Consider the following 57,671-nt stretch of genomic DNA (forward strand, 5'->3'; position numbering starts at 1 on the left):
TCTCCTTGCTTCCGTTTTATAACGAGCAAAGCGTCTACAATTCTAGGGGCACCTCATTGGCTCCTTTTGGTATAGACGGATTTGTTGCTCATGAAGACATTCACCCAACTTTAGAATGGCAAGCTGAAATAGAGCGCGCACTGCATACAATGGATGCGTTTGTAGCGATGCACACGCCGGGTTTTTCACAAAGTATTTGGACACAGCAGGAAATCGGGTTTGCCGTTGGAAAAGGAGTAAAAATAATCTCTCTGCGTATGGGAGAAGACCCGACGGGCTTTATTTCTAAGCATCAAGCTCTTCCAAGAGGTAAAAAAACGGCAGACGAGATTGCTACGGAGATAAACCAATTACTCGGTGAAGATCGCCGCACAAATGAACGCCTTTCTAGGGCGCAAGCGGAGCTTAGACTTTTAGAAGAGGAAATTCCGTTCTGACAAACCGCCTATTCGAGTTGGTGCCTAAGCCTCAAACCCCGTCGAGAGTGACAGGTCGCGCCATTGGTCGAGGTCTTTTTGGATCTCGGCCATTTCTTCTTCGGCATAACCAACAGCATCAGCCCCCAGCAGCAGATGCAGGGGCGGGGCTTTCATGCCGGCGATTTTGAGAACGGCGGCCGCGAGCTTTGCCGGATCACCCGGCTCATGGCCACCGTGGGCCGCAAGCGTGCGTTCAGCTTCGCGGGCCTTGCCGTCATAATCATCGATTTTGGAGGTGACGATATTGAGTGAACTTCCGGCAAAATTTGTGCGGAACCCACCCGGCGCGAGGTTGGTGACGCCGATGCCCAGTTCCTCAACCTCTTCGGCCAATGTCCGGCCCAGGCCTTCCATGGCGAATTTCGTCGCCCCATAGATGCCCGACCCGGCCCACGGCGCATAGCCGCTGACCGAGGTGACATTGATGATGTGGCCGGACCGGCGGGCGCGCATATAGGGTAGTGCCGCCTGAAGCACGCTGATCGCGCCAAACACATTGACATCAAAGCAGGTGCGGATTTCCTCCAGGCTGGCTTCTTCAACCGCCCCGATCAGACCAAAACCGGCATTGTTGACCAGAACCTCAATGCCGCCGGAGGCTTTTTCGGCGGCGGCCACGGCCGCATCTATGCTGGCGCGGTCGGTGACATCGGCGATCAGGCCTAATGTGTCACCGGGCAGGGCCTCAAATGCTTTAAGATCAGCCGCACTGCGCACCGTGCCCGCCACGAAATCGCCGCGCGCAAGGGCCGCTTTAGCAATCGCCAGTCCAAAGCCTTTGCTGACGCCGGTGATGAACCATTTCATAGTGTGCCTCATGGGAGTTGAGGACGCGTATTGCGCCTGTGAATTCGGGCGCGATCATCTGTATGCCGCAGGTTCTGGTCTTGATGGCTTGCGTCTGAATTGTTGTTCGGCGGCGCTATCGGCTTATGCCAAGGGGCCCGAAGACAGCGCTTGCCCCGTCAAATCTTGTCCCCACGCGCACGCAAGGGTACTGGTGGTGTATTGGCTATGTGGGAAAAATACATCGTTTAGCGCGCAGGCAGGGTGGCGGCGCAAGTTAGAGGGCGCAGGGGCTCAAGACGATGAACCTTGGAATGTGACAGATTTTTATCAACGATCGGCTGGATCGGACACCTAACCTGAACGCGGCCTTCGCACCTCCCGGCGAATGCAGCATGGTAATAGAAGCTCAATTTTGACCAAGGGGATATGGCAAGATGAACGGCAAGCGTACACAATTAAAATTCTATCTACTGGGGCTGACGGCCCTGAGTGGTATCATGTCGGCTCCGGCAATGGCTCAAGAAGCCGCTGCCACGGACGACACCGTGACCGAAGTGGTCGTCACCGGTGCCCGCGATCTGGCAGGCGTAAAGCAAAAGCGCTCAACCAGCAGCGTCTTCGGCATCGATAAGCCGCTGGTCGACACGCCACGCGCCGTGACCGAAATTTCGGATAAGCTGCTGTCGCGCTATTCGATCAAGAGCGTCTATGACTTTACCGCGGTGGCCGCAGGTACCTACACGGGTTCCTACTTCGGCGTTCCGGGCAGCCTGAACATCCGTGGCACCATGGCCGATAACTATTATAACGGCTTTCAGGGCCTGTCGAACTTTGCCAACTACCCGACGCCGGTTGATGCGACCTCATCGATTGAAATCGTACGCGGCCCGACCTCTCCGGTTTATGGTGCCGGTCAGGTTGGCGGCTTCATGAACTTTATCCCGAAGACGGGATATGGCGAAGGCACCAAGTACGTCAACGAATTGGGCGGCGATGCGTCGATCACCATCGGCTCTTATGGTGAAAAGGTTGTCACGGGCAACCTGTCGGTGCCGGTCGACTGGAAAGGCAACAGTGCCGGTCTGCACGTCTTTGCCAAGGTCGAAGATTCCGACAGCTTCTATAAGGGCATGCATCCGTCGTCCGAAGTGGCCCAGATTGCCTTTGCCAGTGACCTCGGCTCAAAATGGTCGCTGGAAACCAGCTATCAGTTCATCCACTCTGATGGCTATCTGAAAAACATCGGCTGGAACCGCGTCACGCAGGACCTGATCGACAACGGCAACTACATTTCTGGCGCGCCGATTGCCAAGATCAATGATGGCTCGACGCCGTTCATCACGGCGGGTCAGTTCTTTGGCACCGCCTTTGGATCGACACTGTTGTTTACCGCGCCCTCAATCGGCGTGACCCCGACACCGAACGATTTCACCACCCTTGATCCGGCGACTGTTAAGCTGGTCAAGCTGTCGCCGCGCACCACCTTTATCGACGAAGGCGTTGACCTCAATGAGGCCATGACCCACACCCTGTATGCCGGTGTGTCACGTGTGTTCGAAAGCGGTGGCAAGCTGAAGTTTGAGGGCTTCCTCAACACGCTCGATTCAGAAAACTACCAAAGCTACGGCTTCGGCAGCAAGTACATGTCGACCTTGAGTGAGCAGCGCATCACCTATACCCAGGACTTCACGACCGGCCCGCTGGAGTGGAAGACGGTATCCGGTGTCAGCCATCGCTTCACCCACGCCCACGTTCAGGGCAGCCTCAATGACTTTGTTATCTCCGAGGATCGCCGTGACCTGAGTGTCGGCGCCACCCCTGACGACCGCTTCAATAACCCGTTTGCGGCGGGCTATAGCTGGGCCACGGACGTCACCAGCAAGATCCATAACTATGGGGTCTTCATGCTGGGCGATGCGACCTGGGGGCCGGTCAGCCTGACCATCGGCGGTCGCTCGGACAAGTATGAGGTTGAGGCCAAAAACATCGGCACAGAAACCGCAGGTGTTCATCTGACCCGCGCTGACGACGATACGGCTTACAGCTATAACGCGTCGCTGGCCTATAAGTTCGACTGGGCGACCTTCTACACCACCTATGCCCGCGCCAAGTCGCTGCAGGTCGATCAGGGCGGTGGTCTGGCCCCCAGCCTGATCCTCAACGGCGCTTATCTCGGCAATTCGCGTCTGCGTGAAGCCGGGGTCAAGACCTCGCAGTTCGGCGGACGTTTGTTTGCCGCTCTGGCCGTCTATGATCAGGATCGTTCTTACCTGAGCCAGCCACCGTCGGGCGTGCAGACCGTCAGCGCCCTGCGCACGCAAGGCATCGAAGCGGAACTGCGCTACCTGGTCACCGAAAGCTTTGGCATGACGGCGACCTTTACCAAGCAAAAGACCAAGATGCAGCCGACCGCCGGTGCTGGTTTCTTCGTCACCGTGCCGTCCTGTCTGGCCGGCATTGAATGTACCGAAGGCTACGGCGGTTATGCGTTCTCCAATGCCAACTACTTCCCCGGTATGCAGGACGGCTATTACCTGCACGCCACGCCGGAAACCAGCGGATCACTGTTTGCCACCTATGATAAGCGCGGCAAATGGGGTGTCACCGGCGGCGTAACCTATGCGTCGGAAACCGGCGGCTTCCTGCCGGGCTCGATCGTCCTGCCGGAATATATGGTGGCTCGTGCCGGGGCCTATTACATCCACGGCCCGTACCGGTTTGATTTCAACGTCGATAACCTGTTTGATGAGGCATATTTTCTGGCCAATAGCGATACCGACGCCAATGCCAACGTCCTGCCAGGTATCGGTCGGACGATGCGCATAAAGCTCAGCCGGACGTTTTAAGGTACGGTGAGGGCTGTTCCACCCCGAACAGCCAGTGGTGTGTTGCGTAAAGAAACAGGTTCGGTTCCCTTTGGGGCCGGACCTGTTCCTGTGTTTTTAAGGAGCGGAAGATGCGTAAAGCGATGTTGATGTCGGCGGCCCTGATGGCCATTGCAGCACCTGCCGTTTGGGCGGGGCCAAAGGTTCAGGTTGACGCCGGGACGATTGAGGGTGTGAGTGCGGCGGGCATCGACCGCTATCTGGGCATCCCTTACGCCGCACCGCCAGTCGGTGAGTTACGTTGGCGCGCACCGCAAAGTCCGGCACCATGGTCAGGAACGCTTGAGGCCAGACAATATGGCCCTGATTGCGTGCAGATGGACATGGATAGCCCGCCGGGACCTGGGTTCGTCAATCCGGAATCCGAGGACTGTCTCTATCTTAACGTCTGGGCGCCGGAAAATGCGGCCAACAAAAAGTTGCCGGTCATGGTGTGGATCTATGGCGGGGCGTTCATCATGGGGGCGTCGTCCTACCCCAGCTATGACGGCACAGCCTTTGCCAAACAGGATGTCATCGTCGTGTCGATGAACTACCGCGTCGGGCGGTTTGGTTTCTTTGCCCATCCTGAGTTAAGTGTGCCGGGCGAAGCCACAGGCAACTTCGGCCTGATGGACCAGATTGCGGCGCTGAAATGGGTGCAGGCCAATATTGCGGCCTTTGGCGGCGACGCCAGTAATGTCACCATTTTCGGCGAGTCGGCGGGGGCATCCTCGGTCAACTTCCTGATGGCGTCACCGGCGGCGAAGGGCCTGTTCCATAAGGCCATCGCTCAATCGGGCGGCACCAATGCCTATGTCAAACCGCTGGATAAGGCCCATGCCGATGCGGTCGCCTGGGGCGAAAAGGTCGGGGCGAAATCCGCCGAGGATTTGCGCAAACTGCCTGCCGCCACCGTGCTGGGCGCGCCGGTTATTGCCCCTGAAACCGTCATTGCCGACGGCCAGATCGTGGCAAAATCGACGCCGGAGGCATATCTTGCCGGTGAGATTGCCGATATCCCTTATCTGGTCGGGGCCAATGACTATGAGGAAAGCCTGATCAAATGGCTGCCGGGGGCCGAGAAAAAGCTGATCGAAAGCCTTGGGCCAAAAGGCGAGGCGGTCGTGAAGCTTTATATGGCCGACGGCACATCGCGTGAGGTCGCTGAAAAGCGGGTGTGGGGCGAATATGCCATGACCTTGCCCGCCCGCTGGCGCGCAGAGCAGAGCGCGAAATCCGCGGGTAAGGTCTGGCTTTACCGCTTTTCCTATGTGCCGGAAACGCTGCGGGCGACCACGCTGGGGGCAGGCCATGAGAACGAGATCGAAATGGTCTTTGATATCCGTAACAGCCGCACGGCGCGCCATGACTGGACGGCGGCGGATTTGAAAATGGCGTCGTCCATGAACCGCTATTGGGCCAATTTCGCCAAGACCGGTAATCCGAATGGAGACAGCCTGCCGCAATGGCCCGCCTATACAGTTAAATCCCGCACTCTGATGCACTTTGGTAAGGACGGCATCGCGCCGGTCAAGGACTTCGCCAAGGCCCGCCTGGATGCGCTTGAGGCGGCGACAGCGAAGTAAGTCAAGGACTGAAACCGCGTTTTAGGCTGGCTCAGGTGTAAGCTTCATGTATTAATGATGTAGCTATGTCTGAGGGTTACCAGCTTGAACATCTTAATTATGGTGCGTGGAGTTATACTCGCCGTGGCTTTTGTTACGGTTGCAGCTCAATCTCAAGCGACTGAGGCCAGTGAGAAAAGGCACGTCGTATCCTCGGCAACGCAGTTTGTTCGGTTATGGATGATCGAAGACTACCCGCCTGAAAAAATTGATAAGGCGGCGCTCCTTGAAGCCGCTTCTGATTTAAGGTTTAATTTTCCGCCTGAATATGAAGCTGTAGTAACTGAGGTAGGGCTTCTGAGCGCTACGGGAGACCTTCTTGAGGCGGCTATTCAAAAAGATACCGACTTTCCGGTTGTCAGTGACTTTTTTAAGCCAGCAGATATCGTAAGCACCACAAAAAATTGGCAATCTATCGGCTTACCCAATGATTTAATTGCTTTTGCGAGCGATGATTTGGGCAATCTTTTCTGCTTTAAGCGGGATGGTCGATCAGGGGTGTGGTTTTACGATCACGATTTTGATGAAGTCTCAAAGGTATCGGCCAGTTTTGGTGCATGGCTTGACACTCAGAACAAATTAAAAGACCCAAACTAGACTGATCGGGTATTTACAGAGAGGTAAGCTTTCAAACCGTCTCTGACAAAAACGCCTCGACCTCAGCGCGGGTTGGGGCGGAGTTGGCTGACGGGCGCGATACCGAAATAGCGGCGGCGGCGGACGCAAATTCCAGCGCGTCGATCAGCGAGCGTCCCCCCGCCAGTTCGCAGGCCAGCGCGCCGTTAAACACATCACCGGCACCCGTGGCATCCACGGCCTCAACCCGAAACGCCGGCAGGCGGATCAATGTCCCCTCAATCAGGGCCGCGCAGCCATTTGACCCCAGCGTTGCCACCACCTGACCGGCTCCGGCCTTACTTAAGCTATGCAGAGCGGCGTGCAGGGTGGCGTCACCTAAGCCCTCTATGCCGGTCAGGCTTGACAGTTCAGTATCGTTGGGTGTGACCACATCGGCCAGCGGCATCAACGCCAACGCCGCCATATCGACGGGGGCGGGATTAAGTATGGTCTTGACGCCATGTGCGCGGGCGATCTCCAGCGCCTTACGCACGGTCTCAAGCGGGATTTCAAGCTGCACCACCACCACATCGGCCACGGCGATCAGGTGAGCGGCGGCGTCAATCATTTCCGGCGTGACGCAGGCATTGGCACCGGGGGCGACGGCAATCGTGTTCTGACCATCAGTGGCGACGGTGATATGGGCCGTGCCGGTCGGCATTGCGGCCACGGTTTCGACATGCAGATCATTTACGCCATTGGCCTTGAGATAGGCGCGGGCCTGCTGACCGAAGGCATCGTCACCGACCGCGCCAACCATGCGTGTATCACAGCCAAGCCGCGCCATCGCCACCGCCTGATTGAGACCTTTACCGCCGATGACGGTCGTAAAGCTTTTGCCCATCACGGTTTCATTGGCGCGCGGCAAGGCTTTGACCTCAACGATGAAGTCCGCATTGATCGAACCGACGACGACGATTTTTGGCGTGATTTTAGCAGGCGTAGACATGATACTCTCCGGAAACGGATTTCATGATATGACAAGTCCACAAACGATGGTCTTGTCTTGGGGCGCATGACCTCTTGTTACGGGATGAGGCCGCGCGTTCGCCATGTGGCATATTACCGCGAACTACCCAGTGAAAATACCCTTGCGGATAATGGCGTGGGCACCCCAGTTGCCATTGACCATCTGCGTCACACCAAAATCGACCCCGACCGACAACAGCGATATGGCCTCATCTTCGCTCAGGCCCTTGGTGGTCATCAAAAACCGCCGCGCCTTGCGAAAGGCATCGCGCATGGCCCCTTCGATCGAGGCTTTTTTGTAGATTTCGCTCTGGGCCTTATCCCCCAGTTCGCGCAGGTAATTGGGCTGGGAAAAGCCCATGATCACCCATTCGTCCTTGGTTTCGATCAGCGGATAATCCAGATCGCGCAGCGGGTCGCGCTGGGTCGATTTGGGGTGCAGGACAATCTGGATCAGAGCGGTCATCGAACACTCAATCGCGGTGCCGCATAGCTCAGAATCCCCCTGTGACGCATGAGGATCGCCCAGCGACAGCAGGGCCTCCGCCACATTGACGGGCAAAAATATCGATGCGCCGGGGCCTAAGCGCCAGTTGTCGATATTGCCGCCGAAATTGGCCGGGGGCACGGAATCGACCAGCCCTTCCTGAGCGGGGGCTACCGCCACAAACCCGAAATGCGGCCGCACCGGAATTTCGACATTGCGCAAAACGTCATAGTTTTTCTGAATGGTCGTATGATCAATCGGCACGCCCGGATAGTCGTAGCGGTCGTGTTTGGTGCCGTATGGGTCGATCTGCGGCGTGTAACGGAAATTATAGACGGCGTGGGCACAACACCGTTCATGGCTGGTTTCGACCTCATAGATGGTTACGACCTCGCGCGGTTTCGGCTCGGTTAGCAGGTCGTGGTAATGAAACCCCCAATAGGCGGCGACATTGCTGCCAAAGCTGCGGCCAGCAAATTTTGGGTTGGCCGACGGACGGGTCTTGATCTCCAGGAAGCGCACCTCAACCACGTCGCCGGGCTTGGCCCCCATGACCCCGATCGGGCCGGTGCAGATGTGTACGCCAAAGCCTTCGCCTGCCCCGCGGCCGACCGCAGAGCCATCCATCGGCCCGGCGCCACGCCGTTCAATTGCCTTACCTTCGGGTGTCCAGGCATAGACGCTTTCGGCCCCGGCATCGCCTTCGATCATGCGCTCATAATCATCGGCCGCATGGTGGGTCAGGGTTTCAATGGTCACATAGTCGCCGGACTGCACCCGAAGCGTGGGCTTAAGATTGCGACTGATATAGCCCCAGTGCACGGTCTCCGGTGAGGCGGGCAGGTAGTGGTGGCGCACGCCGGATTGCACCGGCAAAGGCGCGTCGTCGGCATCGGCCTCAGCGGTTAGGGTCTCATCGATCTCAAGCGGTTCGTCTTCGGCAAGGGGCGGTTTTTCCTGACGGGCGGTCGGGCGACCCCGGCGCGGGGCCTCACTATCTTCGTTCTCAAGCGGCGGCGATTTGCGGTACTCACGCGGGGAAACGCCGTACTGTTCACGAAAGGCTCGGCTGAAGGAGGCCGAGTCATTGAACCCCCACTGGAACAGAATATCGGAAATGGATTTCTGGGCATGGAGCGGGCTCAACAGGTCCATGCGGCAGCGCTCTAACCGGCGCAGTTTGACATAGTGTCCAAAGCTTTCATCAACCGTTTCAAACAATTTTTGCAGGTACCGCATGGAGATGCCATGCTCGGACGCCACCTGCTGCAGGTTCAGGTTCGGGTCGGACAGGTGCATTTCAATGGTCTGAAACACCCGCTCCAGCAACATGGCGCGCGCCCCCGCTGATCCGCCCAGTGACTTTGACGGCGCGCCTTCCATCAGGGCGGTCAGCAGAAATTCCGGCAGGCTCAGTTCAACCGGTCGCACCCGATCGGTATTCAGGTCGTTGATGGTATCGGCGACTGAGCGCAGCATGCCTGATAATATCCGCCCCGCGCCGGTATCGCTGGCGATCAGGTTGATGCCGTCGGGCAAGGGGTTTCGTACCCGCAGCGCCAGATAAGGCTTGGGCACCTTGATCAGCAAAAAGCGATGATCGCGGTGGAAATCGAGGACAGCTTCGATATTGCCGTCGCCAAAGACGATATCGCCTTCGCGCACGCTCAGGTTATGGGTGCCGTGGCTGACCTTAAGGTCGCCTTCCAGCAGTTGCAGCAGCCAGATATGATCCGGTTGATCCTGCATGTCGATCTTGACGATCTGGGCGGTGGACGACACGCTGATGAAATCGACGCCCTGAGTGCTCTGGTAGCTCGACAGTTCGCCGTAGGCCGTGTCGGTGCTCAAGGCCTCCAGTTTCAGGGATTTACGCTGCAATGCAAAGCGCCACGAGTCCCAGCGTTGTTCTTTGGGGTAGGCATTGGTCGTAAAACGCAACATGGGGCTATCCGGCAGTTTAGGTGAACGCAAGGGACAGGGTTTGCCTAAGATGGTTTCATCTTATGCACTGTAATATAATGATAATTTTTGAATTCACGGGCGGGGCGGCACCGGGGGCTCCCCTGCGTCACCTTGTCGCCTGTAGGGATATTGGCGGGCTAAACCCAAAATCTGTCAACGTCAGGTGTGGGTTTGTGCGCGTACAGACAAGAAAATGGGTAGCCGCAATAAAGCTAATCTCGCATACGCAAAAAAACGGTCACAATGGAACGCTGCCCGGTGCAAAACATCTGAGGGAAAACTACACCGGGTCCATTGTGACCGGCCCAAGTTCGAGGGGAGGCGGGCACCTGAACCCTAAAACAGACAGGGCTTTCACGTCTTGATCGGTCGCGTCCTGAAACTTGGTGGCGGGTTAAGGGGCGGATATCTGTTCAAGATTATGTGCCTTTATCGACAAGTCACGCACCACGGGTCTCGCTATGGTGGCTCATAGAGTTTTTGCTTTGGGGTAGTGAGTATGTCAGAAACCCAGCTTCGGGTGCGCGTCCATGAACTGACTGAGGTTGGCCAGGGTGGCCAGGCCGGTTGTGTGCGCATCCTTGACCTGAGAGCTGAAGAAGGTTCGGATTTGCCGCCGTTTGAAGCGGGCGCTCACATCGATATCGTGGCGCGTGAAGGGCTGGTTCGGCAATATTCGTTGCTCAATGCGCCGTCGGAGTGTCATCGCTACGTGGTGGCCATTGCGCTGGATGCGACCAGCCGGGGCGGGTCAAAGCATTTTCATGACTGGGTTGAGCCTGACGATGTACTGACCATCAGTGCGCCGAGGTGCCATTTCCATCTGAATGAGGACAGCCCCTATACGGTGCTGATCGCCGGTGGGATCGGGGTGACGCCGGTGTGGTCGATGGCGCAGCGCCTGTTGGCATTGGGTAAGCCGTTTGAGTTTCATTACGGTGCCCGCGCCCGGTCTCAGGCGGCGCTGCTGACGGAAATTGAGGCGACGCTGGGTGCGGCAGGCGTACGCTTTGAGGCGCGATTTGAGGACAACGGCGGGGCCCGGCTTAATCTGACGGATATTTTCGAGGCCGCTCCGGAAGGCGCGCATTTCTACGCCTGCGGACCGTCAGGGATGCTGGATGCCTATATTGCGGCAGGTGAAGCCCGCGGGGTGGACTATGTTCACTATGAACGCTTCTCCGGTGTTGAAGAGGCTGCCACCGAAGGCGGTTTTGAGGTCGAACTGGCCCGCACCGGCGGTTGTTATGAAGTGCCTTCGGGGCTGACCATTCTTGAGGCGCTGAAGGCCCATGGCATCAATGTGCCGCATAGTTGCGCCGAAGGTATCTGCGGCGCTTGTGAATGTGGGGTCTTATCGGGTATCCCCGACCATCGCGACAGTGTGCTGACCGACGCGGAAAAAGCCGCCAACACGACTATGATGGTGTGCTGCTCCGGATCGCGCTCGCCCAAGCTCGTGCTTGACCTGTAACCGGATAGACTGATGATCAATAAACTCAAAAACGCCGCCAGGGTGATCGATCCGTTTATCGTGATCATGCTGGGGCTGGTGGTATTGGCCAGCGTCCTGCCGGTGCGTGGCCAGGCGGCGGTGGTGGCTGATATTGTCACCGATGCCGCGATTGTCCTGCTGTTTTTCCTGCACGGGGCCAAGCTGTCACGTGAGGCTATTGTGGCCGGATTTTCCAACTGGCGCGTCCACGGCGTGGTGCTGGCGACGACGTTTATTGTTTTTCCGCTGATAGGGCTTTTCATGCAGGTAAGCCTTTCCGGCATTATCGCGCCCATGATCCTGAGCGGGTTTTTGTTCCTCACCCTGCTGCCATCGACCGTGCAGTCGTCGATCGCCTTTACCGGCATAGCGCGCGGCAATGTCGCCGCCGCCGTATGCGCCGCCTCGCTGTCGAACGTGTTGGGGATATTCCTGACGCCGTTGATGGTCGGGCTGTTTATGGGGGCGACCTCTGGCGTATCGATGGCTGCGATTGAAAAGATCGCCCTGCAACTGCTGCTGCCGTTTGTGCTGGGCCATCTGGCGCGACCGTGGTTGGGCGGCTTTATCGCCAAGCATAAGACGCTGGTGGGACGGGTCGATCGCACGTCTATCCTGCTGGTGGTCTATACGGCGTTTTCGGCTTCGGTCGTTGAGGGCCTGTGGTCGAAAGTCTCAGCCGTTGATCTGATCAGCGTCCTGATATTGTGCGCCGTCGTCCTGACCGTTGTTTTGTGGGGGACGTGGTTTATCTCCGGCCGGTTAGGCTTTGCCCGTGAAGACCGGGTGGTCATCCTGTTTTGTGGCTCAAAGAAAAGTCTGGCGTCCGGCGTGCCCATGGCCTCGACCCTGTTTCCGGCAGCCATGCTGGGGCCAGTGATTTTGCCGCTGATGCTGTTTCACCAGATTCAGTTGATCGTCTGCGCCTTTATTGCCCAAAAAATGAAATCACCAGACACTAAATCAGATACAGGGGACAATTGACCATGAAAATGCTATTCGCAGGCTTAGGCGCCATGGGCGGGCCGATGGCCGGACATCTGATCACGGCAGGTCATACGGTTGTGGGTTATAATCGATCCTTCGGACGGGCGCAGACCTGGAGCGAAAAATATGCGGCCCCTGTCTTTGAAGCCTTTGAAGACGCGGTTTTGGGCGTGGACGTGCTGGCCCTGTGTGTCGGCAATGACGATGATGTGCGCAATCTGGTGCTGCGCGCACTTGAGATCATGCCTGCGGGCAGTCTGATCATCGACCACACCACCACCTCTGCCCATCTGGCGCGTGAGATGGCGAGTGCTGCCGCCGGAAAAGGCATCGATTTTGTCGACGCGCCGGTATCAGGTGGTCAGACCGGGGCGGAAAACGGCCAGTTATCGGTAATGGCCGGCGGCACTGAGGCGGCCTATGCGCGGGCCTCAGAGGTGTTTAAATCCTATGCCCGCGCCATGATCCGCATCGGTGACGCCGGTGCCGGTCAGACCGCCAAGATGGCCAACCAGATCGCGCTGGCCGGAACCGTGGCCGCGGTGGCCGAAGCCCTGCATTTTACCAAATCAGCCGGTCTTGATGACGGGCTGGTGTTTGAGGCCATCTCCAAAGGGGCGGCCGGTTCGTGGCAGATGGAAAACCGCTGGAAAACCATGTCGGCGGGTGAATATGACTTCGGCTTTGCGGTGGAATGGATACGTAAGGATCTGGGCATCGCGCTGGATGAAAGCCGCCGCAATGGCGCCAACCTGCCCATGACCGCCCTGATTGATCAGTTCTACAGCGAAGTGACGGCCATGGGCGGGCGGCGGTGGGATACGTCGTCTCTTCATAGCCGCCTTGAGGATCTTAGGCGCCGTCAGATGGTCCGGACATAGCGGGAGCTGTGATCTCTTTGGCATTGACCGTAAGTTTTGCGCCGCACGGTGGAATGGCGCACATTGTCTTAAGTCAATTACCGCTATGTTATAAAAAAGCGGGGCGGTGTTCAGCCGCCCCACTAAAGTTTGTCCAGTTCTAAAAGAATCCAAGCTTTCCGGGGGCATAGGAGACCAGCATGTTCTTGGTCTGCTGGTAGTGATCAAGCATCATCTTATGGGTTTCGCGCCCGATGCCGGATTGCTTATAGCCGCCAAAGGCTGCATGGGCCGGATAGGCGTGATAGCAGTTGGTCCACACGCGGCCCGCTTCGATGCCGCGACCGGCGCGGTAGGCGGTATTCATGTCGCGCGACCACACACCGGCTCCTAAGCCAAACACCGTGTCGTTGGCGATTTCAAGCGCATCATCGAGGGTCTTAAAGGTCGTGACCGACACCACCGGGCCGAAGATTTCTTCCTGAAACACCCGCATCTTATTGTGGCCTTCAAAGATAGTCGGTTTCACGTAATAGCCGTCCTTAAGGTCACCTTTCAGGATATTGCGGTCGCCGCCGGTCAAAACCTTGGCACCTTCGGATTTACCAATTTCCATATAGCTCAGGATCTTATCGAGTTGTTCCTGTGAGGCCTGAGCGCCGATCATGGTGGTCGGGTTAAGCGGGTCGCCCTGAGAAATGGCTTCGACGCGCTTGATCGCCTTTTCCATGAAGCGGTCGTAGATCGATTCCTGAATGAGGGCGCGCGACGGGCAGGTGCAGACCTCGCCCTGATTGAGCGCAAAAAACGCGAACCCCTCAAGAGCCTTATCCAGAAAGGCATCGTCTTCGGCCATGACATCGGCAAAGAAGACGTTGGGCGATTTGCCGCCCAGCTCCAGTGTGATGTTGGTCACATTATCAGCGGCGGCGCGCATGATGGCCTTACCCACCGGGGTCGATCCCGTAAAGGCGATCTTGGCGATGCGCGGGCTGGCGGCCAGCGGGGCCCCGGCTTCAAGGCCCGTGCCATTGACGATGTTGAGTACGCCCGCAGGCAGCAAGTCGGCGATAAATTCCATGACCACAAGGATCGACGCCGGGGTCTGCTCGGCGGGTTTAAGGATCACGCAGTTACCGGCGGCAAGGGCAGGCGCCAGCTTCCACGCCGCCATCAGGATCGGGAAGTTCCACGGAATGATCTGCCCCACCACGCCCAGAGGTTCATGGAAATGATAGGCGACCATGTCATTGTCGATTTCGCCGATCGAGCCTTCTTGAGCGCGGATGCAGCCCGCGAAATAGCGGAAATGATCGACGGCCAGAGGAATATCCGCCGCCATGGTCTCACGCAGGGGTTTGCCATTGTCCCAGGTCTCAGCGGTGGCGATAGTTTCCAGATTTTGCTCAATCCGGTCAGCGATTTTCAGCAGGATGTTTGAGCGCTCGGTCACCGATGTGCGGCCCCAGGCGGCCTTGGCCCTGTGGGCGGCATCAAGGGCGGCGTCGATATCTGAGGCATCTGAGCGCGGCACTTCACACACCTTACGGCCCGTGACGGGCGACAGATTGTCCATATAGCGGCCCGACCTGGGCTCTACCCAGTCCCCGCCGATGAAATTGCCATAACGGGTCTTAAACGGTGAGGCCGCATGTATGGCACTGTCATGTTTTGTCATGTGATTTATCCTTATGTTTCCGAAAGTTAATCCTGTCCCCACAGGCAAGGCTTTTTATGATTATTAGGCATAGGCTGCGCCCTGATCACGCCGACGGTCAACGGGAACGGGATCAACTTCCGGAGACTTCTGGGAAATGTGATGGACAAAAATGCGCGTTTGGGCGTAGCCTGTCGCAAACGGCAACAGGCGATTTCAACCTGTTGCAGAATGCGACGGTCAGGCGTTATGGGCGGCGCATGGGTTGAAACAGGGAGTTGTCCTCACATGTCTGCGCCCAATCCCGTGATGATCGAGCAGGCGCGCCGTGAGTTTTTTGACGGCAAAGGCCTGCCGGTAAATCAGGTTAGTCACGCCATCCTGCGCTCATGGATGCGCTGCACCGACATGGGGCTGAATGCCCGCCGTGCGCCGCCCCATGAAGCCCCGACCTCACAGGAAGTCCGCGACCTGCATGACCGGCATGAAGCGCTGCGCCGTCTGTGCCGGGCTGAGCTTGATGCGCTTTATAACGAAGCGCGTGAGATGGCGGGGCTGGTTATCCTGACCAATGCGCAGGGCATCGTGCTGGATACGCTGGGCGATGCCGCCTTTGCTGACCGGGCGGCTCAGGTCACTTTGCGACCGGGCGTGCTGTGGTCCGAAGACGGCACTGGTACCAATGCCATCGGCACGGCTCTGGCCGAGCGGCGCGGGGTATCGGTATTTGGCGGCGAGCACTATTTCACCGACCATAAGGTGTTAAGCTGTGCGGCCACACCCATTATCGATCAGCGCGGGGCGATCATCGGGGTGCTGGATATGTCGGCGCCTGCGACCGACGCCAATACCCACATGCTGGGCATGGTGCGGCTGGCGGTCGAGCAGATCGAGCACCGCCTGTTCCGGGAAGGCTTTGACGGTTGCGAAACCGTGCGTTTTCAGACCGATCCGGGTCTTTTGGGCGTGGCGCGCGAAGGTATATTGGTGGTCAAGGACGGGGTGATCGTCGGCGCTAACCGGCGCGGCCTGTCGCTGATTGGCCACGGCTGGGATATTCTGGATGAGTTGCGCTTTGAGGACGTGTTTGCCCACGATGTCGAGCAGGCGGCCCGCGACGGGCACCTGACGGCGCAGGATGGCCGCGCCTTTGCCGCCCGTCTGGATACGGGGGCAGGGGGCATGCCCGCGTCGTTTGAAACGGTATCGGGACAAAGTCTTGACGATATCGAACTGTCGACCATCCGCGCCGCTGTTGAGGCCTACAAAGGCAATATCAGCGCCGCCGCCCGCCATCTGGGCATCCACCGCTCAACCATCTACCGGCGGCTTCAGGATAACGTTTAAATCACAACATTGACAGCATAGGTGTGGCCTGAGTCAATATTGATTATGACGGGCTCGGTCAGGGCCACGCCATCGCAGGTCACGCCCTTTACCTCACCGCGCCGGATGGTGACGTTAAAGGTCGCCCCGCGAAACTGACGGGTGACCTCAACCTCATCCCAGTGGGCGGGCAGTTGCGGATTGAGGCGCAAGCCATCCTTGGTGCCGCTCAGGCCCAGCAAACCGTCAATAAGACTGTGATAGACCCAGGCCACCGTGCCGGTGTTAAACAACTGGCTGGAGCGACCTGCGGTACGCGGATGCTGACGGAACGCGCCGCGGTAATAGTTCGGAATAAACACCGGCATCTGCCCGCGTTGCAGGTAGTCAGCATCGTCCGGGCCAGTGATCATTTTGCGCAACAGTTCAAAGCCCTTATCGGCCTGACCGATCTGAAACAGACTGTAGATATAAAATATCGCGGCGTGGTTATAGACCGCGCCGTTTTCGGCCGAGCCCATCCATTTCTGGGTCACGCGGCCGACATCATCACGCATTTTGGAGTAGGGCGGGCCGAGCATTTCCACGCCGAAGGGCGTTTCCAGTTGCGTCTCGACCGCCTGCATCATCAATGGTTGATTTTCGGGTGATGCGGCGCCGCTCAAGCATGCCCATGTCTGCGGGTTGAGATAGATGCGGCCTTCCGGGTCAGAGGCCACGCCAAACACCACATCATCATCGGTAATACCGCGCGCGTACCATTGCCCGTCCCACAGGTGGGTGTTGGCGGCGGCGTTCAGATCATCGACACCTTTGCGCATGACTGCGGCGGTGGACTCATCGCTCGCATCAGCGCAGATCTGCGCCCACAGTTTCAGAGCATAACCGCTGGCCAGGGTCAGCCAGCCGGACACGCCCTTGCCCTTATAGCCGACCATATTCATCGGGTCGCACCAGTCGCCTTGGGCGATGTAGCTCAGGCCGCGATGATCGCGCGCGGTCAGCAGCCAGTTCATGGCGGCGGTCATGCGGGCGCGAACCGTCAGGCTCAGGCCCGTGGCGGCATTGGTCACGACCTGATCCAGCACAGCATAGTGGCCGGTTTCGCGCACATAGGCATCCAGCAGGATCGGCAACCAGACACAGTGGTCGGTATGCGGCACCTGATTGATATATTTAAGCTCTGCGCCCTCAACCAGCAGCACCCCATCGGGCATAGAGCCGTTATCGTGCTGCTGCGACAGGGCGGTAATCAGCGCAATCCGCGCCGCATCGGGCCGGATATAGACCATGCCGAGCGCGTCCTGAAGGTAGTTGCGCGTCTGCGGGTCGGTGGTCAGGCGGTTGACATCGCCGTGGTAATAGACCTGCCGCGCCAGCCAGTGATTGACGAACTGATCAAAGTGCGCGTCCGGCGTTTTGATTTTGACGACCCCGGCCCCTGCGGCAATATAGGCCTGATAGTCGCGGCGGGCGGTATTGAACCCCTCCGCCGACAGGTAGCGGGCCTTGACCTCGGCGATTTCGGCGTCATCAAAGGCTGGCCCGAACAGAAAACGGTGGGTGGCCGATGCGCCTGCCGCCAGCGCCAGATCGAACTTCATGACCGCCGTCGGCGTCTCATAGATCGCGTCTTCGCTGGCCAATCCGTCGCGCAAACCATCCGGGTTATGCAGTCCGCCTTCGCCCTCAAAGGCTTCGCGGCGACATTCCCATCCGGCAGGGGCGCGCTCGCTCAGGAAAAAGGTCTTGTCCTTGAAGTCCTTGTTTTTGAAATAGTCCGCGACCTTTTGGTAGGGCGTGACGCAAGTGGCAACAATGCCGTTTAGCCCGGCATCAAAGGTCGCAGATTGATTCATCCAGCTCATGTAACCGATAGTGAAAAAAGGATAAAATCCGATTGTCCTCATCCGGTTTGTGAGGTTGGTGACCGTCACTTCCCACAGTTCGACCACATCCTCCACCGGCAGGTTAAGGGTGATATCGATCCGCACCCCCAGATGCTCGATGCGCCAGGTGATATCGTGGGCCGACAGGGTAAACTCAAATCTATCCGGCACCACGCGCACTGGCTCATAGGGGGCGGAAAAGATCTCACCCGTTACCTCGTCCTTAAGGTAAAAGAACCGGCCCGGGTGGTGGGCGTAATAGGGCTGCTCCGGCTGCATGAAGGTCCTGGCTTCAAGGTTCGGGGCATAGGCGTATTTGGCCGGTTCCGGCTGCATGAACTGCGAGGTGGCAAAGCCGCGCGCGTTCATGTGCAGCATCATCTTGCGGTTCCACAAAAACCCGGACGCTCGCGGCAGGGCGATCGGTGAGGTCAGGGTGCAGGTTAGTCCATCATTGATTATCAGGTCAGTCATGGGAACTTAATTTACGCTCGGCTAGGTCAATCTGAATGGTGTCAAGGTCGTGTTTGGTCAGGCTGTAAAAGCCGGTGACGATGGCGGCAAACAGCGCCACGGCCCCCGGTGCCAGGGTCATCAGCATGACGATGCCCGATTGCGACGCGCCGGTCTGGGCCTGATTGGCGACATAGCCCAGCGCTGAAAACACAATCCCGATAACGAATGACGCCAGCGCCCCGCCCAGTTTTTGCGAAAACGTGGCGGCGGAAAAAGTCATGGCCGTGGCCCGCCTACCGGTTTTCCATTCGTTATAGTCGGCGGTGTCGGCATACATCGAATAGGCCAGTGGCGATTTTGGCCCCAAGGTCAGGCCAATCAGGATTTGCAAGGCAAACAGCAGGCCGATCTGATCCTTGGGCACAAAATAAAACGCCACGCACAGCACGCCCACGATCGCCATCAGCACCATGAGAATATGCTTTTTATCGAAAAACCGGGTCAGGAGCGGCGTGCAGGCCGACCCCACCGCCAGCGCAATCCCGTAGACGGTCAGAAACGCGCCGGTCAGGTCAGGACGTTCAATATAATATTTCATATAATAGGCGGACGTGCTCATGCGCAGGGTGATGGTCACCATGATGATCAGGGCCAAAAAGAACAGCACCACCCACGGCCCGTTCTGCGTCAGGTCGCGAATATCGCGTAAGGGCGAGGCGTTTGTTTCCTGCAAGGGCTCAACCCGCTCACGGGTGTTGAGAAACAGGTTGAGGAACAAAAGACCCGCGATAATGCCGTAGACCACCATGACCAGTTGCCAGCCGACGGTCTCATCACCGCCCCCGAATGTGGCCGACAGATATTTAACCAGCGGCGGGGTGAAATAGGTGACGATCGTCCCGCCTAAGAACCCGCCGATAAACCGGAACGATATGATGGTTGAGCGTTGCTGCCCGTCCGGCGTCATCACCCCTGACAGGGCGTTATAGGGGATGTTGATGGCGGTATAGATGACCATCAGAAGGGTAAAGGTGGCATAGGCGTAGATGAGTTTGCCGCCTTCATCCAGATCGGGCGTTGTAAAGGTCAGAACGCCGGCGCCGATCATCGGGATGATCATCCATAAGATATAGGGCCGGAACTTGCCCCATCGGGTCTTGGTGCGATCGGCGATAGCACCCATGATCGGATCGGTGATGGCGTCAACAATCTTGGTCGTCAGCAACATAGTACCCGCGGCCGCGGCCGAAATACCGAACACGTCGGTATAGAAAATCATCAAAAACGCGGAAATCGTCGTCCAGTAAAAGTTAAAGCCGGTATCGCCAGCGCCGTAGCTGATTTTTTCAAACAGTCCGACTTTGGCGGGTGACCCTGTGTTTCCCATAGTGTTCATGTACCGCTTCCCTGATGTTTTTATGTGTTTAGGGATTTGATAACAGGCAATGTTAGCGCTGTCATTACTCTTCGTCAGGCGGGGCGGGCTGATTTTTGGCGGCTTTGGTTTTGACCTTTTTACGGATTTCCTTAAGCTTCAGGCCCTGCATCAACGACAGGGTGCCCTCCATCGCGCCCTTATCTGGATCGGCAAAGGCGCGGCCATAGGTTTCGACGCGGCCCTTTACGCTATCGATAAAGTCGGCCTCCCATTCGGAAAGGTCGACGCCCTGTTCAGCGGCTTCGCGTTTGGCTTTATCCAGCAGACGGACGGTGGCCTTTTGCAGCGCTTTTTTCTGATCGGCGGGGGAGGGCAGTTTGGCCTGTAAGCCAGTTTGGGATTTCAGGCCTGTATTGGATTTCAAGGATGACTTCGCTTTAAGCGGTGTCTTCTGGCGCAGGCCCATGGATGGCGTCTTCGATTTAAACGCCATGCTGTCGCTCAATCGTCATGAAAAAAGCCCGCATCGGTTAAGGATGGCGGGCTTTTGATCTAAAAATCAAGCCAGATCAGATTTAGCCCTAGATTTCGCCGATAGCCGACAGGTAAAGATCGAGCAGGGCTTCTTCTTCCATGCGCTTGGCCTTATCCTTTTTGCGCAGGGATACGACCTTACGAAGGATCTTGACATCGAAACCTTCGCCCTTGGCCTCGGCATAAACTTCCTTAAGGTCGCCAGCGATCACGGCCTTGTCTTCCTCAAGGCGCTCGATACGCTCGATGATCGTGCGCAAGCGGCCTTGCGCGGCGGCATTGATAACGTCGTCCGACGTGATGGAGTTGGCGGCGTCATCGGCCATGGTGAAGATCCTTCTAAAATTCCCGTTAAACATACCGGAGCGATTCGCCCGCCTCAACGGTAAGAGCGGCTTTTAGCTGTGGATGAATTTGTGTGCGCGGGTATAACAAAAAGCGCTTAAGGCTGGCCCTAAGCGCTTTTAGAAATCTGCAAATCAGCCAGAGCCGATCTGACGCGAAATTAGCCTTGCTTGGCTTTAAAACGCGGATCGGTCTTGTTGATGACAAAGACGACGCCCTTGCGGCGCACAATCTTGCAGTCCCGGTGGCGGGTTTTCAGAGACTTGAGCGAGCTACGGACTTTCATTGGTCCCAACCTGATTTCTATAAAAGCGTGAACGGATGCTGCCATGAATCCGACACCGCAGAAGGCGCGCAAAACCGCATAGCAGCGATGAATGAGGGCGGGTAATTAGGCGAACTGTCTGATCAAGTCAACGTGATTCACAATGATTTCGCGCTCTAAACATCAAAATAATCACCGGCGATGCCGATTTTGTTATGGCATGACCCGCCTTCTGCCACATTGCAGGCTTGGATTGTCATCATAATCTGAGATAGATTCAAGCTCATAACACACTTTACGGGAGTTCTCATGGTGGGCCGCTATCTGACATTGGCGTTGTTTTTGACGGCCTGTTCTTCGGCGACCTCGATCCCGACGCCGATTGATCCGCCGTCACCAACGCCCGCAAAGCCTGATCCGCTGGTGACGGCTCCGGCGACCTCAAGCCCGTCGCCGACCGTGGGTAAGGTCGATTATCCGTCATTCTATCACTGGCGCGACGACTTTATAAATCGGGCGGTGGCCAAGGGCTATGACCGCGCCTTTGTGACTGAGGCCCTCAGCACGACCGCGCCGTCGGAACGGGTGGTGGCGCTCGATACCAAGCAGCCGGAATTTTCCAAGCCCATCAGCGCCTATGTCAAGGGTGCGGTGACGACGCCGCGCTTTGAGGCCGCCCGCGCCAGGCTGGCGGCCACGCCCCATGTGCCGGAGATCGAGGCAACCTACGGTGTGCCCGCCGCCCTGCTGGGTGGCATCTGGACGATGGAAAGCGATCTGGGCCGTATTCAGGGCGATTTTGATGTCATCAATGCCTATGCGACGCTGGCCTTTGATGGCCGCAGACGGGCTTGGGCCGAGACCCAGCTTCTGATGGCGCTCGATATCCTCAAAACCGGTAAGGTCGATCGCGCGACCCTCAAAGGCTCATGGGCCGGGGCCATGGGCCAGACGCAGTTCCTGCCGGAAAACTATGTCAAGCTGGGCGTCGATGCCGACAAAGACGGCAAGGTCGATATCTGGACATCCGATCCCGATGCGCTGGGCTCTGCCGCTAATCTGCTGGCCAAGGCGGGCTGGAAGGCCGGTCAGGCGTGGGCGGTTGAGGTCATCCTGCCGGCGGGCTTTGACTATTATCTGTCGGAAACCGAAAGCCAGACGCCGGACTGGTGGGCCACCAAGGGGGTCGTGCGGGCTGATGGGGGGGCGTGGACCGACGGTGAAAAGCTGGAAAACGCCACGCTTATCCTGCCGTCAGGGGCAAATGGCCCGGCGTTTCTGGCCCTGCCCAACCATTTTGTGATCCGCAAATATAATAACTCGACCGCCTACGCGCTGGCGGTCGGGTTGCTGGGTGATGGTATCGCAGGCAAACCGGCGCTCAAAACCCCGTGGCCGGACGAGCAGCCTCTGTCGACCGCCCAACGGGTCAATACCCAAAAAGCGCTGCTCAAAGAAGGTTTCGATCCCGGTATTGCCGATGGCGTGATCGGTGTGGGCACGCGCAAGGCCCTGCGTGAATGGCAACGCGCCAATGGCAGGCCTGCGGATGGTTACTTGTCGGTGACCCTGGCCGATGAACTGTCGGCCAAGGTGACGAGCTATACCATCCTTGGGCCGACCTCGACGCCGACGCCGTAGCTATTCCGTGGTTGAGGGGGCTTTTTTGTTGGTGGGGCAACCGGTCGCCGCGCACGCGCCTTTGTCGTTCCAATAGATCAGCCGCGCTACGGTATCGCCCGGATCGCGGCGCGGGTCGGTCGCCACCGACAACACCTGACCGTCACGAGGTGCTGTAATCTGTCCGACCACATCACCGTAGGCATTGGTTATGGTCGCCACAGCGTCGCCAGCTTTTACGGTGTCGCCCAGCTTAACGGTCACATGGGCAAAGCCGCCACGCGGGGCTTTGACATTGAGGATTTCGTTGCCCAGAAATGGCTCAGGCCCGCTCAGGTTGGGCGCTCCCGCCACCATGCCCTGATCACGCATGACATTGATAATGCCCTTGACGCCGCGGGCGATCATGACCGGATCGAAGCTTTCGGCCACGCCAAGCTCAAGGGTCACGCTGGTGAAGCCATAGGCATTAAGCGTGTTTTCCACCGTGCCATCGATACCGGGGTCCATATTGATGACATCCGGCCGGATAAGATCGGCCAAATGCCGCGCGCCTGATGTTTCGGCAAAGACATACATGGGATAGCTGATACCCGCCGATTGGGTATGCAGGTCGATGGAGATATCGACATTGCCCATAAACAGATTGGACCACAGTCGCGCGGCATAGATATTGGCAGCACCACCATGTAGGTCGCCGGGCAGAATGCGGTTAAGGTTTTCTCCCCCCGATCCATGACCATTCGGCGTAAACTGCCGCGTCGAATGCAAAAGGCCAGGGGTGTTAAGGCCCGGCACCGCGATAATTGTACCGCTTAAGGTTTTTGGGTCAGTGTCCTTGATAATCTGCTGAACGACCGGGATGCCGTTAAGTTCATCGCCGTGGATGGCCGCGGTCAGCAACAGCTTAGGGCCGGGTTTGGCGCCCTTAATGACCACGACTGGCACATACCATCCCTGACCAATCGATTGATCGGAGACGCGGAAATAAAGCTTTGTGACGCTGCTCGCTTTGAAATCAGCGCTATCGAGTTTATCAATGACCGCAAATCCATCCACCCGGTCGCCGGTATAGACGGTGGCGGCCATTGCCGGTGCGAAGACACCGGACATGAGCAGGGTGATCAGGGGCAGGGCGCGCTTCATATCCGGTTTCCTTGAATTAACGTCAGACGTCACCTTACCCGGATCGCGGCGGTTTGCCAGCGGCACAGGTCATGATTTCTGCGCATCAAAAAGGTAAAAAAAGACGGTTAATCGAAACCGCCCCTTAAGGATTAGCCCTTAACCTGATCCGAATCGTTTGTTCGGGTTGGTTGCGGGTCTCATGTTTCAGATTATCGGTATCGTTGTTCTGTTTGCCACGGTGTTCGGCAGTTATATCTGGTCGGGCGGCTCGATGGCGCCGATCCTGCACTCCTTGGCCTACGAACTGACCGGGATTCTGGGGGCGGCCATCGGGGCGACCTTGATTGCCAACGACCTGCATACCTTAAAAAGCATGGGCGGCGGCATGGGTAAGGTGTTCAGCGGTCCGAAATGGAAGGCGTCAGATTACCGTGATCTGTTATCGCTGCTGTTCCTGCTGACCAAGACCATGAAGTCCAAGGGTGTGATCGCGCTCGAAAGCCATATCGAAAAGCCGCATGATTCGACGATCTTCAATCGCTACCCAAAGATCATGAAGGATCACTTCGCCACCGATTTTATCTGCGACACCCTGCGGATGATGACCATGAACCTCGAAGACCCGCATCAGGTCGAGGATGCCATGGAAAAGCAACTTGAAAAACACCACCACGAAGCGCTGCATCCGGCCCACGCTCTGCAATCCATGTCAGACGCCCTGCCGGCGTTGGGGATCGTCGTCGCCGTTCTGGGGGTTATTAAGACCATGGGCGCGATCACCGAGCCGCCGGAAGTTCTGGGCGGCATGATCGGCGGCGCGCTGGTCGGTACCTTCCTTGGCGTTATGCTGTCCTATGGTCTGGTCGGGCCGTTCGCCACACGCCTGAGTGGGATCGTTGAGGAAGAGGGCGCATTCTATAAGATCATCCAGTCGGTGCTGGTGGCTCACCTGCATGGCAATGCCGCTCAGATTTCGGTCGAAATCGGCCGCGGCAGTGTGCCGTCAACCATGCAGCCGAGCTTCCTTGAAATGGAAGAAGCACTCAACACCATACCTGCCGAGGGGTAACGTCTCCCCTTTGATGTGAGCCTTGACGGTGAGGCGGCCTTGGGGCCATACTCAAACCGCATTATTTGACGTGATGCCGCTTTATTTTGAGCGGTATCAGCGTTTACGGTGTATGCCGTCTGGCTTATATGCGCCATTAACCTTTCATCATATTCGCCTGATTTGAGAAAATAATGGCGGCTTTATGGAATGCGATCACAAATTTGTGAAATACCCTCTTGCGAGACTCTGTCATTTTCGGTATGTCTTGAATCAGGGCCTAGGTAGTAACTTTAAGTTACGTCTCTGGCGCCTCTTAACGTTAAGATAAGGATCTGGATCCATGACCTCCAAAATCGTTCGCTCGGCCCTGGTTGCCGCTGCTGCTGTTGCTGCTCTTTCGATCGCTGCTTGCTCGAAGCCTGCTGAAGCTCCTGTTGAAGAAGCTGCTGCTGAAGCTTCGGAAGCTGCTGAAGTTGCTACCGAAGCTGCTTCGGACGCTGCTGAAGCTGCCTCGGCTGCTGCCGACGCCGCTGCTGCTGCTCCGGCTGCTGAAGCTCCGGCTGCTCACTAATTAATCGGCCTCTTGGGCCATTGATTAGACAAGAATACGAAGGGTCGCCTACTATAGGGGCGGCCCTTTTTCTATTGGTAAACCGTAACCATGCCCGATGCCCGCGATCTTAGAGTCCACGACCCGCAGCTTTATTTTGCTGAAGATGGCAATCCGCGTTCGGAACGGTTCGGAGATATCTATTACTCCCTGCAGGATGGCTTAAGTGAAACGCGCGCTGTATTCCTGAGCGGCTGTCACATGCCGGACATCTGGGCGGACCGTCCGGCGTTTACGGTGGCCGAACTGGGCTTTGGCACGGGGCTGAATATCGCTGCCCTGTTGCAGATGTGGGCTGAGCATCGCCCTGGAAACAACCACCTGCACATTTTCAGCATCGAAGCCTTTTTGATGACCCGCGATGAGGCGGCGCGGGCGCTGAACGCATGGCCGGAACTGGCACCGTTTTCCGAGGTGATCCTGAACCAGTGGCCGAAATCGCGCCACGGCTTTCATATTATGGAGTTCCCGCAGTGGGGGGCGCGCCTGACGCTGGCCCTGACCGATGTGCGTGAGGCGCTGACCCAGTGGAATGGCAAAGCGGACGCGTGGTTTCTGGACGGATTTTCACCGGCGCTCAATCCCGATATGTGGGCCGAAGATGTGCTGGGCCTGATCGGGCAGCGCTCAAAGGCGGGAGCGCAGCTGGCGACCTTTACGGTGGCGGGCGCGGTGCGGCGCGGCCTGACCGAGGCGGGCTTTGCCGTTTCCAAACAGCCCGGTTTTGGCAAAAAGCGTGAGCGGCTGGAGGCGGTATTTGGTGGTGAGGCCCCGCCGTTACCGATCAAAATCCCGCGCATACTGGTGATGGGGGCCGGGATTGCCGGATGTTCGCTGTCTTGCGCTTTGTCATCTCTTGGGCTCGATCATGACCTGTGTGATCCTAACGGTCTGGGCGCGCAGGCGTCGGGCAATCGGGCGGCCTTGGTAACCCCGCGGCTGGATGCCGGCGGCGGGGCGGTGGCTCAGCTTTATGCCGACGCCCATGCCTATGCCACGAGCCTCTATCGGCGCTTAAGCCCGCAAGCCATCCTGGGTGACGGGGTATTGCAACGTGCCCAGACGGAACGCGACCGGACGCGGTTTGCGAAGGTTGCGACCCAACCGTGCTTTGCCGGTGATGCCCTGCAACCCCATGACGACGGCCTGTTCATGGCGGAGGCATTGGCGGTTGAGCCTCTGGCGGTGCTGAGCGCCCTTATCGGCGGGCGCATGATCCATGCCGCGCCGCCCCATGATATCGACAGCTATGACCATGTGTTCTGGGCGGTCGGTGCGGGCGTGTGGGATCAGGCCTTTGCCGCTGATCTCGATTTGCGGCCGGTGCGCGGTCAGGTCGAGGTGGCAACGGCTGAGGCCCAAATCTTAGCACAGGCTTGGGGCGGTTATGCCATTCCGGTGCCGGAGGGCGTATTGTTTGGCGCGACCCATGACCGCGAAGACCGCGGGGCGGATATTCGCGACACCGACCGGCTTAAAAACATCGACACCCTATCCAAAGCCCTGCCGGAACTGGCGGCGGGGATTGATCCGGCGCACTTGATCTCACGCGCCTCGGTGCGGGTCACGACGCGCGATCACTTACCGGCAGTTGGCACCGTATCGCCGGGTATTCATGTCCTGACCGGACTGGGGGGGCGGGCCTTTTGTCTGGCGCCGATACTTGCGCAGGATCTGGTGGCGCAGGTGTTTGATCTGCCGTCGCCGCTTATGGCATCGGCGCGACACCTCGTTCAAATTGAACGTGTTTTGACGGTTAAGGCTCCCATGTGACATGATTTCGCCGGAATCCGGGCGAATGGTTCGCGTCTGGATGAGGGAGATCACAATGCGTCACCGAAACGGTATAATCGCAGCGGCCATGGTATCGGGTTTAGGACTGGTTGTGGCCGGATGCGCCGCTAATCCGGAAACGGTCGCGCAGGCCCCCGACCCATCGGGCAAAGATGCTCAGTGCTTTTACGTAGATGATGTGCGCAGTTATTTTACCCCTAATGATGATGTGATGGTGGTCGAAACCCATCGCAAGCAGAACTACGCCCTGACCATTGCGCCGGCCTGTATGGGGCTGGACAATGCCGGTCGGATCGGCCTGAGATCGCGTGGTGGCCTTAGCCGGGTGTGCGGGCCGTTCGATGCCGAAGTGCTCTATGCCGAGTTTGGTGATAACCGTCTGAAACGCTGCAACATTACCGATGTGCGTGCGGTCACTCAGGCCGAGTCAGATGTCCTGACCGGAGCGGATAAAGCCAAAAAACGCAAGGCTGACAAAAAGCTGGCCAAGGAAGCGGCGGCGACCGCCGAACCCAAATAACCGCCAAATAACCTGGAGGATATGATGATCAAAATCGCATCGAAAATGGCTCTGCTGGCGGTGGCAGGCGGTATCCTGTCCGCCCCGGCCTTTGCGGCGGCCCCCGTTGTGCAAAGCGTGAAACCGGACGCCCCAAGGCAGTGTTTTGACCTCAACAACATGCGCACCCGCATGGTGATTGAACCGGACAGCCTGCTGATCGAAGATGGGTTCGGCAAATATGTGCTGCTCAAACTGACCGCACCGTGCCGCAATATCGATGAACTGGATCGGATTGGCTTTGAGTTCAACGGCTCAACTCAAGTGTGCAGCCGCACGGATGTTAAAATCTTGCACTCCCGCAATACCGAAGCCCCTCTGCGCTGCCTGATTGACACCATGACGCCGCTGACCAAGGACGAAGCCAAGGTCTATATGACGCCCAAGCCTAAAGCCCAATAACGGAGAAATTCCATGTCCCGCTTCATCCCTGTTGTGGCTGGTGTGCTGGTCGGTTCGGCCCTGATTGCTGGCCATGCGGCCCTTGCTCAGACCGAGGGCGCGCCCCAATCCGAAAAACCGGCCGAAAAACCCTTACGCCAGTGCGTCAGCGGCGGCAATCTGGATACGACTGTGATTGACGAAGACACCCTGCTGGTCGAAGATCGCGGACGTGGGGCTATGGTCATGACCGTCAGCGGCTGCCGGTTGAATAATTTTGATCCGCTGTTGTTTGAATATCGCGGCTCGACCCAGATTTGTAACCCTATCGACGTTCAGATGTCGGTGATCTATTCACCGGGGTTCAAATCGGCCTGTTTTGTAGACACGCTCAAACCGGTCAGCTTTGAAGAGGCCAAGGCCTTGAAAGACAGTTTGTCGAAGAAAAAGAAGAAGTAAGGATTTGAGGGCCGGTTCACATGAACCGGCCCTCACCCTGGATCATTATGATTTCTGGTAGAAACATAATGATCCAGATTTTGTTTATGTCCCTAGCCGGGCGGTGGCTCCGCCACCTTGGCCGCCGCCGCAATGGCGGCTTGAGCGGAATGTTTCCACCAGAAATCATTCCGCTTTAATCCAGCAATCCATAGGCCGGAACGGTCAGAAAATCCCGGCAGGTGTCGGCCAGAGCCAGTTCGGTAAATAGCCGCACCGCCTCATCAAAGCGACCCTTGCCCCATGCATCCAGAGCCTGCATCTCATCTTCGATTAGCGCCAAAACCCGCTCACGAGTGACGAGGCTGCCGTCATCAAGGGAGACATGGTGCCTGATCCATTGCCAGACCTGAGTGCGTGAAATCTCAGCCGTGGCGGCATCTTCCATCAGGTTATAGAGCGGCACAGCGCCGCGACCTCTCAGCCACGCCTCAATATACTGGATGCCGACGCGGATATTTTCGCGCAGGCCCGCCTCGGTGCGCGACCCTTCATGCATCCGCAGCAGGTCAACCTGTGTGGTGGTCACGTCCTCACGCAACACATGAAGCTGGTTCGGCGTCGGCATCAGCCGGTCAAAGACCTCCATCGCCACCGGCACCAGATCGGGGTGGGCGACCCAGGTGCCATCGTGACCATCACCAGCTTCGCGCTCCTTATCGGCGCGGACGCGGGCAAAGGCGGCATCATTGGCGGCGGGATCGCCTTTCACCGGGATCTGCGCGGCCATACCGCCCATCGCAAAGGCCCCGCGCCGGTGGCAGGTCTTGATCAACTGGCGCGAATAGGCCCGAAGAAACGCAGTACCCATAACCATTTGGGAGCGGTCGGGCGTCACAAAGCTGGGGTGCTCCGCCAACGTCTTGATGAAGCTGAAGATATAGTCCCAGCGCCCGCAGTTTAGCCCCGCCATATGATCGCGCAGTTCGTACAGGATTTCATCCATTTCAAAAGCGGCGGGCAGGGTCTCGATCAGCACCGTCGCCTTGATGGTGCCGTGGGGAATACCGAGCGTGCTTTGGGCGAACTCAAAGACCTCGTTCCACAGGCGGGCCTCCAGGTGGCTTTCCATCTTCGGCAGGTAAAAGTAGGGGCCTGAGCCGACAGCGATGGCAGCTTTGGCGCTGTGGAACATATAAAGCCCGAAATCGAACAGGGCGCCGGAGACTGGTGCACCATCGACCTGAACGTGACGTTCCTCCAGCCGCCAGCCACGCGGCCGCACGATCAATGTCGCGGGCGTATCGCTGAGCCGGTAAGCCTTGCCCGATTGCGGATCATCGAACGACAGGGTGCCCGCCCAGCGGTCTTTCAGATTGATCTGGCCGTCGATGCAGTTGGAAAAGGTCGGGGAATTGGCGTCCTCAAAGTCGGCCATAAAGACCTTTGCGCCGGAATTGAGGGCGTTGATGATCATCTTGCGATCGACCGGGCCGGTGATTTCAACCCTCCGGTCGGTCAGGTCAGCGGGGATAGGCCCCACGCGCCAGTCGCCATCGCGAATGATTTGGGTTTCAATCAGAAAATCGGGCAGGGTGCCAGCGTCAAATGCCTTTTGCCGCTCAAGGCGGGCCGCCAGCAGCATCCGCCGCTTGGGCTCAAACCGGCGGTGCAGTTCGGCGATAAAGGCAAGCGCATCCGGCGTCAGGATTTCGGCCATGCGCCCGGTGATGGGGGTTATGACTTCGGCGGCGTGGGAGCGGGGATTGGGCATGTAGGAATCTGCGGGCATGGGAAGATCCTTGGATTGTAGCCGGTTAGGTGATCTTAAGAAACCCCACCACCACTCGCTTTGCTCGCGGTCCCCCTCCCCAGTAAACTGGGGGGGTATGATTATCTGGGGGTATCAAAAGGTTGCCGCCTGCGCGGGGCTTTTGGGGGGTAGGGCGCAGGCGGCATATGGGCGCTTATGGTTTATTTGGGTGCGCCTTATTCGTATCCGTGAGCGGCCTCATTTATGACCAGCGTTGGCATCTGCGAGAAATCGACGGCCACGGGCTGACCATTGTGGGCAGGGCCTGCCTTAAGCTGGAACGTGCGGATGACATGTTCCATGCGGCGGCGGACTTCGTGGGTTGAGTCCGACATCGGATTAAGCTGCAACGGGGCCAGACAAAAATCGATGATGGCGTCGGGGCGGGTATAGGTATTCATGAGGGTTACTCCTTTGGTGGTGGAATTACTCAGCCGCTTCAATAACTTTAGAAGCGCTACCGCTTCGCTGCTTGAGCGCGAACTGAGCCGTCTCAGTCGATTCTTTCATGGCCGTGGTCGATGACTGGCCATTGGTGATGGTCATGGCGACGGCATCGAAATAGCCGGTGCCGACTTCGCGCTGGTGGCGGGTGGCGGTGTAGCCGGTGGCTTCATTGGCAAATTCACGCTGCTGAAGCTCAGAGTAGGCCGCCATGCCGCGGTCGCGATAACCGGACGCCAACTCAAACATGCCGTGGTTCAGGCTGTGGAAGCCCGCCAAGGTCACAAACTGGAACTTATAGCCCATAGCGCCCAGCTCACGCTGAAACTTGGCGATGGTCGCCTCATCCAGCTTGGCCTTCCAGTTAAAGGACGGCGAGCAGTTATAGGCCAGAAGCTTGCCCGGATGGTGCTTATGAACCGCTTCGGCAAAGCGCTTTGCGTCCTCAAGGTCAGGGTGCGATGTCTCCCACCACAGCAGGTCGGCATATTTAGCGTAAGACAGGCCGCGCGCGATGCAGTGATCAAGACCGGTGCCTTCCTTGAGCCGGAAAAAGCCCTCCGGCGTGCGGTTGTCGCGGTCGATGAACGGATGGTCGCGTTCATCGACATCGGAGGTGATCAGTTGCGCGGATTCCGCATCGGTACGGGCCACGGTAAGCGTGGGCACGCCCATGACATCGGCGGCCAGACGGGCGGCGATCAGGTTGCGCTCATGGGCCTGCGTCGGGATCAGAACCTTACCGCCGAGGTGGCCGCACTTCTTTTCTGACGCCAGTTGGTCTTCAAAATGCACACCGGCAGCACCCGCTTCGATAAACGCCTTCATGATCTCGAACGAATTGAGTGGCCCGCCGAAACCGGCTTCGGCATCGGCGATGATCGGCGCGAACCAGTCACGTTTGGCGCCCCCTTCAGCATGTTCGATCTGGTCGGCGCGTTGCAGGGTGCGGTTGATGCGGCGGCACAGTTCGGGGGCAGCATTGGCGGGATAGAGCGACTGATCAGGGTACATGGCGGACGCCGTATTGGCATCGGCCGCGACCTGCCAGCCGCTCAGGTAAATGGCTTTCAGACCGGCGCGAACCATCTGCATGGCCTGATTGCCGGTGACGGCACCGAGCGCATTGATATAGGGCTCATCGTGCAGCAGTTCCCACAGACGGTTGGCACCGCGCTCAGCTAAGGTGTGCTCTACCGCGACCGAACCGCGCAGGCGCAGGGCCTCTTCGGGGCTGTAGGGGCGCACGATACCGTCAAACCGGCCTTTGGGGGCGCTGGGGACTAAATCCTGAAAAGTGGTCATGTTTGTGATCCATTTTGGGGGAGGTGAGGGTGATTAAGGGCTTTGTTATTTCTATGGTCATGCGAAGCTGTGCGGCGGGGTGTCGGTCTCGATTTCGGTGGCGTCATCGACCGCCTGACGCCCCTGAGCGATGCGGTCGCGCAACGACAACAATTGCGATTGACGCTGAAAGCCGGTCAGGCACAGGCCGAACGACGACAGGTAGAGATTGACGAAATCCGCAGGCGAAATCATCAATTGTGTAACATCGTGAGAATTTGTCATAATCTGTCTCCGATCTAGCCTAAGCGTTTTTGCCTTGGCGATAAGCTGATTAAGCCGGTAGAGACTTGGGAAGTCGATATTTAGAGCCCTATCCAAACGGTATTTAAGAAAATTGTAACCTTGAAAATTTTGTAAATTTATGACAAAGTGACAAATCTTTCTCCTCCCTATCGAAAGATGGGGAGGTGGCATTGAGCGTAGCGAAATGACGGAGGGGGCGTCGCAGGCGCAGTGTTCCTGACGGCTACAAAGCTTGTCCTACGCTGAGTGTGTAGCCCCTCACCCCAACCCTCTCCCCGCAAGCAGGGAGAGGGAGAGACATGAATGTCCGAACTTGATCGCAAACTGTTCTTAGGCGGGCGCTTTAAGCGTCTGCGCGGTGATCTGGGCCTGACTCAGACCCAGATGGCGCAGGATCTGGGCGTATCGGCCTCATACCTCAACCATATTGAGCGCAACCAGCGGCCGGTGACGGCGCAGGTGCTGCTGAAGCTGGCCGCGACCTATGATCTGGATATGCGCACCTTTACCTCGGAGGCCGATCCGGCGGGGGAGGCGCATCTGACGGAGGTTCTGGCCGATCCGATGTTTGCCGATCTTAAGGTGCCGCGCCGCGAAATCGCTGATCTTGTCGCCAATGCGCCGTCGGTGGCCGAGGCCTTGCTCAAGCTTTACCGGGCTTACGGCGAGCGCCGGGGGCTGGAAGCCCTTGAGCCCGGATCGGTCGCCAGCCTGAATGATCAGTCGCCGTCCGATTGGGTGCGTGACCAGATTCAGTCGCGCTTTAATTTCTTTCCGGAACTGGACGAACTGGGCGAGGCGCTGTTCGATGAACTGGGCGGCGACAGCCACGCACTTGAGGCCCGCGCCGAACAGGCTTTGCGCACCGAATACGGCATCGAAGTGCGCTTTATGCCGACCGATATCATGCTGGTCTATCAGCGCCGCTACGATCCGCACCGTAAGCGGCTGATGCTGTCGGAAAGCTTAGGCGCGTCATCACGGGTGTTTGCGGTGCTCTATCAGCTTGTCCTGCAACGGCACGGGCTGATGATCAATGATCTGGTGGAGCGTGCGCGCGCGCCGGATGCGGTGTCGGGGCGGCTCTATAAGGTGTCGCTGCTAAATTATCTTACGGCCGCGACCCTCATGCCTTACGTGCGGTTTCAGGCGCAGGCGGAAAGCTGCGGTTACGATCTCGAAATCTTACGCAGCCCGTTCGGCGTCAGTTTTGAGCAGGCGGCCCAGCGCCTGACCACGCTTTCCCGGCCCGGTCTACGCGGGGTGCCGTTTTTCCTGATGCGCATCGATCAGGCCGGCAATGTCTCCAAACGGTTTGCGGCGGGCAAGTTTCCGTTTTCACGCTTTGGCGGCGCCTGTCCGCGCTGGAACATCCATCAGGCGTTCCAGACGCCGGGCCGGATCATAACCCAGGTCATTGAGACGCCGGACAAGACCCGGTACTTCACCCTTTCGCGCACGATTGACCGGTCTTTGCGCGGCTGGGAAGGCGGTGTGTCGGGTGATCAGGCCATTGGCCTGGGGTGCGAGCTGAAATATGCCGAAAAGCTGATCTATGCCAAGGGGCTTGATCTGACCCATCCTGCCGCGATTGAGGTCGGGCCGATGTGCCGCCTGTGTGAGCGGCCCTATTGCCGCGAACGCGCCGCCCCGCCGGTCACCCGCCCGCTCCAGATCGACGAGTGGATCAAGGGCGTCACGGCCTTTCCGTTTGCGACGTAAAGTTTAAAGACGCTCCCCCTGCATCAGGGGGAGTTCTGAGTAGTCCCAATACCATAGCCATATGTGTCTGGCGCCATTTGGCGAGTTCATAGATATCCGGGTTGCCGGTCACCATGCGGGTGACGAACATCATGATAGCGGGGGCGCTTAAGATATCCTCGACCCCTTCAAGGTGGTGGTGGGCGTGTGGGTGAAACTCTCCGCGGGCGATACCGTGACGGATCAGGTCGTACACATAGGTCTTTTTCACGCCGACAAAGTTTTGAGTATAAAACTCAGCGATTTCCGGTACGCGACCGCATTCCGCCACAATAAGACGGAAAAACTCAATCGACTGCGGATCATTGACCAGTCGCTCATAGAAAAAGTTATGCTGTTCGCGCAGTTGATCTTCGGCTGAGCGGTTCGGATCGACCGCAAACTCCAGCCGTTTTTGCAGCATGGGCTCAATAAAGGCGGTGGCCATCGCATAGAACAGGTCGATCTTGGCCGGATAATAGACGTATATAAGTGCCTTCGAGATACGGGCGCGCTTAGCGATATCTTCCAAGCGGGCAGCGGCATAGCCTTTTTGGGTAAACTCTTCAAAGGCCGCGGCCATGATCTGGGCCGGACGCTTTTCTTTGTTGGCCTGCCGGATGCCAGAAGATTTAAGATTGGCAGGTTTTAAGCGAAAGTGCTTACCCAAAGACTGGGTGACGGCTTCAAATGAGCAGACGCACTGATCCGGTAGCACGCTATCGGCGGTATGTTCTAAGGATGCGGGTTTTCTTGACAATTTGTAATGCGAGTTTCGTTGACTTGTGAGTCAATGAATATATATCTCGTATCCAATAACACAAGTTTTTTGGGGCTATTCGATGCGCTTAGGGCAATGGCTGCGGCATACTTCTAATTCTTCGCGCCCAGATTTACGATTAAGGTTGGGGGCAGTAGCCTTGCTGGCGGCGATATCCCTATCAGCCTGCCATGAAAAGCCTAAGACCCCTGAGGCCAAGGACACCCATCTGGCGCTGGTTGAGGTCGCCACCGCCGGTGCGGCCACCGTGCCGGTTGTCATCACCGGCTCCGGCACCGTCTCGGCCTGGCAGGAAGCGCCGGTCGGCGCTGAAACCGGCGGGCTTACCGCAGTGGCGCTATTGGTCGATGAAGGCCAGTACGTTACTCAGGGCCAGCCTCTACTGAGGATGAACGATGCCGTCCTTCAGGCACAACTCAAACAGGCTCAGGCCCAGTTGATGAGCGCAAAGGCCCAGCAAGCTCAGGCCGAAAACGACTATCGCCGCTATAAGGAACTGGCCGATAAGGGCTTTATTTCGGCGTCCGGCCTTGATGCCAGGCTGGCCCAGCAGCAAACGGCGGCGGCGTCTGTGGCGACCGCTCAGGCCACGGTGCAGGAAGTCACCACCCGTCTGTCGCAAGCGACCGTGCGCGCGCCGGTATCAGGGTTGATCACCTCGCGCACCGCCGTGCAGGGCCAGATCGTGGGGGCGGGGGATGAACTATTCCGCATTGCCCGCGACAACCGCATTGAACTGAATATGGAAGTGGTCGAAACCGAACTGGCTATGCTTAAGGCCGGTATGCCGGCGACCGTGCGTGGCGAAAACTCCGGCCCGATTGCCGGTTCCGTGCGCATCGTCACCCCGATGGTGTCCAACGAGACGCGTCTGGGCTATGCGCGGGTGTCTATACCTGCCGATGCGGGCTTAAAACCCGGCATGTTCGCGCGCGGTGAAGTCAATGTCGGCAATCAGCCGGTGGTGACCGTGCCGCAAAAAGCCGTGATCTATCAGGCTAATGTGCCCGCAACCTTCGTGGTCGGGCCCAATAACAAGGTCGCTTTGCGCAAGCTGAAAACCGGTGAGCGTCTGGGCGATAATGTCGTCGTGACCGAAGGTGTGGCTGAGGGTGAACGGGTTGTGACCGCCGGTGCCGGCTTCCTGGTGGACGGTGACACGGTGCGCATCAAGGGCCCACAAGTCGCGACCGAACAAAAAGCGGCTGCCGCTAAATCGGGGGCTAAATAATGTCCGGTTCAAGTGAGTCGGGGCCCCGCCCATATAAAGATCGCGGGGGTATATCCTCCGCCTCGATCCGCAACCCGATACCGACGCTTGTCTTCTTTCTGGTGATGATCATAGCGGGCTGGGGCGCGTTTAACGCCCTGCGCATCAACAACTTCCCTGATGTTGACCTGCCGGTCGTCTCGGTCACCGTGCTGCAATCTGGGGCCGCGCCCGCCGAACTGGAAACGCAAGTTACCCGTATCATTGAGGACTCTGTGGCGGGGCTGGGTTCAGTCAAACATATCAATTCCTACGTCAATGATGGTGTCTCGACCACGGTCGTGCAGTTCCAGTTGGGCGTTGACCTTGAAAAATCAACCAATGACGTGCGCAATGCCGTCGCGGGTGTGCGCGCCAATCTGCCGTCCGATGTGCTCGACCCGATTGTCCGGCGCGAAGAAGCGTCGGGTGAGCCGCTGATCACCTATATCATCCGCGGCGACGGCATGAACCCTGAGCAGTTATCGTGGTTTGTTGATAACGATATCTCGAAAAAGGTTCTGGCCAAAAACGGCGTCTCAAAGGTCACGCGCGACGGCGGCGTTGACCGCGAAATCCGCATCGACCTTGATCCCGGTCTGCTGGCGGGGCAGGGGATCACCGCCTCCGAAGTCAGCCAGCAACTGCGCAATATCAACATCAACTTGCCCGGCGGGCGTCTTGAAGTCGGCGGGTCTGAGCAGTCGATCCGCACGCTCGGCAATGCCAATTCGGTCGAAATTCTGCGCGACACCCGCATCAACCTGAATAATGGCCAGTCGGTCCGTCTGGGCGATCTGGGGCAGGTCAGCGACACCTGGTCTGAGCCGCGCACCCGCGCCCGCTTCAATGGTCAGGAAGTGGTCGGCTTTGCCGTCTACCGCACCATTGGCTCCTCCGAAGTCGATGTCGCCAAGGGTATCCGCGAAGCGATAGATGAGATCAGAGTTGCTCACCCGGGTATTGTCCTCGAAGAGGTCACCGCCTCGGTCGACTGGGTCAATGAGAGCTATATAGCGTCGATGGAGACACTGGCGATCGGCGCGCTTCTGGCGGTTCTGGTGGTGTGGCTGTTCCTGCGGGACTGGCGCGCGACGCTGATATCGGCGACCGCCATGCCGCTGTCGCTGCTGCCGACGTTCTTTGTCATGTGGGTGATGAACGAAAGCTTCAATATTGTCTCGCTGCTGGCCCTGTCCCTGACCATTGGGATTCTGGTCGATGACGCGATTGTGGAAATTGAAAATATCGTCCGCCATATCCGCGATGGCAAAAAGCCCTATCAGGCGGCTATCGAAGCTGCCGACGAAATCGGTCTGGCGGTTGTGGCCACGACCGCGACCATTATTGCAGTGTTTGCACCCGTCGGTTTCATGCCGGGCATAGTGGGCCAGTTCTTTAAATCGTTTGCGGTCGCGGCCTGTGTGTCGGTGTTCTTCTCGCTGGTCGTGGCGCGGACGATTACCCCGCTGATGGGCGCCTATCTGATGCGCTCCGATCCGGGCAAGGAACATCCCGATCCGTTCTGGATGAAGAACTATCTCAAGACCCTGAACTGGGGTTTGAGCGGGCATCTGCGCTTTATGACGACAAAATGGGCACTGAGAATATTTGCCTTCCTTATTTTGGTTATTACAGCCTTACTGGTATGGGGCGGTCTGTTCGCCATGTTTGGCAAACCGTTCGATGTTAAGGGGCTGATATCCCCTGCAATTATTTGCCTTATTGGCGGAGGACTGTCGTTCTTAGCCTTCAAAAAAGCGGGCAATCTCCCACGCGGCGAAAAACTACGCACCCGTTGGGCCGTTTTGGCCATCGGTATCGGCTTCTTTATCGGCTCTATGGCCGTCGCAGGGCTGCTGCCGGGTGAGTTCATCCCCGTTGGCGATAATGGCCGCTCCTTCCTTAAGGTCGAACTGCCGCCCGGCTCGCGGCTTGATGAAACCGATAAGGTCGTCAATGACCTGATGGCCGAAATCAGCCAACGCGACGGCGTCAAATCCGTCTATGCGTCGGTTGATATCAATAGCGCTAACTTCACCATCAATCTGGTGCCGCGGCACGATCGTAACTTCTCGCAGCAGGACTTCGAGACTGATTTCAACCAGTTCGTCCTGCAATATCCCGGCATCCGCTCAACCTTCGGCCAGGAAGGCGGCGGGGGCGGCATCACCAGCTTTACCTTGGTGTCCGACGATCCGGTGGCGCTGGCCGAAGCCTCGCGTGAGCTTGAACGTCAGATGCGCGGTCTGCCTGAACTGACCAATGTGTCGTCGGCCGATAACCTGACGCGGCCGGAAATCATCGTGGTGCCAAAGCCTGATCAGGCGGCGTTGATGGGCGTGTCGGCCGCCGCGATCTCACAGGCCGCCCGCGTCGCGACCGTCGGTGACTTCGATCAGATTTTGGCGAAATACAATGTCGGCGACCGTCAAATCCCGATCCGCGTCCTGCTGAAAACTGACGCGCGTACCGATGTCGCCAACCTGAACGACCTTAAGGTGCCGACCAAATTCGGAACCTCCGTGCCGCTGGCGGCTGTGGCCGATATCACCTTTGCCGCAGGGCCGGTGCAGATCAACCGCACGGAGCGGTCAAGGTCTGCCACCATCAAGGGCAATATCGCGGGCGGCATCGCTGCCGGTATCGCTCAGGACGCTGTACGGGCCCTGCCGGCCATGAAAAACCTGCCGCCGCAGGTGAAGGAAATCGTCACCGGTGAGCAGGAAGATCAGGCCGAAATGGCCACAGGCTTCATGATTGCCATCTCGACCGGCATCATGCTGATGTATGTGGTGCTGGTGCTTTTGTTCAAAAGCTTCACCCATCCGGTTACGATTTTGACCGCGTTGCCGCTGTCGTTTGGGGGTGCGTTCTTCCTGCTGCTGGTCACCGGTAAATCCATGTCTATGCCGGCCTTGATCGGGTTGATCATGCTGACCGGGATTGCCGCCAAGAACTCGATCCTGCTGGTCGAATATGCCATTGAAGCCATCAAGCACGGCATGACCCGCCATGACGGCCTGATGGACGCGGCCCACAAACGGGCCCGTCCGATCCTGATGACCACGGTGGCGATGGGCGCAGGCATGTTGCCGATCGCAGTCGGCTGGGGCGCCGATGTCGCCTTCCGCTCACCCATGGCGATTGCGGTCATCGGCGGGTTGATTACCTCGACCCTGCTCAGTCTGTTGTTTGTGCCCGTCGCCTATACCTTCATCGACGACATCAGCCAGTTCTTTGGCCGCCACACTAAAAAGTATTTTACCGCCGAAGGCAAAGAAGACGACGTGAAATCGCAATCTTTGGCCGATTAGTGCGTCGCCGTTGCTAGGAGGTACTCAATGTACCTCCGTCGCTAGGCTCCTGCTACTCGCCTCAAATCTTGCGATTTCACAGCCGGTGGGCTGTATAGTTTTTCTCCTCCCTACGCAGTGGGGAGGTGCCGAGCTTGCGAGGCGGAGGGGTAAATCCCTCTCCCCGCGCGCGGGGATGAGGGCTTGGGTGAGGGGCAACCTAACGATCCGATGTTACGCGATTTCAGCCTTTTGACACAGATAGCTTATGAAACTTGCGCACGCGCCCAACATAAATTGGGCGTCGGCTTGATCACATTTGTGGTTTTCATCAAGCAGCGCGTGGCGAATGCCTTTTTCGTCGCTAGTGTATGCGTAGATTTTTTCTAAACCTGTTTTTAGAGCAGGGTGAATGTAAATCTCTTTGGATTCTAATGCTTTCAATGCATCTTGAAGGGTAGCTTTGGGATTATCTGTAATCCTTTTGCATACTGACTCAACAGCATGAACGCTTTCGCGGATCGAATCGTTCCATTTTTGAGAATTATACTGTTCTGTGGCATTTACTAAATGCTTTAACGAGCCATCTATTTTATTTTCTAACAATATAGCATAAGTATTCTGTAAATTTTTTATTTCTGCGTCATTAATTGAAAAGTAAAATGTACTTTCTTCTCCCTCATACAGTATCCGCCACTGGGGATGAAGTTCAGAGAAGAAATATCGAATAGCTCCGCCACCAATCTCAGTTCCGACGGATCGAAGAAAATTTTCTATGAAGTCCATAAATTGGTAAAATGGGTCATTTAATATTATACGTTCGGTTGTTTCGTATGCTACGGATTTTGTTACTTTATCGTGACGCATGCTGAATTTATTCATGCAATATTCTGTTATAAAGTTGTGGTATTTTGGGTCTATATAGTATTTATAATATCCTCCGGGTTGCATTTCTCGACCCAGTGCATGTGCATCATTTAAAAATTGCCATATTTTCAGGCGCAGTAAATTTGGGATTTGGAGGGTAAGCTGGGTAGCGCTGCTTTTCCATGCCTCTGAGTGAAAGATAGTTCGCTGTCTTTGTATTCGCGCATCCAAAGTGCCCCATAGCTTTGCCTTTCGCAGAAGTTATCACAAATAATGGATTCGTGGTGGCTGCTTAAATTCGATAGATTACTTCCTATTTGACCGGAAGATTTTTTGTTCTATATATGTTCGCATGTCCGATTTGTTTGAGGCCGCAGGTCTCGCCCCGAAATCACCGAACCTGACCCAGACCGACAGCGGCTATAAACCGTTGGCTGACCGGCTGCGGCCGCAGTCGATTGCCGAGGTGGTGGGGCAGGGGCATCTGGTCGGCCCGGACGGCCCCATCCGGCGCAGCGTTGATCGCGGGTTCTTGCCGTCACTGCTGCTGTGGGGCCCGCCGGGGGTGGGTAAGACGACCCTGGCGCGCTTGCTGGCGTCGTCCGCAGGCTATGAATTCCAGCAGATTTCCGCCGTCTTTTCCGGCGTGGCCGATCTGAAAAAAGCTTTCGAGGCCGCCCAGATGCAACGCAATATGGGCAAACGCGTCGTGCTGTTTGTCGATGAAATTCACCGCTTTAACCGCGCCCAGCAGGACAGTTTCTTACCCTATGTCGAGTCCGGCGTCGTCACCCTGATCGGGGCTACGACCGAAAATCCGTCATTTGAACTCAATGGCGCTCTCCTGTCGCGCTGTCAGGTGTTTGTGCTCAAACGGCTGGATGATGAGGCGATGGAAACGCTTATCGCCCGCGCCGAAGCCCATCTGGGGCGGTCCCTGCCGCTGGAACCAGAGGCGCGCGAAACCCTGAAAGGGCTGGCCGACGGGGACGGACGCTATCTGCTGAGCCTGATTGAGACCATCGACCAGATGGGCTTTGACGTCGCCATCACCTCTGAAGGCCTGCTCCAGCACCTGCAAAAGCGCCGGCCGAACTATGACAAGGACCGCGAAGGCCACTACAACCTGATCAGCGCCTTACATAAGTCGGTGCGCGGATCGGACCCGGATGCGGCGCTGTACTGGTTTGCGCGCATGTTGCAGGGGGGCGAAGACCCGCTCTATATCGCCCGCCGGATGCAGCGCATGGCCTCCGAAGACATAGGTGCTGCCGACCCCATGTCGCTGATCATGACCAATGCCGCGCGTGAAACCTATGAAGTTTTAGGCTCCCCAGAAGGCGAACTGGCGATCGCGCAAGCCCTGGTTCACATGGCCTCGGCCCCCAAATCGAACGCGGTCTATGTGGCGTTTAAGGCCGCCGTGAAGGCTGCGCGCGACACCGGCGACCTCGACCCGCCCGAAGTTATCCGCAATGCCCCGACCAAGCTGATGAAGGATTTAGGCTACGGCGAAGGCTATATCTACGACCCTGACGACCCCGATGGCTTTTCAGGCCAGAACTATTTCCCGAACGGTATGCCCCGCCCGAAATTCTACGATCCCAAAGGCGATGGCCACGAAGGCAAGGTCAAAGAACGCCTCGACTACTGGGCGCAGTTGCGGGCATATAAGCAAAAGCGGTAATTTTTTAGGGGGGATTAAAGTATGGGCAGTTTATCGATCTGGCATTTGCTGATTATCGTCATTGTCAGCCTGCCAGCGTTTTTGCCGCTGGTTATTAAGCGTCCGGCAGGTAACCGCTTCGGTCCCCAGCCCGTGGGCATGAGCATGGGGGATGCCATCGGGGTTTGCCTGAAAAAGTATTTTGACTTTAACGGCCGCGCCTCGCGTTCAGAGTTCTGGTGGTTTTATCTCTTTAATGTGGTGTTCAATATTGCTTTGGCCGTGTTGGCCAGACTTACGGGCCTGGATGGTCTGATTTCCTTATCCTATGGCCTGATCATTCCCGGATTGGCCGTAGGGGCGCGTCGTCTGCATGACATCAACCGCTCAGGCTGGTGGCAGTTGATCGGCTTTGGCTTCGGGTGGTTTGTTCTGGTCTATATGTTGGCGCAACCGCCGCAAAACGACATCGAAGAAAAGGCTGCGGTGTTTGATTAGGCTTTTACCGGGGGGAGGGTGAAATGCTGGCCTTATTTTTGATTGTGTTTGTGGTGCTTCCTGTTGGCGGCGTAGCCTTCATCATCTTTCTGTGCGCCCTACCGTTTCTTCGTAAATTGCAAAATACAGCCAACCGCTTCGGATCGCAGTCGCCAACGGTGACAATAGTTCAGGCGGGAACTTCAGGCTTTACGCGGGCGTTTGATTTTGCAGGCCGGTCAAACCGGCTGGATTTTTTCACATTTGCCATTGTTGTAGGCGTACTGTGCGGTCTTAGTCTGTGTGCTGTGGTAATTCTGGCCTATATGGCGCGGGAAAATCCGACATGGTGGTCTGCGGCGCCGCTGCTGCTTATCCCGTTGCTGGCCGTGCCAAGCCTTTCGGTCGCCGTGCGACGATTGCACGATGTCAACCGTAGCGGATGGTGGCTGCTCTTATTGCTGGTGTTTGGTTACTTCATTCTGCTCTACTGGTTTTTGCAAGCGTCGCAGACTGACGAGGTGGCTACAGGCGAGGTTTTTGCCTAAGTGTGCTATCCCCCTCCGTCTTTTGTCGCGTTGCTCCAAAATCCACCTCCCCATCTTCGCCAAGATGCTCGATAGGGAGGAGAAGAGTGCCTTTGACCTTAACCCCCAACCCTGTTATTTCGCGGGCATGACCCCGAAAAAGCAGGACAAGATCAGCCGTAAAAAGGCCTCGCGCCATTCGCCCCAGCATCAGGCCGCCATCGCGCGGCGTGAGGCGGGTGGTGGACGCAAACCCCAGACACCTAAAAACCTCAAAGCCATCGACCGGCCGATCGCGCTCAGTGAAGAGGCCGTGGCGCTGATCAAATCCATGCTGGTCTATGAAGACGCCGAGATTATGGGCTTCAACAAGATCTATAACCTGTCGTCCCAGGGCGGGCGCGGGCCGGATTTTCACAATCTGGATGACCTGTTGTGGGCCTTTGCCAAGTCGAACGGTAAGAAGCCGCGCCTGATCCACCGGCTGGATCGCGATACGTCGGGCATTATTCTGGTGGCCAAAACCAAGCCCGCCGCCTCGTTTTTGGGCAAGGCGATGATCGCGCGCCAGTTTCACAAGACCTATCTGCTGGTGGTCTCAAACCCGCATAACCTGAAAGACCGGGGCGTGATTGATGTGCCGCTGCGGCGCGAAGACATCGGACGTGAGGCCTATTCGCGGGTGTGCGAAGCCGATCACCCTGACGCGCTGGAATCGCGCACCCACTATGAGGTGATCTCCTGCAACTCTGAGGCGGCTCTGGTGGTCGCCAAGCCGTACACGGGCCGGATGCATCAGATCCGAGTCCACATGGCTCATCTGGGCTGTCCGATTGCCGGTGATCCGCGTTACGGCGGCGCCTTAAGCCTGGGCGGGCGTTCGGTGAAGCGCCTTATGCTGCATGCGGCTCAGCTTGAGTTTCCGCATCCCGCAGGCGGTAAAAAGATGCTGTCTGCGCCCGTGCACGAAGACATTATAGGGCTTTGCGCGGACCTGGAGCTTGATATGGGTATCTATACATAACAGTGGTCTCTATTTTGTTGTAAATTAAGACTTTGTTATCGAAAATTACATGGTTGACATATTTTAATAGTTAAGCGGGCTTATCCTTAACCGTATAGCCATTTTTGTTTACCGTATAAGTTTTGACTTTGTTAAAACCTGACGCCGTATTTTGATTCCTGTGGCTGGGACAAGTGTGGTATGATGGCTTTGGTGAATCTGTGGCAGCGCTTTGGCGCGAATAATCGTGGCAATGTAGCGATTATCGCGGCCCTTTCGGCCTTGCCTATACTGGCGGCGGTCGGGGCCGGGACCGATGCGGTCGGTATTATTCGCGCCAAATCAAAGCTTCAGGACGCTGCTGATACGGCCGCCATTGCCGGGGCGCTGGTGGCGTCATCGGTGGAGTCAGCTCAGGAAGACGCCGCCGACGCAGCCTTTCAGAGCAATGTCGCCGCGGCGGGCAATCTGACCAATGCCGAGGGTGAACTGTCGACCTCGACCCAGAACAACACGACCGTTAAGACCTATCTGGCCGAAGCGGACGTCAGCACTCTCTTTATGGGCATGCTGAAGGGCAGTGACGGCGGTTTGGTCCACATCACCGCCTCGGCCAATGCCGGGGTGACCATATCGGATTCCGAAATCGTCTTTGTGCTCGATAATACCGGCTCCATGTCCAAGGACAGCCGGATGACCAATCTGAAATCGAGCGTCGATACGACTTTGGCCAGCCTTGTTGGCGGTGACGGGACTTCCGGCGGCACAAAGGTCGCGATCGTCCCGTTTGATACTCAGGTCAATATCAAGGGCGTGCCGGCCTCCAGCATTGAGTATGGTCAGGCAGAGATGATCACCTCCTGCTCGAACCTGTCCGATGGCCGGTGCAGTGCCCTGGTCACCACCCAGACAGCCCTGTGCGCCAGTACGTCGGATGTGTCGGCCTGTACAACCAACATGAAGACCTACACCTATACCTATAGCAGTAACGGCAAAACCTATATTAAGGTATTTGCCACGTCCTACTATTATAAATCAAATAATGGCGGATGCAGCGTTGGCTATAATTACTACAATAGCTGTAATTATATGGTGGTGTCGCGCGAAGCGACCTATCAGGTGACCAGTTCGGCGGCGGGTTCGGCGTCCAATGTCGACACCAACTCGACCAAGTATCCGCAGTCGGCCTATTACAACAAACCCAACAACAACTACAGCCTCTATTCCGGGACGGTAACGTCAACGGCGGCCAATACCGGCGGATATGGCTCAGGCTCGACGACCGATATCAAGAACAACGATACCGTCTCGGCCAACGCAGACCTGTTGGGGGTCGGCACGGTCAACTGGAACGGCTGCGTCATCGATCGCACCCAGCCCTATGATATCTCAGCCGACTCGCCCGACGGTACGACAGCGGCCAAGAACTATCCGGCCTCGAAATGCGCCACCAATGCGCTGCTGCCGGTCATGGGTCTGACGACCAACATCACTGAGGCCCGCGCCCATGTGCAAAAGATGTCGCCCGCCGGCAATACCAATGTCACCATCGGCGTGCAGTGGGGCATGGAAGTGCTCTCTCCCGGTTTGCCATTCAACACCGGCGTGGCCTTTGGTACGGAAAACATCAATAAATACATGATCGTCGTCACAGATGGTCAGAACACCCAGAACCGCTGGACCACCAAGAGCGCCGATATTGATGCGCGCACGCTTGAGGCCTGTAAGGCGGCGAAGGCCAAGGGCATCACCATCTTCACCGTGCGGGTGATGGAGGGTAATTCCAGCCTGCTGGAACAATGCGCCACGCGGCCGGATTATTACTACAACCTGTCCAACGCCAGTGAACTGAGCGGGGCTTTGGGATCGATCGTCAAGTCGATCAAGAAGATAAGGCTGACGAAGTAGGCCATCACATAACCCCGTTAGATCAAATTTTAAGCTTTATTCTTTAAGATCAAGGTCTGAACGATAGAATTCGTGGCGGGGTATTTCTAAAATGCGAAAAAGCATCTTCTCCGGGCTGTGGCAGCGCCTGAACCCTTTCCGTGGTCATCAGGGCGGCAATGTCGCGGTGATCTTTGGGCTGTCGGCCATGACTCTGGTGGTGGCTGCAGGCGGTGGCACGGACGTGGTGCGCCAGATGGACGTGCGCTCACGTTTGCAGGATGCGGCCGATGCGGCGGTGCTGCGGGCGGTTATGTCGTCTAAAATGACCGACGAGCAGCGTGAGATCGCCGCCGATCAGGCCTTTATCAACAATTTCGGCTTTGATAACGCGCAAAGGTATGATGCCGAAGGCACGGTCGGCACAGAGGTTGATGGCAACACAACCCATGTGACCTATGACGTCGAAGCCACGGTTGAGAACCTGTTCCTGCAGATGATCGGCATGGAAACCACGACCGTCACCGTGGTCGCCAAAGCCCAGTCGCAGATGCGCAAGTCCGAGATCGTTCTGGTGCTCGACTCGACCGGGTCTATGTCGAAAGACGGTCGCATGACCAACTTGAAGTCGAGCGTGAAAAGCGTGCTCGACAGCCTGATGGAGGACGGTGAAAACGTCTCCGGCACTAAGGTGGCGGTCGTGCCGTTTGACACTCAGGTTAAGATCGATAAAGGCTCAGGCTATTCGTACATAAATTATGGTCAGGGCAGTGTTGGCCAGAGCTGCACCGGCATCAGCGGGCGCACCTGCGATGTCGTCAAAGATGCTTTTAATAAGGTTTGCGGCAATGTTGCCGACAGCAGCTATTCAAGTTGCAAATCGGGGATGACGCTGTGGTACCGAACCTATACTGACAGTTCATCGCCTCAGCGCACCTATTATGTTGCCATAGCAAAATCTAAAGTGGGCTCGACCCGCTATGAATATAAGCGTGAGGACTATTCAACCACCTCACAAAAATGGGTCGATGGCAAAGAGAGCACCAGCGAAAATGGCTCATCGACGGGCACCAGCGGCTGGCAGAATGTAACCACATGGGTCACGCAGCAGTTTATTAATCCGTCCACGGCCACCAGTTATGCCACGTCGGGCTACACTAGTTTTGCAACCAGCAACATCAAATATAGCTTCAGCTACGGCGCCGGAGCCTATGGTGCCCGCACAAACATCCCGCGTGCCAAAAGCCAGTTCACCGATTCCAGTACGGCTAAACTCAAGGGCTACAGCATTATAGACTGGCCGGATATTCCTGACGGTTCATCGAATTGGCCGGGATGCGTGATTGATCGTGAAAAAGATGGCGACTGGGATGTGTCTGCGGAATCACCAGGTAGTGATGTCAAATCGCTCTATCCGGCTTGGACGTGTGCTAACGGCACCAAGCTGCTGGCGGTGCGGGCACTGGGTGAGGATATCGCCAATATCAAGACCTATGTTGATAAGCTTCAGCCTTCGGGGGCGACCAATGTCACCATCGGCGTTCAGTGGGGCGCAGAAATGCTCTCCCCCAGCGCGCCCTATACGGGTGGGGTACCATTCGGAGATGAAACCACTCAGAAATATATGATTTTGGTGACGGACGGTGAAAACACTGAAAACCGTTGGTGGTCGGTCTATACGGGCAGCAAATATAGCGCGGACGGGACAGCCCTGATCAATGCGCGCACGGAAAAGGCTTGTAAGGCCGCCCGCGATAAGGGGATCACCGTCTTTGTGGTGCGGGTGATGGAGGGCGATTCATCACTATTGAAAAAATGCGCAAGCAAGGACGAATATTATTACGACCTGAGTTCGGCCTCAGAGTTAAATACGGCCTTGTCTAGCGTGTTTGAGGCGATCAAAAAGACGCGCTTAACTCAGTAGCACTTTTGCCTTTAAGCAATATCGTGTAAGGCCTTCAATCTGTTGCGAACCGAGGCCCTGCATGAACGCCAAGATTGACTGGAGCGAGCTGTTTTTCTCATCGACCGGACGAGGGCGTCAGATGCCCTTCGTCATCGCCGGTGTGATCCTGCTAATTGCGCTCGCCTTTTACGAGTCGGTGGTCACAGGCGGGCTTAAACTGCTGACCGGGTGGGTGGTCTATCCCGTTTTGTTTTTCTGCGGTGCCTGTGTGTTGTCGAAGCGCCTGCATGATCGCGGCCGGTCGGGCTGGTGGTCAGCGGTGATTCTGGTGGCCTTTGTGATGGTCTGGCCGCAGCCGGAAGGCTTTTTCGACTTTATCGGCGTGGCCGTTCTGGTGTGGGCGTTTGTCGATCTGACGCTTATGCCCGGTGAGCGCGGCATGAACCGCTATGGCCTGCCGATCAGGGTGACCACTGAGGAGCCGGTCACTTAGAACTCCCCCTCTTGGAGGGGGAGCTTTATTTCCGCAGATGCGGGAATAAAGAGGGGGTAAACTGCCCCCGCATAAAAACAAGTACCCCCTCTTATATTTATTGATCTCAATAAATATAAGCTCCCCCTGCAACAGGGGGAGTTCTTAAGCGGTCGGCCCAAAGGTCGCCTCGAAACTCTGGCGCAGGGCGTAATCAACCTCATCCATCGTCACCGGCAGTCCCAGATCCACCAGACTGGTCACCCCGTGCTCAGAAATCCCGCACGGCACGATGCCGCTGAAATGCGTCAGATCCGGTTCGACATTGATACTGATGCCGTGAAAGCTGACCCAGCGGCGCAATTTAATCCCAATCGCGGCAATCTTATCTTCGGGCGCTGGAATTACACCCTTATCCCGTCGTTCAACCCACACGCCGACGCGACCGTCGCGGATGTGGCCCTCGACATTGAACCGCCACAAGGCATCAATCACCCAGGTCTCCAGCGCCTTCACAAACGCGCGGATATCCTTGGTGCGGCGATTGAGGTCGAGCATGACATAGATCACGCGCTGGCCGGGGCCGTGATAGGTAAATTGCCCGCCGCGCTCAGATTTGAACACCTCAAACCGCTCCGGCTCAATCAGGTCGGAAACCTTGGCCGATACCCCGGCCGTGTAAAGCGGCGGATGCTCCAGCAGCCAGATCATTTCCGGCGCTTCGCCGCGCTGAATGGCGGCGACCCGCGCGTCCATAAACGCCACCGCGTCGGGGTAGGGGACGGGGACCGGGGCTACCACCCATTCGGGCAGGCTATGGTTCGCGTCCGTTAATAAAAAAGAAGGGGTTAACCTGTCATCAAGCATGTTCTGTAAATGTGGCATCAGCGCCTTAAAAGCAAGGGCTTTGGCGTCAGAGTATTTTGGGGAAATTTGTGTCTCAGGTTGAATCGGTACCCGTCGAAATCTCGGTCCTTTTGGGCCGTAGCGTGCTTCCGATGCAGCAACTTCTGCGCATGGGCCGTGGGGCGGTGATTCCGCTCGATGCCCGTGAGCATGATGAAGTTTGGATTCTGGCCAATAATCATCCGGTGGCGCGCGGCGAAATCCAGATTTTCGAGGAAAAAATCTCAATCGTCGTCACCCGTCCGGCGGATGTTTACGACTTCATGGCTATCGGGAACTAAAATATCTACACTAATTGCAATTCAGCGCTTCACAAACGCACCAAGGATTGCTATTCCCCGCGCCTCCAGTTTGTGCGCGGTCATGGCGGAATTGGTAGACGCGCAGCGTTGAGGTCGCTGTATCGCAAGATGTGGAAGTTCGAGTCTTCTTGACCGCACCAACCGGATTTAAAAAAGCGCCCCTGACGGGCGCTTTTTTTATGCCTTAAGATATAACCTTTTGCGGTTGCATTTATTAGCTTTTCAGGCACATTGCCCGCCATCTATCAACAATCGTGCGGTCTGATTTGACGTGAAAGAGAAGGGGTGTTTCGATGTCTCAAAAACCCGAAGCCCCCAATGTGCCTGCTGCCGCCGATACGGCTGATGATATCGACATCATCCGCGCCCGCATGATGGCCGCTGAGGCTGAGTTGCTTGAGCGCGACCACGATGACGACGACCGGCCCCAACTTAATACCCCCGAAGAGATCGAAGATTTCGCGCTTCAGGACGACTATGCCCTGAACCCGGAATATATCGAGCTGGTGGTTGACGCCGCCGATCGCGGCGATGGTATGCGCCTGCGTGAGTTGCTGGATGCGCTCCATCCGGCTGACGTGGCTGATCTTTTGGGGTTCTTATCCGAAGACTATCGCGAGCAGGTCATTCCGTGGATTCCGGCCTCGGCCTTGGCAGAGGTTCTGCCGGAACTGGATGATGACATCCGCGAGGAGGTCATGGACACCCTGCGGCCCGGCGATCTGGCCGAGGTGCTTCAGGAACTGGATTCCGACGATGCTGCCGCCGTGCTTGAAGACATGGGCGAGGCGCAGCAGCGCGAAGTTCTGGCCGCCATGACCGCCTCCGACCGTGAGGCCATGGTCACGACCCTAAGCTACGAAGAAGAAACCGCCGGCCGTCTGATGCAGCGCGAAGTGGTGGCGGCGCCCATCTTCTGGAGCGTCGGTGACACCATTGAGCACATGCGCGCGCACGGCGACGACCTGCCCGAATTGTTCTTTGATATCTATGTCATAGGCCCGACCCATAAGCCGGTAGGAGCCGTGCCAGTGTCGCTGCTGATGCGGTCGCGGCGGGAGGTCAGGCTCGAAGACCTGATGGAGCCGATCACCGAAATTCAGGTCGATATGGATCAGGAAGAGATCGCTTATATCTTCGGCAAATATCACCTGATTTCGGCGCCGGTGGTTGATGATGGCGGGCGTCTGGTCGGTCAGATCACGGTCGATGACATCGTCAACATCATTCAGGAAGAAAGCCGCGAAGACATTCTGGCGCTGGCCGGTGTGTCGGACGAAGAGGGCCGAGGCTCGACCGTGTTTGAGGTCGTCAAATCGCGCCTGCCGTGGCTGGTGGTCAATCTGTTTACCGCCTTTCTGGCCTCCAGCCTGATTTCGGTGTTTTCCGATGAGATCGAAAAGCTGGTGGCGCTGGCGGTACTTATGCCGATTGTGGCATCCATCGGCGGCAATTCCGGCACGCAGGCCTTGACCGTGTCGGTGCGCGCCCTGTCGTCGCGCGAACTGACGACCACCAACGCCCTGCGCACCGTCTGGCGTGAGGTGCGGGTGGGCTGGATCAATGCCGGCGTCATTGCCCTGCTGCTGGGGCTTGGGGCCGGGGTCTGGCAACAGAGCTTTCTGTTGGGGGTGACGATCGCTCTGGCTATCATGATCAACATCACCGCGGCGTCGCTTGCGGGTACGCTGGTGCCGCTGACCCTGTCGCGTCTGGACCGTGATCCGGCGGTGGCATCGCCCATTTTCGTGACCATGGTGACCGATTGCATCGGATTTTTTAGTTTCCTGGGGCTGGCGGGCATAATTCTGTTGTAAAATTCAGCCGTTATGGCTGTTGTAGTGAGGAATTAACCAAGCTGCGCTAAGGTGGGGGCCGTAGCTATGATCGCCCCGAAGTCCTGATGTCGGCCTGGCTTTTGCTACAGGGGAGTAGCGATAGAATTATGTACCGTTTTGGGTCAGGATTTGAGATGAGTGGGCGCCTGAAAATTTCCCGCGCCGGGGTCGAACTTATCAAGAGTTTCGAGGGCCTGCGTCAGGTGGCGGCGAAGCTGCCCGATGGGCGCTGGACGCTGGGTTATGGCCATACGTTTTCAGCCCGCGAAGGCGCGCGCGTCGGGCCTGAAGATGCCGATGCCCTGCTGCGCTTTGACCTGCTGCCGATTGTTGATGGTATCAACGGTCTGGTGCATCATCCGCTCAATCAGAACCAGTTCGATGCGCTTGTGTCATTTTGCTTCAATATCGGCATGGACAATTTCGCCCAATCGGTGGTGCTGAAACGCATCAACGAAGGCCGTCTGACCGAAGCGGCTCTGGCTATGGATAGCTGGAGTTCAGCCGAGTTCAACGGGCAGACCTATGTGCTGGCCCCGCTGATCCGCCGTCGTGCGGCTGAAAAAAGCCTGTTCCTGACCCCGACCGAAGATGAGGCGACCGCGCCGCAGCTTTCACCGGGTATGGTTGTGCGTCCGGCGGATGACCACCAACCGGTTTTGGCTCCCGTTCAAACGCCCGTCGCACCGCAGCCCCCAGTACCACAACTCTCAGTACCGCAGCCTGTAGCGTCTGCCGCGCCGGTACTGGATACGCCTTATGGTGCCCGCGCCGTTGATATTGTCCGTTATCCGCCCGCCTCGACGGTGGCGACCGGCGGCGAAGACGATGTCCCTATCATGAGCGAATCCGTTCAGGCCGCCCTGATGAAGGCGCAGGCTGAAGCGAAAATGCGTGACGATTTTGAACGTCTTGACGCCGTGCGCGCCGCCGATGACGCCCGTCGCGCTGAGGAGGCACGGCGTCTGGAAGAGGATGCCCGCCGCGCTAACGAAGACCGCTTACGCGAAGAAGCTATGCGTCAGGCGCAGGCTCTGGCTGCCGCCCGTGTGGCCGAGCAGACCCGTCTTGAGCAGGAGAGACAGGCTCAAGAGATGGCTAAGGAAGCTGCCCGCCAAGAGTTGATCCGTCAGGAAGCGGCCCGTCTTGACGCTGCCCGTCAGGAAGTCGCGCGTCTGGAGGCCGCAAAGGCTGACGCGGAACGTATTGAGCGCGATCGCCTGATCGAACAGGAACGCCAGCGTCTGGAGAGTGAGCGCCTCGAAGCGCAGCGCTTTGAAGCGGCGCGTCGTCTTGAGGCCCAGCGTCTGGAAGCCGAACGACTGGAGGCTATTCGCCAGGAGGCCGCCCGCGAGACTGCGCGTGCGGAAGCCGCCCGTGCCGAGGCTTTGCGCACCGAAATTGCCCGTCAGGAAACTGAGCGCCGCGAGGCCGAACGGGCCGAACAGGAACGTCTGGCGACGGAGGCGCGCGCGCAGGAAGTCGCCCGCCTTGAAGCCGCCCGTCTTGAAGCGTTCCGTCAGGAACAGGCCAGACTGGAACAAGAGCGGCTGGCTGAACAAGCCCGCTTAGAACAAACCCGCCTTGAGCAAGAGCGTTTGGAGCGTGAGGCACAGGCCGCGATTGCCGAGCAGCGCGAACGCGACGCCGAAGCCGCCCGTCTGAAAACCGAAGCCGATGCCCGTGCCCGCGAACAGGCGGCCGCAGAGGCGAGTGCCGCTGCGGCGGTGGTCGCCACCACAGCTACGCCATCCGCCGAAGAACAACAACGCAAGGCCGAGGCCGCTGCGGCACTGATGCGGCTCTATTCGCCCTATGCGTCAGGACTGGGCCAGCCTCTGGCGGGTAAGCCCCTGCCGCAGGCGAAACCGGTGCCACCTGTGGCGGTAACCCCACGTCCTGAGCCTGCGCCGATCCCGGCCCCGGTTCAGGATATTGCACCGGCTCCGGCCGCCACCCTTCAGCCGGAGGAGGGGGTCAGGCCTGCGCCTGACCTGACCTTTCAAGATGAAGCTGAGCTGGTCGCCCGGCGCAATCCCTCCAGCGTCGCCCCACCAGTCTTAATTGCGCAACCGCCGGTATCTCCGGCTGTGGCCGCCGCATCGGCCTCACCGGGCCTGCACTGGCGTGAGCAATTGAACCGTCCGGTGGCGGCCAGCGCTGAGGCGTCTTCTGCGGCAATGGCTCCCGTGACTGTGGTTGAAACCTTTGAAGAAGTCCCGGCCCCGGTCTATCGTACCCATGAGGTGACGGAGGAGGCTGCGGTCGACGACGATGAATGGCTGAGCGACGGTGGCCGGATCTCCATGAGCGTTGATGCCGATGTCGATAGTGATAAGTCGATCTGGAAGATGTTCGCCTCGACCCTGGTATGGATCGGCACTTCGGTAGTGGGGCTGGCCGCCATCGGTGGAGCGACCGCCGCCTACTATAAGTCGACCAGTGATGTTGAGCTTCGCGACGGCACGACCGATTTCAACAGCTTGTCGATTATTCTGGCGGTCGCAGGCATGTTTATGGTGTGTATCTCGGTCTATCTGATCCTGAAACGCCTGGGCGGGTTGAAGGATTAGCTTGCGCCGTGAGGGGCAAATCAGCTTATGGATGTGACTCAGTAAAGAGTTCCATTGAGCCTGAAATGACCCGCCTTTATCACGACCTTTATGAGCGCACCCTGACCGATCTGTGGCCCCATTTGCCGCAGGACATTGAGGGCGGGCGTATCGCAGATCTGGGCTGCCATGACGGGGTGATGAGCGATATTCTGGTCGCGACCTTTCCCAAATCAAGGGTCTACGGCTTTGGCCAGAGCCGTCAGGGCATGGACCGCGCCCGCTCGCTCAGCAAAGCCCCCTCCTGGGTGGAAATGGCGCCAAGCGGCTGGGCCAACGAATTGCGCCAGATTGCCCCCGGCGGGTTTGACCTTCTGATCAGCCATGGAGGTGCGGCGATGGGAGATAGCCTGACCGACATTTCCGGCAGGTTCCGGCCCCATATCAAGGCCGGAGGGCGGTTAATCATTCAGGTGCCGGTGACGCTCAATGGCTGGATGCAGGCGTTTTCAGGTGGCGTTGCGGGCGCGCAGAACGATCTTAAAACCTATGCACAACTGACGGAAATATTTCCAAAAACTGACTTTGACCTGAAGTTTTGGTCGAGCCGCTATATGCAGGTGTTCGATGACCTGACCGATCTGGCCGAACTGGTGATGGCGCAGGCGGCACGGGTCAATGTGGCGCTGCTGGCCCCGACGGTTGAGGATACCTATACCCGCCTGTCGGGGGATAACAACGTGTCCGCCACCGCCGATGGCCACGGCTGCGCGGGCCTTGAGCATGTGTTTCTGGTGGCGTGCCGCAGGTAGTTACTTCTTCGGCATGGGCTTGGCCTTTGGCGGCACAAACGGCGCGATCAGGTGATCATCGTCAGGTGTAAAGGCTGGTATATCCGGATGGACGCTAAGCCCGCGCTTTCTCATGCTGGTGACCGGCCCGTCGAGCTTAGACAGGGTATCGACCGTCGTCTGATAGCCGCTTTCGACCGCCAGATCATAGGCCTTCCAGTCGCGGATCTCGACCCCGCCCGGTTCAGGGATGATCAACAGATCGGTCGCGGCCCGGCTCTGGGCCAGATCAGCGGCGCTGGTTATGGTCGCTGAGCGCATCATGATCGAGACGATCGGCGGGCCTTTGCGCCAGTCGCCGCGCCCGAACCAGGTTGGCAGACTTTTGGGCACCTTAATGTTGCGCGGATCGATGCCCTTGGCGCGGGTGACATCGACGCCGATGACCGTGCCCAGATGGGTATTGGCCATCAGCCGCGCCGGAAATGAGCGCATCACCGCCCCGTCAACCAGCACCTGACCGTCTTCGATCACCGGCGGCATGATACCGGGCAGGGAGATTGAGGCCCGCAGGGCTTTGCGCAGTGATCCGGTCTTATGAAGCTTGATCGTCCCCGACGTCAGGTTGGACGACAGGCAGAAAAACGGGATCGGCATGTCCTCAATCAGAACCTCGCCAAAATGTTCCTCAAGGCGGGCATCGACCTTTTTCCCGGCGGTGAGGGCGATGAACGGGAACGAAATATCATCGAGCGGCGATGAGTCGACAAAGGCGGCACGAATCCGCCGGTCCATTTCTTCCTGCGACCACTCAAGGCCAGCGGTCGCGGCCAGTATCGCGCCCATCGATGAGCCGCCGACGAAATCAATCGGCACATGGGCGTCGCGCAAAGCCCACACGGCCCCCAGATGGGCAAAGGCGCGCGCCCCTCCGCCGGACAGCACAAGGCCGGTGCTGTGGCCGGTCACGATGCGGGCGATGCGGGCGGTGTCGGCCTGAGAACGGTCGCAGACATGGAACCAGCGGGCGGGTTTGAGCGCGTCCAGCCATAGCTTGGTATGGCGGATACCCTTGGTGCGGGTGGCCTGATCGTGCTGGATGATCAGGTCGGGCGGGTGCTGCAAACCGGCGCTTAGGCTCAAACCCAGATCGGCACCGACGGCGGACAGATCGGGCGCCTCAACATGGCTTAGACCCGGTACGATCAGGAAGCTGTGGTCAACCTGACGGGCCGCCAGTTGCCGCCAGTTGGCTTCCGGTTTTTCGGCGACATAGAGCACATAATCGTGGGCGGCCTCAAGGGTTGAGAACTCTTCGGAGGTCGAGCCGTGAAAACCGGAATCCAGCACGCACACCGTATAGCCCATCGCCCGCACCGCCTCGGCAATGGTTTCGACATAGGCCAGCGCGGGGCGGTCGCAGACGGCGAAAAAGGCAAAGACATTGGGGTTGTGAAGTTGCTGAGACCCGCGGGTTTGCACCTCACGCGCGCGCAGGATCATCTTTTGCGCCAGGGCCAGCATGACTTCGGGCGATTTTGACGCCGCCTCAAAGAAGGCATCGCGCGGCAGGGCCAACAGATCGGTGTCGCGCAGGGCGATGACGGTGGAGGTGTGCTCGGTGCCCGCAATCAGCGACATCTCACCGGCCGGCTCACCCGGTTTGATCACCCCGATCAGGTTCAGTTCACCGTCGTCTTCGTTCTGGCGGAACACACCCAGACGGCCCGTGCGCACCAGATAGAGATGATCCGAATCATCGCCCGCACTAAACAGGCGCGACCCACCGGTCAGCGTGATCCAGCTTGCGGCCTCCAACGCGGTGGTCGCAAACAGTTTGGCCAGAGCGTCTTCTAACGACGGTAAAGGATTGGGCGCGTTGTCAGGGCCGTGGGCGGGCGTCTTTTTCTTACTCATGAGACTTCATATCCTGAACGCGGATCATATAAATACAGATTATGCCTTGTTTTGGTTAATAGAGAATAGGTGGCGGTTGCCTCTGGCGCGCGCAAGGCTCATATGAAGCAAAAAGGAGCGTTTATGGGCCAGGTTCATCTGATCAAGCTGTGTGTCGGGGTCGAGAGCGTCGAAGAGCTTATGGACTATGAAGCCCATCGCGGGCCGACCTATCCCGTCCATACCCGCCAGACGCCAAAACGGGCGGCGGAACTGCTGGACGGCGGCTCGCTCTATTGGGTCATTAAGGGTGTGATCCTGTGTCGGCGTGAGATTGTCGATATCGAAAGCTTTGAGGCCGCCGACAGTCCGACCGGCCTGCCGCTGTGCCATATCCATGTCTCATCCAAGCCGATCTTTACTGAGGCCATGCCGCGCCGTCCGTTTCAGGGCTGGCGCTATCTGCTGTCTAAGGACGCGCCGCGCGATATTCGCGATCCACGTGACGCCGGTGACCTGCCACCGGACATGGTGGCCGCACTCAAGGAAGCGGGCGCGTGGTAGGAAAGCCTTAAGGCGAATCCGGTGTAGTGGGGGCCGTTACTGTTGAGTATGGAGGCGATGATATGTCGCTTAACGCCCTGAAAACCGCATCCTATCGCGATCTGATCAATGACGGGTTCGATGTCACCAACGCCCACGATCTCAAACGGGTCGATGACCTGCGACGGGCGCGTGTGGATCTGGATTATGCCGGAAGGCCGCTGATTCTGCTGGGGGCAGGGTCGATGATGGCGCGAGCTTTTGTGCAGTACTGCGTCGATCATTTCAACGTCCGGGGCATTGTTGATAACGGGTTGAGCGGGCAGGAATTATGCGGTCAGCCGGTGATCGGCGATGAAACCTTAAGGGAGGTATTAGCCGTTTCGCCCGATGCCATCGGCATATTATGTTGCGGGTCCGAAGCGCCCATGCGCCATTTTCAGCGGGTCTGGGGCGACGGCGGCCAGCCGCTGCTGTTCTATTTTGAGGTCATGACCACCTTCCCGAAAGGCTTTGACGGGGGTGTGCGCGTCAATGATTTACTGGCCTATGG

At 57.7% G+C, this 57,671-nt stretch carries 49 protein-coding genes and 1 tRNA gene (1 of these 50 running past the window's edge); 32 read left to right on the forward strand and 18 right to left on the reverse strand.

Annotated elements, in window-relative coordinates:
- Positions 1 to 437: TIR domain-containing protein (locus IE102_RS15700; RefSeq protein WP_189488449.1), on the forward strand; the 437-nt coding region annotated here is incomplete at its 5' end.
- A 24-nt stretch (positions 438 to 461) separates the two neighbouring features.
- Here IE102_RS15700 and IE102_RS15705 read toward each other — a convergent pair.
- The gene (locus IE102_RS15705; protein WP_189488451.1) at positions 462 to 1,286 is read right to left on the reverse strand and encodes an oxidoreductase; all 825 of its coding nucleotides are present in this window, start codon (positions 1,284 to 1,286) and stop codon (positions 462 to 464) included.
- A 416-nt stretch (positions 1,287 to 1,702) separates the two neighbouring features.
- Here IE102_RS15705 and IE102_RS15710 point away from each other — a divergent pair, with 416 nt between their 5' ends.
- From IE102_RS15710 to IE102_RS15720, 3 genes are all read left to right on the forward strand, one after another.
- On the forward strand, positions 1,703 to 4,114 hold the full coding sequence (locus IE102_RS15710) for a TonB-dependent siderophore receptor (protein ID WP_189488453.1): 2,412 nt from the start codon (positions 1,703 to 1,705) through the stop codon (positions 4,112 to 4,114).
- 110 nt (positions 4,115 to 4,224) lie between these two features.
- The gene (locus IE102_RS15715; protein WP_229807809.1) at positions 4,225 to 5,721 is read left to right on the forward strand and encodes a carboxylesterase/lipase family protein; all 1,497 of its coding nucleotides are present in this window, start codon (positions 4,225 to 4,227) and stop codon (positions 5,719 to 5,721) included.
- Positions 5,722 to 5,805: 84 nt separating this feature from the next.
- A complete protein-coding gene (locus IE102_RS15720) occupies positions 5,806 to 6,357 on the forward strand; it encodes an SMI1/KNR4 family protein (protein ID WP_189488455.1) in 552 nt (183 codons plus the stop codon).
- Between the two features lie 31 nt (positions 6,358 to 6,388).
- Here the strand turns inward: IE102_RS15720 and rbsK are convergent, their stop codons facing one another.
- Together rbsK and IE102_RS15730 are read right to left on the reverse strand one after the other, a co-directional pair.
- Positions 6,389 to 7,327 carry a ribokinase gene (gene rbsK, locus IE102_RS15725; RefSeq protein WP_189488456.1) on the reverse strand — a complete coding sequence of 313 codons (939 nt, stop codon included), beginning with the start codon at positions 7,325 to 7,327 and terminating at the stop codon, positions 6,389 to 6,391.
- Between the two features lie 123 nt (positions 7,328 to 7,450).
- Entirely contained in the window at positions 7,451 to 9,778 is a 2,328-nt protein-coding gene (locus IE102_RS15730; protein ID WP_189488458.1) for an acetamidase/formamidase family protein, read from the reverse strand.
- A gap of 520 nt (positions 9,779 to 10,298) precedes the next feature.
- Here IE102_RS15730 and IE102_RS15735 point away from each other — a divergent pair.
- Genes IE102_RS15735 through IE102_RS15745 form a run of 3 tightly spaced genes read left to right on the forward strand, consistent with a single transcriptional unit; the run spans position 10,299 to position 13,162 of the window.
- Complete coding sequence (locus IE102_RS15735; protein WP_189488460.1) at positions 10,299 to 11,273, forward strand: PDR/VanB family oxidoreductase; 975 nt, start codon at positions 10,299 to 10,301, stop codon at positions 11,271 to 11,273.
- Between the two features lie 12 nt (positions 11,274 to 11,285).
- Positions 11,286 to 12,278 carry a bile acid:sodium symporter family protein gene (locus IE102_RS15740; RefSeq protein ID WP_189488461.1) on the forward strand — a complete coding sequence of 331 codons (993 nt, stop codon included), beginning with the start codon at positions 11,286 to 11,288 and terminating at the stop codon, positions 12,276 to 12,278.
- A gap of 2 nt (positions 12,279 to 12,280) precedes the next feature.
- A complete protein-coding gene (locus tag IE102_RS15745) occupies positions 12,281 to 13,162 on the forward strand; it encodes an NAD(P)-dependent oxidoreductase (protein WP_189488464.1) in 882 nt (293 codons plus the stop codon).
- A 139-nt stretch (positions 13,163 to 13,301) separates the two neighbouring features.
- Here IE102_RS15745 and adh read toward each other — a convergent pair whose 3' ends face one another.
- Positions 13,302 to 14,819 (reverse strand): aldehyde dehydrogenase, encoded by a 1,518-nt coding sequence (gene adh, locus IE102_RS15750; protein WP_189488467.1) that lies wholly within the window; start codon positions 14,817 to 14,819, stop codon positions 13,302 to 13,304.
- Between the two features lie 267 nt (positions 14,820 to 15,086).
- On the opposite strand from adh, the gene IE102_RS15755 reads away from it, so the two are divergent.
- The gene (locus tag IE102_RS15755) at positions 15,087 to 16,145 is read left to right on the forward strand and encodes a sigma-54-dependent Fis family transcriptional regulator (protein WP_189488476.1); all 1,059 of its coding nucleotides are present in this window, start codon (positions 15,087 to 15,089) and stop codon (positions 16,143 to 16,145) included.
- On the opposite strand, the gene IE102_RS15760 is transcribed toward IE102_RS15755, so the two are convergent.
- The 5 genes from IE102_RS15760 to ykgO form a co-directional block, all read right to left on the reverse strand.
- The gene (locus IE102_RS15760) at positions 16,142 to 18,487 is read right to left on the reverse strand and encodes a GH36-type glycosyl hydrolase domain-containing protein (protein ID WP_189488478.1); all 2,346 of its coding nucleotides are present in this window, start codon (positions 18,485 to 18,487) and stop codon (positions 16,142 to 16,144) included. The two genes, IE102_RS15755 and IE102_RS15760, sit on opposite strands and share 4 nt — an antisense overlap.
- A complete protein-coding gene (locus IE102_RS15765) occupies positions 18,480 to 19,865 on the reverse strand; it encodes an MFS transporter (RefSeq protein ID WP_229807810.1) in 1,386 nt (461 codons plus the stop codon). The genes IE102_RS15760 and IE102_RS15765 overlap by 8 nt, the downstream gene beginning before the upstream one ends.
- Positions 19,866 to 19,929: 64 nt before the next feature.
- Positions 19,930 to 20,340, reverse strand: a complete 411-nt coding sequence (locus IE102_RS15770) for a hypothetical protein (RefSeq protein ID WP_189488480.1) — start codon at positions 20,338 to 20,340, stop codon at positions 19,930 to 19,932.
- A gap of 88 nt (positions 20,341 to 20,428) precedes the next feature.
- Positions 20,429 to 20,707, reverse strand: a complete 279-nt coding sequence (gene gapR, locus IE102_RS15775) for a nucleoid-associated protein GapR (protein ID WP_189488482.1) — start codon at positions 20,705 to 20,707, stop codon at positions 20,429 to 20,431.
- Between the two features lie 179 nt (positions 20,708 to 20,886).
- Entirely contained in the window at positions 20,887 to 21,012 is a 126-nt protein-coding gene (gene ykgO / locus IE102_RS15780) for a type B 50S ribosomal protein L36 (protein ID WP_131254103.1), read from the reverse strand.
- A gap of 288 nt (positions 21,013 to 21,300) precedes the next feature.
- Between ykgO and IE102_RS15785 the strand changes: the two genes are divergently transcribed.
- Positions 21,301 to 22,632, forward strand: a complete 1,332-nt coding sequence (locus IE102_RS15785) for a lytic murein transglycosylase (RefSeq protein ID WP_189488484.1) — start codon at positions 21,301 to 21,303, stop codon at positions 22,630 to 22,632.
- On the opposite strand, the gene IE102_RS15790 is transcribed toward IE102_RS15785, so the two are convergent.
- A complete protein-coding gene (locus IE102_RS15790; RefSeq protein ID WP_189488486.1) occupies positions 22,633 to 23,757 on the reverse strand; it encodes a succinylglutamate desuccinylase/aspartoacylase family protein in 1,125 nt (374 codons plus the stop codon).
- Between the two features lie 181 nt (positions 23,758 to 23,938).
- On the opposite strand from IE102_RS15790, the gene motA reads away from it, so the two are divergent.
- From motA to IE102_RS15820, 6 genes are all read left to right on the forward strand, one after another.
- Positions 23,939 to 24,808 (forward strand): flagellar motor stator protein MotA, encoded by an 870-nt coding sequence (motA, locus tag IE102_RS15795; protein ID WP_189488488.1) that lies wholly within the window; start codon positions 23,939 to 23,941, stop codon positions 24,806 to 24,808.
- A 353-nt stretch (positions 24,809 to 25,161) separates the two neighbouring features.
- Positions 25,162 to 25,365: a hypothetical protein gene (locus IE102_RS15800; RefSeq protein WP_229807811.1), complete on the forward strand. Its 204-nt coding sequence runs from the start codon at positions 25,162 to 25,164 to the stop codon at positions 25,363 to 25,365.
- Positions 25,366 to 25,451: 86 nt separating this feature from the next.
- Positions 25,452 to 27,173 (forward strand): tRNA (5-methylaminomethyl-2-thiouridine)(34)-methyltransferase MnmC2, encoded by a 1,722-nt coding sequence (gene mnmC2 / locus IE102_RS15805; RefSeq protein WP_189488492.1) that lies wholly within the window; start codon positions 25,452 to 25,454, stop codon positions 27,171 to 27,173.
- A gap of 55 nt (positions 27,174 to 27,228) precedes the next feature.
- Positions 27,229 to 27,714, forward strand: coding sequence for a DUF6491 family protein (locus IE102_RS15810; protein ID WP_189488494.1), 486 nt, complete (start codon positions 27,229 to 27,231; stop codon positions 27,712 to 27,714).
- Between the two features lie 21 nt (positions 27,715 to 27,735).
- Entirely contained in the window at positions 27,736 to 28,155 is a 420-nt protein-coding gene (locus IE102_RS15815) for a DUF6491 family protein (RefSeq protein WP_189488496.1), read from the forward strand.
- 12 nt (positions 28,156 to 28,167) lie between these two features.
- Entirely contained in the window at positions 28,168 to 28,593 is a 426-nt protein-coding gene (locus IE102_RS15820) for a hypothetical protein (RefSeq protein WP_189488497.1), read from the forward strand.
- Between the two features lie 175 nt (positions 28,594 to 28,768).
- Here IE102_RS15820 and aceB read toward each other — a convergent pair whose 3' ends face one another.
- From aceB to IE102_RS15840, 4 genes are all read right to left on the reverse strand, one after another.
- Complete coding sequence (gene aceB / locus IE102_RS15825) at positions 28,769 to 30,364, reverse strand: malate synthase A (protein ID WP_229807812.1); 1,596 nt, start codon at positions 30,362 to 30,364, stop codon at positions 28,769 to 28,771.
- A gap of 197 nt (positions 30,365 to 30,561) precedes the next feature.
- A complete protein-coding gene (locus IE102_RS15830) occupies positions 30,562 to 30,786 on the reverse strand; it encodes a hypothetical protein (RefSeq protein WP_189488499.1) in 225 nt (74 codons plus the stop codon).
- 25 nt (positions 30,787 to 30,811) lie between these two features.
- Complete coding sequence (gene aceA / locus IE102_RS15835; RefSeq protein WP_189488501.1) at positions 30,812 to 32,134, reverse strand: isocitrate lyase; 1,323 nt, start codon at positions 32,132 to 32,134, stop codon at positions 30,812 to 30,814.
- 57 nt (positions 32,135 to 32,191) lie between these two features.
- Positions 32,192 to 32,398 (reverse strand): hypothetical protein, encoded by a 207-nt coding sequence (locus IE102_RS15840; RefSeq protein WP_189488503.1) that lies wholly within the window; start codon positions 32,396 to 32,398, stop codon positions 32,192 to 32,194.
- Positions 32,399 to 32,722: 324 nt separating this feature from the next.
- Here IE102_RS15840 and IE102_RS15845 point away from each other — a divergent pair, with 324 nt between their 5' ends.
- Positions 32,723 to 34,141: a helix-turn-helix domain-containing protein gene (locus IE102_RS15845; RefSeq protein ID WP_189488505.1), complete on the forward strand. Its 1,419-nt coding sequence runs from the start codon at positions 32,723 to 32,725 to the stop codon at positions 34,139 to 34,141.
- Here IE102_RS15845 and IE102_RS15850 read toward each other — a convergent pair.
- On the reverse strand, positions 34,116 to 34,919 hold the full coding sequence (locus IE102_RS15850; RefSeq protein WP_189488508.1) for a TetR/AcrR family transcriptional regulator: 804 nt from the start codon (positions 34,917 to 34,919) through the stop codon (positions 34,116 to 34,118). The two genes, IE102_RS15845 and IE102_RS15850, sit on opposite strands and share 26 nt — an antisense overlap.
- Before the next feature lie 160 nt (positions 34,920 to 35,079).
- Between IE102_RS15850 and IE102_RS15855 the strand changes: the two genes are divergently transcribed.
- Together IE102_RS15855 and IE102_RS15860 are read left to right on the forward strand one after the other, a co-directional pair.
- Positions 35,080 to 36,171: an efflux RND transporter periplasmic adaptor subunit gene (locus IE102_RS15855; RefSeq protein WP_229807813.1), complete on the forward strand. Its 1,092-nt coding sequence runs from the start codon at positions 35,080 to 35,082 to the stop codon at positions 36,169 to 36,171.
- Positions 36,171 to 39,506 (forward strand): efflux RND transporter permease subunit, encoded by a 3,336-nt coding sequence (locus IE102_RS15860; protein WP_189488511.1) that lies wholly within the window; start codon positions 36,171 to 36,173, stop codon positions 39,504 to 39,506. The genes IE102_RS15855 and IE102_RS15860 overlap by 1 nt, the downstream gene beginning before the upstream one ends.
- Positions 39,507 to 39,719: 213 nt before the next feature.
- On the opposite strand, the gene IE102_RS15865 is transcribed toward IE102_RS15860, so the two are convergent.
- Complete coding sequence (locus tag IE102_RS15865; RefSeq protein WP_189488513.1) at positions 39,720 to 40,367, reverse strand: hypothetical protein; 648 nt, start codon at positions 40,365 to 40,367, stop codon at positions 39,720 to 39,722.
- Positions 40,368 to 40,704: 337 nt separating this feature from the next.
- Between IE102_RS15865 and IE102_RS15870 the strand changes: the two genes are divergently transcribed.
- The 7 genes from IE102_RS15870 (at position 40,705) to IE102_RS15900 (ending at position 48,311) form a co-directional block, all read left to right on the forward strand.
- The gene (locus IE102_RS15870) at positions 40,705 to 42,039 is read left to right on the forward strand and encodes a replication-associated recombination protein A (RefSeq protein ID WP_189488515.1); all 1,335 of its coding nucleotides are present in this window, start codon (positions 40,705 to 40,707) and stop codon (positions 42,037 to 42,039) included.
- A gap of 21 nt (positions 42,040 to 42,060) precedes the next feature.
- A complete protein-coding gene (locus tag IE102_RS15875) occupies positions 42,061 to 42,516 on the forward strand; it encodes a DUF805 domain-containing protein (protein WP_229807814.1) in 456 nt (151 codons plus the stop codon).
- Between the two features lie 23 nt (positions 42,517 to 42,539).
- Complete coding sequence (locus tag IE102_RS15880) at positions 42,540 to 43,043, forward strand: DUF805 domain-containing protein (protein ID WP_189488516.1); 504 nt, start codon at positions 42,540 to 42,542, stop codon at positions 43,041 to 43,043.
- Positions 43,044 to 43,170: 127 nt separating this feature from the next.
- Complete coding sequence (locus IE102_RS15885; protein ID WP_189488517.1) at positions 43,171 to 44,046, forward strand: RluA family pseudouridine synthase; 876 nt, start codon at positions 43,171 to 43,173, stop codon at positions 44,044 to 44,046.
- A 180-nt stretch (positions 44,047 to 44,226) separates the two neighbouring features.
- Complete coding sequence (locus IE102_RS15890) at positions 44,227 to 45,933, forward strand: TadE/TadG family type IV pilus assembly protein (protein WP_189488518.1); 1,707 nt, start codon at positions 44,227 to 44,229, stop codon at positions 45,931 to 45,933.
- Positions 45,934 to 46,024: 91 nt separating this feature from the next.
- Positions 46,025 to 47,836, forward strand: coding sequence for a TadE/TadG family type IV pilus assembly protein (locus tag IE102_RS15895; RefSeq protein WP_189488519.1), 1,812 nt, complete (start codon positions 46,025 to 46,027; stop codon positions 47,834 to 47,836).
- A gap of 61 nt (positions 47,837 to 47,897) precedes the next feature.
- Positions 47,898 to 48,311, forward strand: coding sequence for a DUF805 domain-containing protein (locus tag IE102_RS15900; protein ID WP_189488520.1), 414 nt, complete (start codon positions 47,898 to 47,900; stop codon positions 48,309 to 48,311).
- A gap of 144 nt (positions 48,312 to 48,455) precedes the next feature.
- Here IE102_RS15900 and lipB read toward each other — a convergent pair whose 3' ends face one another.
- A complete protein-coding gene (gene lipB, locus IE102_RS15905; RefSeq protein WP_189488710.1) occupies positions 48,456 to 49,157 on the reverse strand; it encodes a lipoyl(octanoyl) transferase LipB in 702 nt (233 codons plus the stop codon).
- A gap of 53 nt (positions 49,158 to 49,210) precedes the next feature.
- On the opposite strand from lipB, the gene IE102_RS15910 reads away from it, so the two are divergent.
- The 5 genes from IE102_RS15910 (at position 49,211) to IE102_RS15930 (ending at position 54,700) form a co-directional block, all read left to right on the forward strand.
- Positions 49,211 to 49,477, forward strand: coding sequence for a FliM/FliN family flagellar motor switch protein (locus IE102_RS15910; RefSeq protein ID WP_189488712.1), 267 nt, complete (start codon positions 49,211 to 49,213; stop codon positions 49,475 to 49,477).
- A 76-nt stretch (positions 49,478 to 49,553) separates the two neighbouring features.
- A tRNA-Leu gene (locus tag IE102_RS15915) sits at positions 49,554 to 49,638 on the forward strand.
- Positions 49,639 to 49,869: 231 nt separating this feature from the next.
- Positions 49,870 to 51,315 (forward strand): magnesium transporter, encoded by a 1,446-nt coding sequence (mgtE, locus tag IE102_RS15920; protein WP_373295617.1) that lies wholly within the window; start codon positions 49,870 to 49,872, stop codon positions 51,313 to 51,315.
- A 155-nt stretch (positions 51,316 to 51,470) separates the two neighbouring features.
- The gene (locus IE102_RS18040; protein WP_189488522.1) at positions 51,471 to 53,909 is read left to right on the forward strand and encodes a glycoside hydrolase family protein; all 2,439 of its coding nucleotides are present in this window, start codon (positions 51,471 to 51,473) and stop codon (positions 53,907 to 53,909) included.
- A 65-nt stretch (positions 53,910 to 53,974) separates the two neighbouring features.
- Positions 53,975 to 54,700, forward strand: a complete 726-nt coding sequence (locus tag IE102_RS15930; RefSeq protein ID WP_189488523.1) for a class I SAM-dependent methyltransferase — start codon at positions 53,975 to 53,977, stop codon at positions 54,698 to 54,700.
- On the opposite strand, the gene IE102_RS15935 is transcribed toward IE102_RS15930, so the two are convergent.
- Positions 54,701 to 56,596, reverse strand: a complete 1,896-nt coding sequence (locus tag IE102_RS15935) for a patatin-like phospholipase family protein (protein WP_189488525.1) — start codon at positions 56,594 to 56,596, stop codon at positions 54,701 to 54,703. It lies immediately after the preceding gene.
- A gap of 123 nt (positions 56,597 to 56,719) precedes the next feature.
- Between IE102_RS15935 and IE102_RS15940 the strand changes: the two genes are divergently transcribed.
- Positions 56,720 to 57,139 carry a DUF1489 family protein gene (locus IE102_RS15940; RefSeq protein ID WP_189488527.1) on the forward strand — a complete coding sequence of 140 codons (420 nt, stop codon included), beginning with the start codon at positions 56,720 to 56,722 and terminating at the stop codon, positions 57,137 to 57,139.
- Positions 57,140 to 57,201: 62 nt separating this feature from the next.
- On the forward strand, positions 57,202 to 57,671 hold the start of the coding sequence (locus IE102_RS15945; protein WP_189488529.1) for an FkbM family methyltransferase. The gene runs 703 nt beyond the window's last position; 470 of the gene's 1,173 nt are visible here — the first part of the coding sequence; its start codon is at positions 57,202 to 57,204; its stop codon lies beyond the right edge, outside the window.

Origin of the sequence: Asticcacaulis endophyticus (assembly GCF_014652575.1) — a bacterium.
GTDB lineage: Bacteria > Pseudomonadota > Alphaproteobacteria > Caulobacterales > Caulobacteraceae > Asticcacaulis > Asticcacaulis endophyticus.

Coding starts and splice junctions, on each gene's coding strand:
- IE102_RS15735 (WP_189488460.1), top strand. CDS start 10,299: ATGTCAGAAACCCAGCTTCGGGTGCGCGTCCATGAACTGACTGAGGTT.
- IE102_RS15860 (WP_189488511.1), top strand. CDS start 36,171: ATGTCCGGTTCAAGTGAGTCGGGGCCCCGCCCATATAAAGATCGCGGG.
- IE102_RS15785 (WP_189488484.1), top strand. CDS start 21,301: ATGGTGGGCCGCTATCTGACATTGGCGTTGTTTTTGACGGCCTGTTCT.
- IE102_RS15740 (WP_189488461.1), top strand. CDS start 11,286: ATGATCAATAAACTCAAAAACGCCGCCAGGGTGATCGATCCGTTTATC.
- IE102_RS15845 (WP_189488505.1), top strand. CDS start 32,723: ATGTCCGAACTTGATCGCAAACTGTTCTTAGGCGGGCGCTTTAAGCGT.
- gapR (WP_189488482.1), bottom strand. CDS start 20,707: ATGGCCGATGACGCCGCCAACTCCATCACGTCGGACGACGTTATCAAT.
- IE102_RS15730 (WP_189488458.1), bottom strand. CDS start 9,778: ATGTTGCGTTTTACGACCAATGCCTACCCCAAAGAACAACGCTGGGAC.
- lipB (WP_189488710.1), bottom strand. CDS start 49,157: ATGCTTGATGACAGGTTAACCCCTTCTTTTTTATTAACGGACGCGAAC.
- IE102_RS15870 (WP_189488515.1), top strand. CDS start 40,705: ATGTCCGATTTGTTTGAGGCCGCAGGTCTCGCCCCGAAATCACCGAAC.
- IE102_RS15900 (WP_189488520.1), top strand. CDS start 47,898: ATGAACGCCAAGATTGACTGGAGCGAGCTGTTTTTCTCATCGACCGGA.
- IE102_RS15745 (WP_189488464.1), top strand. CDS start 12,281: ATGAAAATGCTATTCGCAGGCTTAGGCGCCATGGGCGGGCCGATGGCC.
- IE102_RS15865 (WP_189488513.1), bottom strand. CDS start 40,367: ATGAATAAATTCAGCATGCGTCACGATAAAGTAACAAAATCCGTAGCA.
- aceA (WP_189488501.1), bottom strand. CDS start 32,134: ATGACCACTTTTCAGGATTTAGTCCCCAGCGCCCCCAAAGGCCGGTTT.
- IE102_RS15895 (WP_189488519.1), top strand. CDS start 46,025: ATGCGAAAAAGCATCTTCTCCGGGCTGTGGCAGCGCCTGAACCCTTTC.
- IE102_RS15880 (WP_189488516.1), top strand. CDS start 42,540: ATGCTGGCCTTATTTTTGATTGTGTTTGTGGTGCTTCCTGTTGGCGGC.
- IE102_RS15810 (WP_189488494.1), top strand. CDS start 27,229: ATGCGTCACCGAAACGGTATAATCGCAGCGGCCATGGTATCGGGTTTA.
- IE102_RS15940 (WP_189488527.1), top strand. CDS start 56,720: ATGGGCCAGGTTCATCTGATCAAGCTGTGTGTCGGGGTCGAGAGCGTC.
- adh (WP_189488467.1), bottom strand. CDS start 14,819: ATGACAAAACATGACAGTGCCATACATGCGGCCTCACCGTTTAAGACC.
- IE102_RS15815 (WP_189488496.1), top strand. CDS start 27,736: ATGATGATCAAAATCGCATCGAAAATGGCTCTGCTGGCGGTGGCAGGC.
- IE102_RS15935 (WP_189488525.1), bottom strand. CDS start 56,596: ATGAGTAAGAAAAAGACGCCCGCCCACGGCCCTGACAACGCGCCCAAT.
- aceB (WP_229807812.1), bottom strand. CDS start 30,364: ATGCCCGCAGATTCCTACATGCCCAATCCCCGCTCCCACGCCGCCGAA.
- IE102_RS18040 (WP_189488522.1), top strand. CDS start 51,471: ATGAGTGGGCGCCTGAAAATTTCCCGCGCCGGGGTCGAACTTATCAAG.
- rbsK (WP_189488456.1), bottom strand. CDS start 7,327: ATGTCTACGCCTGCTAAAATCACGCCAAAAATCGTCGTCGTCGGTTCG.
- IE102_RS15710 (WP_189488453.1), top strand. CDS start 1,703: ATGAACGGCAAGCGTACACAATTAAAATTCTATCTACTGGGGCTGACG.
- motA (WP_189488488.1), top strand. CDS start 23,939: ATGTTTCAGATTATCGGTATCGTTGTTCTGTTTGCCACGGTGTTCGGC.
- IE102_RS15765 (WP_229807810.1), bottom strand. CDS start 19,865: ATGAACACTATGGGAAACACAGGGTCACCCGCCAAAGTCGGACTGTTT.
- IE102_RS15760 (WP_189488478.1), bottom strand. CDS start 18,487: ATGACTGACCTGATAATCAATGATGGACTAACCTGCACCCTGACCTCA.
- IE102_RS15875 (WP_229807814.1), top strand. CDS start 42,061: ATGGGCAGTTTATCGATCTGGCATTTGCTGATTATCGTCATTGTCAGC.
- IE102_RS15755 (WP_189488476.1), top strand. CDS start 15,087: ATGTCTGCGCCCAATCCCGTGATGATCGAGCAGGCGCGCCGTGAGTTT.
- IE102_RS15790 (WP_189488486.1), bottom strand. CDS start 23,757: ATGAAGCGCGCCCTGCCCCTGATCACCCTGCTCATGTCCGGTGTCTTC.
- IE102_RS15830 (WP_189488499.1), bottom strand. CDS start 30,786: ATGAATACCTATACCCGCCCCGACGCCATCATCGATTTTTGTCTGGCC.
- IE102_RS15820 (WP_189488497.1), top strand. CDS start 28,168: ATGTCCCGCTTCATCCCTGTTGTGGCTGGTGTGCTGGTCGGTTCGGCC.
- IE102_RS15715 (WP_229807809.1), top strand. CDS start 4,225: ATGCGTAAAGCGATGTTGATGTCGGCGGCCCTGATGGCCATTGCAGCA.
- IE102_RS15885 (WP_189488517.1), top strand. CDS start 43,171: ATGACCCCGAAAAAGCAGGACAAGATCAGCCGTAAAAAGGCCTCGCGC.
- IE102_RS15840 (WP_189488503.1), bottom strand. CDS start 32,398: ATGACAAATTCTCACGATGTTACACAATTGATGATTTCGCCTGCGGAT.
- mnmC2 (WP_189488492.1), top strand. CDS start 25,452: ATGCCCGATGCCCGCGATCTTAGAGTCCACGACCCGCAGCTTTATTTT.
- IE102_RS15890 (WP_189488518.1), top strand. CDS start 44,227: ATGATGGCTTTGGTGAATCTGTGGCAGCGCTTTGGCGCGAATAATCGT.
- ykgO (WP_131254103.1), bottom strand. CDS start 21,012: ATGAAAGTCCGTAGCTCGCTCAAGTCTCTGAAAACCCGCCACCGGGAC.
- IE102_RS15705 (WP_189488451.1), bottom strand. CDS start 1,286: ATGAAATGGTTCATCACCGGCGTCAGCAAAGGCTTTGGACTGGCGATT.
- IE102_RS15930 (WP_189488523.1), top strand. CDS start 53,975: ATGACCCGCCTTTATCACGACCTTTATGAGCGCACCCTGACCGATCTG.
- IE102_RS15770 (WP_189488480.1), bottom strand. CDS start 20,340: ATGGCGTTTAAATCGAAGACGCCATCCATGGGCCTGCGCCAGAAGACA.
- mgtE (WP_373295617.1), top strand. CDS start 49,870: ATGATGGCCGCTGAGGCTGAGTTGCTTGAGCGCGACCACGATGACGAC.